Source organism: Micromonospora sp. NPDC051543 (assembly GCF_044454415.1).
Classification (GTDB): domain Bacteria; phylum Actinomycetota; class Actinomycetes; order Mycobacteriales; family Micromonosporaceae; genus Micromonospora.
Window position 1 is genome coordinate 366,986 of record NZ_JBITDT010000005.1, and the last position, 56,269, is coordinate 423,254.

Genomic DNA, 56,269 nt, shown 5'->3' on the forward strand with positions numbered 1-56,269 from the left:
AACTGGCGTACCAGCGGGTCAAGGCGCGGGAGGTGGCCGGGCTGATCGGCGACGACCTGGGCGAGGACGTGGCGCTGCGCCAGATCGTCGACGAGGTGACCCGGCGGTGGGACACCTACTATCTGCTCCCCGCCGGCAGCAGCTACGCCGGCAACACGAAGGTGCTCGACTTCTGGCGGGACCTGCTCGGACAGAACGCCGTCGTGCTCGACGACCTGGACGCGGTCTGCGAGACCATCGCGGTCACCATCGGTCTCGGCGAGCAGGCCATCGACCTCGACGAAGGCCTGCGCCACCTGGACCGCGCCGGCTCCGGTGCCACCGGGACGGTCTCCAAGGCGCTGGCCCGCCTCGGCCGGGGTCGGCGGGCCGAGGTGTCGACGCTGCCGGCGTTCCGCGACACCACCGCCGGGGTGAGGAGGCTGTGAGACACGTGGCGGTGGTCGACCTCGGGTACGGCGACGCGGGCAAGGGCACCGTCGTGGACTGGCTCTGCGCCACCCGCCCGGTGCACACGGTGGTCCGCTTCAACGGGGGCGCGCAGGCGGCACACAACGTCGTCCTGCGCGATGGTCGGCACCACACGTTCGCCCAGTTCGGGGCCGGCACGTTCCACCCCGGCGTCGGGACGCACCTCTCCCGGCACGTGGTGGTGGACCCGCTGGCCCTGGCCGCCGAGGCCGACCATCTCGCCACGGTCGGGGTGCCCGACGCGCTGGACCGGCTGACCGTCGACTCCGAGGCGCTGCTCGCCACCCCGTACCACCGGGCCGCCAACCGGGCCCGCGAGATCGCCCGGGGCGCCGACCGGCACGGCTCCTGCGGGCTGGGGGTGGGCGAGGCCGTCGCGTACGGCCTCGCCCACCCGAACGACGCGCCCCGGGTCGCCGACTGCCGGCATCCCGCCGTGTTGCGCAGGCGGTTGACGGTTCTGCGGGACCGGCTGACCGCCGAACTCGGCCCGCTGGACGCGCCGCCGGTCGACGACTGCCTGCCCGCGTACACCGGGTTCGCCGGGGGCGTCGCCATCGTCGACCGGACCTGGCTCGCCGGAGCGCTGCGCTCGGGGACCTGCGTCTTCGAGGGCGCACAGGGGGTGCTGCTCGACGAGTGGCACGGCTTCCACCCGTACACGACGTGGAGCACCACCACCTTCACCAACGCCGACCGTCTGCTCGCCGAGGCGGGACAGGCCGGCGAGCTGACCCGGATCGGCGTGTTGCGGACCGTCACCACCCGGCACGGTCCCGGCCCGCTGGTGACCGAGGACCCGACGCTGCCCTTCGTCGACCGGAACAACCCGACGAACCCGTGGCAGGGTCGGTTCCGGTTCGGCCACTTCGACGCCGTCGCCCACCGGTACGCCCTCGCGGCGGCCGGCGGGGTCGACGGCCTGGCGCTGACCCACCTCGACCTCGCCGGCCCCGACCTGCGGATCTGCCGTCGTTACGACACCGGCGACCGGCTCACCCCCGGCCCGCCCGGCGACCTGGACCGGCAGGCCGCGCTCACCGACCGCCTGCTACGGTCCCGCCCGGTGTACGACGAGGCTCCGGCCGACTGGGCCGAGGCGGTGGGCGCGGAGTTGGCCACGCCGGTGGTGCTGACCTCGCGCGGCCCCACCGCCGACGACAAGAGCGCGCACGGGCCGCTGCTCAACCGCCCAGCACTGATCAGCACGCGCTGAGGGCGTCTTCCGGCGACTCGGCCACCGGGCCGGCCGTACCCGGCGAGCATGGGGGGATGGACACCCTGCTCGACCTCCTCCGTGGGACGGTCACCTCGCCATGGGTGTACCTGGTGATCTTCGGGCTGACCGCTGTCGACGCGTTCTTCCCTGCGGTGCCGGGCGAGGCGGCGGTGATCACCGCTGGGGTGCTCTCGGCGAGCGGAGGGCACCCCAGCCTGACACTGGTGATCGTCAGCGCCGCCGTCGGCGCGCTGGTCGGCGACCACGTCTCGTACGCCATCGGGCGTGGGGGCGGCGCGAGCCGGCTGGCCCGGCTGCCCGACGGCAGCCGGCGGCGGGCCAGCTCCGAGTGGGCCCGACGGGCGGTGGACCGCCGGGGCGGAATGATCCTGACCACCAGCCGGTACGTCCCGGGTGGCCGCACCGCCGTCACCCTCACCATGGGCGCGGTGCGCTATCCCCGTCGGGCGTTCCTGCTGTACGACAGCATCGGCGCGACCACCTGGGCGCTGTACTGCGGCCTGCTCGGGTACTTCGGTGGGCTGGCCTTCGAACGGGACCCGGTGAAGGGCCTGCTGGTGGGCGTGGGGCTTTCGGTGGTCGTCACGTTCGGCCTGGAGGGGATCCGGTGGCTACGCCGCCAGGCGCACCGTCGCGCCGCCCGACGCTGATCGTCAGTCGACCGGCGGACGCCAGGTGACGCCGTGCAGAAGCTGGGCGGCGCCGAGCCAGGCCACGTTCATCATCCGGGTGGCCGTCTTCTCCGGGTCGGCTTCCGGGTGGTCGGCGAGCCAGTCGGCCAGCGACTCGGTCGCACCGACCAGGGCGTACGCGACGACCTCCAGGTCGGTGGGCGCGATCTCGCGGCCCTCCTCGCGCAGCGCGTGGTCGAGCATCCCGGCGACCACCTCGACCAGCCGGGCGCGCATGGCGGCCAGTTCACCGGCGAACGGCTGCTCGCCGCGGGCCTGCCGGTAGAGCACCGCCCAGCCGTCGCGGTGTGCACCCACGAAGCCGAAGAACGCCTTCAGCCCACGCCACAGCCGCTCGTCGGCCGGCAGGTCGGGGGCGGCGGCGCCGGCGATGGCCTGCATCATCCGGGTCCCCTCCCGGTGCAGGCAGGCGACGAAGAGCTCCTCCTTGGTGCCGAGGTACGCGTACACCATGGGTTTGGAGATGCCGGCGTCCTCCGCGATCTCGTCCATGCTGGCGGCGTGGAAGCCGCGCCGGGAGAAGACCTTCACGGCCGCGTCGAGCATCTGTTGCTCGCGTACGGCGCGCGGCAGGCGCTTGAACGCGGGGGGCGTGGACACCTTGCGAGCATACCTACTCGTGCGTAGGGTTACGCACGAGTAGCCAAATCTTCCGGAAGGCGCGTCTCATGACTGACTTCGACCCGGCCAACTTCGCCAACGTCGGGCCCAAGGAGTTCGCCCAGCTGGTCAAGTCCACCCCGGACGACAAGATCGCCCAGGTGATGGCCGGCGAGCTGCGCGGCAAGGTCCTCGGTGAGGTGTTCGGCCGGATGCCGTCGCTGTTCCGCGCGGACCGGGCCGGCTCCACCAACGCGGTCATCCACTGGATCATCACCGGTCGCCCGGACGGCGGCAGCGACACCTACGAGGTGGCCATCGCCGACGGCAAGTGCGAGGTGAACGAGACCCCGCAGCACGACCCGAAGCTCAGCCTCACCATGGGCCCGGTCGAGTTCCTGAAGATCGTCTCCGGCGGCGCCAACCCGGTCATGATGTTCATGACCGGCAAGCTGAAGGCCAAGGGCGACCTGGGCCTCGCTGCCAACATCGCCAACCTGTTCGACATCCCCAAGGCCTGACATGGCCGAGTTCTCGCTCGACCTGAACGAGGAACAGCGGGATCTACGCGACTGGGTGCACGGCTTCGCCGCCGAGGTCGTGCGCCCGGCCGCCGCCGAGTGGGACGAACGCGAGGACACCCCGTGGCCGGTGATCCAGGAGGCCGCGAAGGTCGGCCTCTACGGCTTCGAGTTCCTCGCCACCTGCTGGGCCGACCCGACCGGGCTGTCCCTGCCGATCGCCAGCGAGGAACTCTTCTGGGGTGACGCCGGCATCGGCCTGAGCATCTTCGGCACCTCGCTCGCCGTCGCCGCCATCTACGGCACCGGCACGCCGGACCAGATGGTCGAGTGGGTGCCGCAGTGCTTCGGCGACGTCGACTCGCCCGCCGTCGCCGCGTTCTGCAGCAGCGAACCCGAGGCCGGTTCCGACGTCAGCGCGATGCGCACCCGCGCCGTCTACGACGAGGCCAGCGACGAGTGGGTGCTCACCGGCCAGAAGGCGTACGCCACCAACGGCGGCATCGCCGGAGTGCACGTGGTCACCGCCTCCGTGGATCCCACGCTCGGCTCGCGCGGTCAGGCGGCGTTCGTCGTACCTCCGGGCACCCCCGGCCTGGCCGCGACCCGCAAGCTGCGCAAGCTCGGCCTGCGCGCGTCACACACCGCCGACGTCTTCCTCGACGAGGTACGCGTGCCCGGCCGCTGTCTGCTCGGCGGCAAGGACGCCCTGGACGAACGCCTGGCACGGGCCCGGTCCGGGCAACGCGCCAGCGGGCAGGCCGCGATGCGTACCTTCGAGCTGTCCCGACCCACCGTGGGCGCGCAGGCACTCGGCGTGGCACGCGCCGCCTACGAGTACGCCCTGGACTACGCCAAGGAGCGGGTCCAGTTCGGACGGCCGATCATCGAGAACCAGGCCGTCGCGTTCACGCTGGCCGACATGCGGATGGAGATCGACGCCGCGCGACTGCTGGTCTGGCGGGCCTCCTGGATGGGCCGCAACAACCGCCCGTTCACGGCGGGCGAGGGCTCGATGTCCAAGCTCAAGGCCGGCGAGGTCGCGGTGTCCGTCACCGAGAAGGCCGTACAACTGCTCGGCGGTGCCGGGTTCCTGCGCGACCACCCGGTCGAGCGCTGGTACCGCGACGCCAAGATCTACACCATTTTCGAGGGTACGTCCGAGATCCAGCGCTTGGTCATCTCCCGAGCGATCTCCGGCATGCAGATCCGCTGACCGGCCCCTCCCCTGGTCCGACTGTCAGAGCGAGGGCCGCGTATTCCGGCCCTCGCTCTGACGTTGGGCACGCCGACAAGACCTAAGCCAGGCCCGACGCCATCGGCCTAAACGCACCACTCCGGCGGCGTGCACCCCGCGTCGACGAACCGGGCGGACGAGGCAGTGTCATTCTTGACGTCACCGCCGAAATTGGCCCAACCGTACGGCTTGACCCGCTGCCAGCGCCCACCGTAAGTGGTGTGTTCGTAGACTCCCAGGTACTGATTGGTGTTGTTGAACACAGAGGACGCCTGGTCATTCAGGTTCACGCCGTTGTGGAACTTGTGATCGGAGAAGTTGGCGACTCCCCCACCGCCCTGGACCAGACCGGCCAGCGTGGCCGGGCTTCCATGGCCATCCTTGTCCTGGAAGAAGCACACCTGCTTCGCCGGGCACGAATAGTCCGCCGAGGCAGGCGAAGAAAATGCGAAGAGAGAGCCGGTCATGGCTACGACGATTCCCGCCCCTGCGGCAAGGGTACGCTTTCTCAACAGGCTCACTTGATCTCCAAATTTCGGAACTGCCACCTGGCGATGGAAGCGAACACGACGGCGCTCGACGTCGAACGATTCGCCCTTCCATCGCACGTTTTCGTTCATGAACGTACGAGGCGAGTCTGTAAGGGCTGTTTATTTCCACTGAACGCCTCCGGCCCGGCGCGATCGAGGCGATCAGTCCGCCCTTGGCATTGTTCGGCCACAGTGCAGCGGATCCCACGATCCGTGCCGTCTTCGTCACCTCACGCCGACGCCGACTGGGCCTCCAGCCGCGCCCAGTGCATGATCAAAGGACGCCACCCTGACGGGCGGGGAGATCGACTGCCCGTCCGCGTACCGCCCCGAGGAGGTCTGCGGCATGGACCTGCCGTTCGTCGTCACCACGCTGACCCGTCGCGGTCTACTCACCCCGGGCCGCCCGGTCCGGATCGCCTCGCAGCTCAACGCGCTGCGTACCTGGGGATGGAGCCTCGCCGGCGAACTACGCCAGGCGGCCGCCCGCGATCCCGGGCGACCGGCGATCATCGACGAGGACGGCGTCGAGTTGACCTACCAGGCGCTCCTCGACCGGGCTGAGCGGATGGCCCGGTCGATGCGGGCCGGGCTCGGCGTACAACCCGGCGACCGGATCGGCGTCCTCTGCCGCAACCACCACGGACTCATCGAGACGATCGTCGCGGCGACCCTGCTCGGCGTCGACGCGGTGCTCGTCAACACCGGCCTCTCCGCCGCCCAACTGGCGACCGTCGCCGAGGAACAACGGCTGCGGCTGCTGGTGCACGACGACGAGTTCGCCGAACGGGTCCTCGGCCTCCCCGCCGAGCTGCCCCGCCTCGACGAGCGCGCCCGCGAGGAACTGGTGGCCGGGGCGCTACCAGGCGAGCTGCACCCGCCGGAACGCGACGGCCGGATCATCGTCCTGACCTCCGGCACCACCGGCGCTCCCAAGGGCGCCCGCCGTCCCACACCCAGCGGCTTCGGGCCGCTCGTGTCCATCATCGACCGCATACCCCTGCACACGAAGGACCGGGTGCTGATCGCCGCCCCGATCTTCCACACCTGGGGATTCGCCGCGCTCCAGGTGTGCTTCGCGCTGCGGGCCACCATCGTGCTGCACCGCCGCTTCGACCCGGCCGCCACGCTCGCCGCCCTGGTCACCCACCGCTGCGACGCCCTCTTCGCCGTACCCGTGATGCTCCAGCGGCTGCTGGAGGTGCCCCCGCCGGACCCGCGCCCCACGCTCAAGGTCGTCGCGGTCAGCGGATCGGCCCTGCCCGGCGGGCTCGCACCGAAGTTCATGGACGCGTACGGGGACGTCCTCTACAACATGTACGGATCCACCGAGGTCTCCTGGGCGTCCATCGCCAACCCGGCGGACCTGCGCCAGGCCCCCACCACGGCCGGCCGGCCACCGCACGGCACCCGACTGGAACTGCTCGACAACGCCGGCCAACCGGTGCCGCAGGGGCAGGTCGGGCGCATCTTCGTCGGCAACGAGATGCTGTTCGAGGGTTACACCTCGGGTGCCAGCCGGGAGACCCGCGACGGGTTGCTCGACACCGGTGACCTCGGCCGGCTCAACCCCGACGGGCTGCTCTTCGTGGACGGCCGGGCCGACGACATGATCGTCTCCGGGGGCGAGAACGTGTTCCCGTCCGAGGTGGAGGACCTGCTCGCCCAGCTACCGCAGGTACGCGAGGCTGCCGTGATCGGCGTACCCGACCCCGACTACGGCCAGCGACTTGCCGCGTTCCTCGCCCTGCACCCCGGCGAGACGCTCGACCCCGAGGCGGTCCGCGAGTACGTCCGGCACTACCTGGCCCGCTTCTCCGTACCCCGGGACGTGGTCTACGTGAAGTACCTGCCCCGCAACGCCACCGGCAAGGTCCTCGCGCGCGAGCTGCGCCGCTACTACGGCTGAGGCGCTGACCGACCCGCGCTCAGGCCCGCCTCCTGCGCCAGCAGCGCCGCCTGGGTCCGGTTGGCGCAACCGAGCTTGACCAGGAGCCGGGAGACATAGCCCTTGACGGTGGCCTCGGACAGGTGCAGGCGGCGGGCGATCTGCTGGTTCGATCGGCCGGCCCCGAGGCTTTCCAGCACCTCCACCTCGCGCTCGGTGAGCGACAGAAGCAGGTCACGGGCACGCTGGCTCCCCGCCGTCTGCGCGACGAGGCGGTCAGCCGCCACCGCGGAGAGCACCGTGTGCCCTGCCGCCGCCACCCGTACCAGGGCGAGCAGATCGTCAGGCGACGTCGACTTGAGCAGGAAACCGGCCGCGCCGGCCCGGAGCGCGCCGGTCACGTAGTCGTCCAGGTCGAACGTGGTGAGGGCCAGGACCCGTGGCGGCGACGGCAGCGTCATGATCCGCTCGGTGGCCCTGATCCCGTCGACGCCCGGCATCCGCAGGTCCATCAGCACCACGTCGGGGCGTAGTCGCACCGCGGCCTCCACCGCGTCCGCCCCGTCGTACGCTTCGCCGACGATCGTCAGGTCCGACGCGGACCCGAGGATCGTGCGCAGGTGGGCGCAGACCATCCGCTCGTCGTCGACGACGAGAACCCGGATCACGACCGCACCGCCGTCGACACCCGCACCGGCAGCGTCGCGTGAACGGCGAAGCCACCCGACCCCGTCGGTCCGGCCGCGAACGTCCCGCCGAGCACCTCGACGCGGTGCCGCAACCCGGCCAGGCCGGTGCCACCACCGGCGGCGGCCAGGGCACCGTCGGGTGACCGACCCGCCGGGGTGTTCGACACCGTGACGAGCACCGTACGCCCGCCGTACTCGATCGACACGGTGGCGGTGGCGCCCGGCGCGTGCTTGTGCACGTTCGTCAGCGACTCCTGGACCAGCCGGAACAGCGTCCTGCGCACCGTCGCCGAGAGCCCCTCCGGGTCGCCGGCTTCGGCGAGCCGCACCGGTAGACCGACCGCACGGGAATCATCGACCAACCGGACCAGCTCGGGAGTGTCGTCCGGGACCGGATCAACCCGTGGGTGTCCGTCCTCGCCCCGCAGCACCCCAACCAGGTCGCGCAGCTCGGTCAAGGCCTGGCAGCCGGTCGCCCGCAGTTCCTCGGCCGCCGCCCGGGCCGTCGGATCGGTGGTGGTGACCCGAAGCGCGCCCGCCTGCAACACCATGAGGTTGATCCGGTGGGTGACCACATCGTGCATCTCGGCGGCGAGCCGCACCCGTTCCTCGGCGCGCGCCTGATCGGCCAGGAGCAGACGTTCCCGCTCGGCCCGCTCCGCCCGGTCGGTCAACTCCGCCAGCAGGCTCCGCCGGGCCCGGACGTACATGCCCAGGACCGCTGCGGCGAGGATGACGGTCGGCGCGGTGAACGGGTCGTCGATCGACCAGGCGCTCGCTCCCGCCAGGAACGCCACCGTCAGCAGGCCAATCACCGTCCACTGTCGCCACCGTCGACCCCGGCCGTACGCCGTGACGGCATACGGAACGAGGACGGCGGCCCAGGCCGGCGCGAAGAGGCTGATCCCGGCGATGGTCAGCGCGGCGGTGTACGGACGTCGCCGACGCACCAGCAGCATGAGCGCGGCGGCCACCTGCGCGGCGACGTAGGCCCACGTAGGCGCGGGGATGAGCTTGGTCTCGACGTCCCGATCCGCCAGTTCCAGCCCACCGCCGGCCGCTGTCGCCACGAGCGCCAACAGCACGTCCACGGCGACCCGGAACACCCGGCCTCGGCCCATGGCAGCAGGGTAACCGGGCGCCCGGAAAACGGCCCGCCGCGCGTGCGGGGACCCGACGAACCCACGACCGGCATACGACGAAAGGAGGTAGCGGTCACGACTTTCTCCGCTGACGACGCTCGGCGACCCCACGGTGGGATCGACCCATGACCGAATCGGTACGGACGACTGACCGGCCACCGGAATCGACCGACGTCTCCACCGTCGGGCCACGGATCGGCGAGCTGGACGCGCTGCGCGGCTTCGCGCTCTGCGGCATCCTGATCATCAACATCTACCAGCAGGTCGTCTTCCGCGGCGAGGCGGCCGGCACCTCGCCGCAGCTACCGGAGGCGGTGCAACTGCTCTTCTACGAGCGGTTCTATCCGATCTTCTCGATCCTGTTCGGTGTCGGCTTCGGCATCTTCCTCCGACGCGCCGCGACCCGGACCACCCGGCCCCGCGTGGTGCTGGCCCGCCGACTGGTCGTCCTCCTGCTGATCGGTCTCGCGCACTTCGTCGTCCACCCCGGCGAGGCGCTGACCGCGTACGCGTTGGCCGGTCTTCTCGTACTCCTGCCGCTGAGTTACCTCGGCGGGCGCGTGGCCCTCGTCGTCGCGATACTGCTGCTGCTCGCCGGCGCGCAACTCGTCGTCGGTTACGGGCCCATCCCGGGCCTGCTCGCCCTCGGCTACGCGCTGGCAGAGCTGGGCGTGCCGGCCGCGCTCGAGCGTCGCGTCGCTCGGGTGGCGACCGCGTTCGTCGTCTTCGCCGCGCTCGCGGTGACCTGGATCGTGCTGACCATCCGCGAGGTGGACCTGCCGTTCGTCAACGTCCTCGGCGGGCCAGGCGGCGGCGTGAGCCTGCTACCCCCGCTCGCCGGCATCGCCACCGGCCTCGCGTACTGCTGCGGCCTGGTGCTGCTGCTCCACACGCCGGTCGGGCCGGCGCTGTCCGCGGTGTTGTCGCCAATGGGCCGGATGGCACTGACGAACTATCTGAGCGCCACCGTGTTGTTCCTGCTCGCCGGTCCACCGCTGGGCATCGACAGCACCCGCGACCTGCCCCGCATCGTGGGACTGACCGTCGCCATCATCATCGTCCAGGCGGTGTGGAGCGTGCTGTGGCTGCGGACGTTCCGGTACGGCCCAGTCGAGTGGGCGTGGCGGTGCCTGACGTGGTGGCGACGCGCGCCGATCCGGCGTCGGGGCACGGACTCGCCCAGCCCGGCCTGACCCGCATGGCGAAGCGCGCCGATCCGGCGTCAGGGCACGGCGACGGCGACCCGGCCCTGACCCACGCCGACAAGCGGCTTCAGCTCGTCGACCTCGCGCCGACGGCGCTGGGCCGGCCGATGCCGGAGCGCTGGCGGCTTCAGCCGGGGATCGTGATCCGGCCGGCGATCGCGGCGGCGGCGATGTCGGTACGGTGCTGCGAGCCCGCCAGCTCCACCCCGTCCAGCAGCGCGTACGCCGCGTCCCGGGCCGCCGTCAGGTCGGGGCCGGTGGCCGTACCGCAGAGAACCCGGCCGCCGGCGGACAGCAACGCGCCGTCGCCGGCCCGGCGGACGGTGCCCGCGTGGATGATGCCCGGCCGGTCCGCGCCGGTGATCACATCGCCGGTGCGCGGCGCGGCCGGGTAGCCCTGCGCGGCGAGCACCACGGTGACGGCGGCGCCGTCCCGCCAGCGCAGCGGCGGGTGCTCGGCCAGCGTGCCGGTGGCCGCCGCGTGCAACAACCCACCCAGGGGAGTCTCCAGCAGCGCGAGCACCACCTGGGTCTCCGGGTCACCGAAGCGCGCGTTGAACTCGATCACCCGGGGGCCGGCGGCGGTCATCGCCAGGCCGACGTAGAGCAGGCCCGCGAACGGCGTGCCCCGGCGGCGCAACTCGGCCAGCGTCGGGTGGACCACGTCGCGCATGACGTCGTCGACCAGGCCCGGCGGTGCCCACGGCAGCGGCGCGTACGCTCCCATGCCACCCGTGTTCGGGCCGATGTCGCCGTCGCCGATCCGCTTGAAGTCCTGCGCGGGCAGCAGCGGCAGAGCCGCCTCCCCGTCGGTGACCACGAACAGGCTGACCTCCGGACCGTCGAGGAACTCCTCGACCACGACCCGGCCACACTCGGCGGCGTGCGCCAACGCGGCGGACCGGTCGTCGGTCACCACCACGCCCTTGCCGGCGGCGAGACCGTCGTCCTTCACCACGTACGGCGCGCCGAACTCGTCGAGCGCACGCGCGGTGCTCTCCTCGTCGGTGCAGACGTACGCCCGGGCGGTCGGCACACCGGCGGCGGTCATCACGTCCTTGGCGAACGCCTTCGAACCCTCCAACTGGGCGGCCTCGGCCGACGGGCCGAAAACGGCGATGCCCTTGGCGCGTACGGCATCGGCGACACCGGCGACCAGCGGCGCCTCCGGCCCGATCACCACCAGGTCGGCCGCGGTCTCCACCGCCAGCGCCGCCACGGCGGCCGGATCGGTCGCGGTGACGGCCTTCACCTCGGCGACCTCGGCGATCCCCGGATTACCCGGAGCGGCGATCAGCGCGTCGACAGCCGAATCGCGAACCAACCCGAGGGCAAGCGCATGCTCACGCCCTCCACCACCCACCAAGAGAACCCGCACAACGGGCCATCCTACCGCCCACCCTCCCCGCCCCCCGGTCCCCGCCGCCCCACCCCCACCCCACCGACTCGCGGTGATCATGAAGTTATTGCCAGCCGCCTCGGCGTGTCGGAGCAATAACTTCATGATCAACGATGTCGTGCCGCCGTCATCGCCTGCCGGACGGTCCACGGGATGTAGTCGGGACGGAGGGTGTCCTGCCAGGTGAATCGGAGCACTGTCCAACCTGCGTTCACCAGGCGGTTCTGGCGGCGCCGGTCGGCGAACACGGCATCTGGCAAGCCGTGCGGGGCACGACCGTCGGCCTCGGCGATGATTCGGTAACCACGCCACCCGAGGTCGCCGATACCCAGCAGATAGCCGTCAGGGTCGCGCACCTCGAGTTGCAGCGCATCCGGCGGCACTCTGCCGTCGACGCATCGGAGCCGGGCGCGGGTCTCAAGCGGTGACTGAGCCCGCCCGTCCACCTCGGCGAGGAAACCACGTGCCGCGACCGCACCTCGCCGCCCTCGGATCAGGTGCGGCAGCGAGAGCAGATCTTCGGCAGCCACCAGCCGCCGGTTCAGTGCCGAATCCAGCACACTCACCGCCGAGAAGCGATCGACCTGCAGACTCACATCGGCGAGGGTCCTGAGAGGTCCGGTCGCGGCCAGTCCGCACACCCGCACAGAGTGCTCGGGCGGAATCACCAGTTGATGGACCACCACCGCCGGATGGGCAACCCGCGCCGGCCTGGCGACCGGTCCAGGAACCGACAGATGGACCAACTCGGTGGCCGGTAGACCAGCCATCCCATGCAGCTCGGCCGCCGTTCCGAGCACCGCAGCGGCCGACGGACCAAAGGATTCCAGCGCCGCCCTGATCTGCGCCCGACGGGGCACCCCGTCATACAGATCGGCGTCCACCAGGTAGCTGCCACGCGCGACGGCCTGCCATCGACCGGCGCGGCAGAGCCGCTGCACCTCATGGGTGGTGAAGCCGGCAGCGCGCGCCTGCTGGAGCGTCACGATCCCGTCCCGCGCGCAAGCGACGCGCCGCACCGCAGCCAAGGCATCCACCCGCCTACCCTGGCCGACGAGAAAACCGCCCGGAACCCCCTGTGGACAACCACCCCGGCCCTGTGGATAACCCGACCCGCCCGTGCGCGTTGATCATGAAGTTATTGCCACGACACGCCGACGCGACGGGCAATAACTTCATGATCAACGGGGCGTAGGTGGGCTGGGGGCCCGGAGGGAGCGGGGTGGGGGGTGGGGTTAGGGGAGGAGGGGGTGTTGGACTACGTTTTCGTCTCGGCCTGGGCCTACGCCTATGACGCTCACCCTGGTGTTGCAGAGTTCCTCTACGCGGGCGATGTAGCGGCGGGCGTTCTCCGGCAGGTCTTCGGGGGTGCGGGCCTTGGTGATGTCCTCCCACCACCCGTCCATCTCCTCGTACACCGGCGTGGCGTGGTGGAAGTCCGTCTGGCTCATCGGCATGTCGTCGACCCGCTTGCCGTTGATCTCGTAGCCGACGCAGATCGGCACCTTCGGCAGCCCGGTGAGCACGTCCAGCTTGGTGATGACCAGGTCGGTGACACCGTTGAGGCGGCAGGCGTACCGGGCCACGACCGCGTCGAACCACCCGCACCGGCGTTCCCGGCCGGTGGTGGTGCCGTACTCCGCGCCGACCTTGCGCAGGTGTGCGCCGTTGGCGTCGAACAGCTCGGTCGGGAACGGCCCGGCACCGACGCGAGTGGTGTACGCCTTGCTCACCGCGATCACCTGGTTGATCGCGGTGGGCGGGATGCCGGCGCCCACGCAGGCGCCGCCGGCGGTCGGGTTGGACGAGGTCACGAAGGGGTACGTGCCGTGGTCCATGTCGAGCATGGTGGCCTGGGCACCCTCCAGCAGCACCGTCTCGCCCCGGTCCAGGGCGTCCCAGAGCATCGCCCGGGTCTCCGCGATGTACGGCTTGAGCCGCTCCGCGTACTCCAGGTACTCCTCGACGGTGGCGTCGACGTCGATCGCCTTGCGGTTGTAGACCTTGAACAGGATCTGGTTCTTCTCGCGCAGTGCGAGTTCCAGCTTCTTGCGCAGGATGCCCGGGTCGAGCAGGTCCTGGAGGCGGATGCCGATCCGAGCGACCTTGTCCCCGTACGCCGGGCCGATGCCCCGGCCGGTGGTGCCGATCCGGGACGAGCCGAGGTAGCGCTCGATGACCCGGTCCAGCGCCCGGTGGTGCGGCATGATCAAGTGCGCGTCGCCGGAGATCCGCAGCCGGGACACGTCGACGCCACGCTCGGCCAGGCCGTCGATCTCGGCGAGCAGCACCTTCGGGTCGACCACGACACCGTTGCCGATGATGATCATTGCGCTGGGTGAGAGTGCCCCGGAGGGCATCAGGTGCAGCGCGTACTTCTGGCCATCCGGGGTGATCACCGTGTGTCCGGCGTTGTTGCCGCCGGAGTAGCGCACGACGTAGTCGACCCGCTCACCCAGCAGGTCGGTAACCTTGCCCTTGCCCTCGTCGCCCCACTGAGCGCCGATGAGCACGATCGCTGGCATCTCTTCCGCCTCCAGAAGGCTCGGGTGCCAGATGGCGACCGGTTGGCGAGCCCGGGGTGTCAGGTTAACAAGTAGTGACGGCGCGACCGGCAGGGGTCGCGTCGAGAGGCGGGAGGCTCCTTCGGTGTACGACGTGGTGCTGCTCACCCTTTCGTCGGAGCGGGACGCTTCCGGCGGGTGCGGCAGCGGCGAGGCCTGCTGCGGCGGCGCGGACGCGACCGGCGCGGGCGTCGACGGAACCGGACCGACTCCGGGTGACGCCGACAGCTGCGCCACCGATCGGCCCCGGGTGCCGGTGCTGGCCTGCGCCGACGCGCTGACCGCCCGGGGTGCCCGGGTGCAGATGGTCACCGCCCGCTCGGACGCGGAGATCGACGCCGTACTCGCGCAGCTCGACGGCCCGGCCCGTCCGGACGGCCTCACCTGGCCGGACGCGGACGGCAAGACCCGGCTGGTCGTCGCCACGGCCAGTGACGGTCAGTTGCGCGCCGTGCTGCGCCGGCTCGTTCGGCGGTACGCGCCAGCGCCGAGCCGTCGTCCGGCGGATCTGCGCGGCGACCGGACCCTGCCCGACCTGCCGCCGGTCGCCGTACTCCCGCTCGACCCGGCGCGCGGCGGCGCCCAGCGGGACCTGGCCGCGCAGCTCGGGTTGCCCCGCGACCCGGCGGCTGTGGCGGCCGCGGTGCTCGACGGCACGCTGCGTCGGCTGGATCTGCTGCGCAACGACGGCGGCTCGGTGACCCTGGACGGCGCCCTGTTCGGGGCCGCCGACGACGCGGGTCGGCCGCTGCACTGGCGGGCCCGGGTGGAGGTCGACGACACCGTCCTCACGAACGGTGACGAACCGTTGCTGGCCTGCGCGGTCGGCAACGCCGGCGGGTACGCGTCGCTCGACGACGTGACGTTGCTGGCCTCGCCGGACCCGGCGGACGGCCAGGTCGAGGTCGCGGTGGCCGTTCCGGTGGTCGTCAGGTCGGCGTGGGGTCGCAAGCGGGTACGCCTCGAAGTGCGGCGGGCTCGCGGACGGGCGGTGTCGGTACTGCCCCGCGAGGGAAAGGTGCCCTACCTCGACGACGGCGTCGAGGGTGAGCTGACCCGCAAGCGTTCGTGGTGGGTCGAACCGGGTGCGTGGGCGGTCTGGGTGGTCTGAACCCCGTTTCGCCGACCGGCCCCGGTCGGCCGGTGGGCCTATCCTCGCAGGAGGACTGGGGAGGAACCGTAATGGACAAGAACGCCGACCGGGCGCAGGTGCCCGGCCAGCAGCCGGTGCCGGAGCGGGACATCGAACCACTGTGGCCGCCGGATCCGGCCGAGCAGGGCGCAGAGGTGGTACCGCCGTGGGCGGCGGTCGCCGAGCAGCGGGTCGCCCCGTCGCAGTCCGCGCCCAGGGCCGTGTCGCCGCCGGTCGCCGCACCGCCGATCACGGCGCCGTCGGTCGGCCGTCCTGGCGTCCCCGGGCAGCCGGGCGCGGCGGCCCTGCCGCCGCCGTCTCCGTCGGACTATCCGTCGCTGACCGGGGCGGTGCCACCACCGACCGGCTGGGGCGCGAACGGGCCGGGCGGGCCGGGCACGGGCTGGGCGCCGGCGCAACCGAGCTGGCCTCCGGCCGACCCGCCGGCCGCCTCACCCGCGTCGACGACGTCGCCCGCTCCCTCGGCGCCGCCCGTACCGCCGACGCCACCGCTGCCGCCTGCGGTGGGCGGGCTCATCGGGCCCGGCAACGACTCGTCGCCGTCATCCACCGGCACTCCGAACGCCGAAGCCGCCACGCCGAACCCGGCGGCCACCGCCGCCGCCCCGATCCCCGGCCAATCGGGCGGGTCGGGTGGCGTCGACCTGGATCTTCCGTTCTCCCTGGATCGCCCGCCGGTCGTGGCCGCGCCCGCCGACGGCGCGGCCACCGCAAGCCCCGGAGCAACTACGCCGGCCCCACCAGGGCAGCCCGCAGCAGGCGCGGCGGCGGCGGGCTCCGGCACCGCAGGCCAGACCGCAGGGCCGGCCGCGGAACCCAGGTCGCAGGATGGCGGGGAGACCGCGCCTGCCGTCGGGGCGGCTCGACCCGCGGCCGAGTCACCCTGGGCGTATCCACCGCAGCGACCGGCCAGCCCGACCCCGTCGGCACCGGAGCAGGTCGACATCCCGCCGCCACCGATCCCCACCCCGCCGGTTCCGCCACCGCCGACACCCGCCGTCGACAGCGGCGGCCCGGCGGGGCAGACGTACGCGGGGCAGGTCTACGGCGGCCAGGCGGCGATCCCCGGTCAGGCCGGCCCGGCACCCGTGGAACCGCCGCAGCAGGACGCCGTGCCGACCCCGCCGCCGGGGCCGTTCCCCCCGTCGCCGGGCTGGTATCCGCCGCCCTGGCAGCAGGGCGCGGCGGGGGCTCCACCGGGGCCGCCGCAGCAGTACCAGGAGACCGACCCGGTGGCGCGGGTGCCGGCCACGGGTTACCCGGACGCCACGTGGACGCCGGAGACCACGGCCGCGCCGACGGCGGAGGACTTCGCCCGCCGTCGGCAGGTCCGGCCCGCCGACCCGGTGGCCACCATGGGCGTACGGGCGGTGGTCAACAAGATGGGCCTGCTCCGGCTCTCTCCGGGGCGGCACGAGCAGGAGCTCAAGCGGGACATCGAGATGGTGCGCCGCAACTTCGGCGGGCTGCGGCAGGTGACCGTGGTCAACCCGAAGGGCGGCGCCGGTAAGACGGTGGCCATCCTGCTGCTCGCCATGACGTTCGGTCAGAAGCGCGGCGGCTACGTGCTGGCCTGGGACAACAACGAGACCCAGGGCACCCTCGGGATGCGCGCCCAGCAGGACTTCCACGCCCGCACGGTGCGCGACATGTTGCGTGACCTCGGGCAGTTCCAGGGCGCGCACGGGCGGGTCGGCGACCTGTCGCAGTACGTGCGGTCGCAGGGCGAGGGCATGTTCGACGTGCTCGCCTCGGACGAGTCGGCCACCGGCGGCGAGATGTTGACCGCTGCCGCGTTCGCCGAGATCCGCGAGGTGGTCAGCCGGTTCTACAAGCTGATCTTCGTGGACACGGGGAACAACGTACGGGCGCAGAACTGGCAGGCGTCGATGGACGCCACCGACCAGCTCGTGGTCACCATGTCCGCCCGTAACGACTCGGCGGAGACCGCCGCCCGGATGCTCGACCACCTGGAGCAGAGCGGCCGGCAGCGGCTGGTCCGGCAGGCGGTGACGGTGGTGTCGATGCCGCCGTCCCGCAAGGAGATCGACCTGCCGGCCATCCAGGAGCACTTCGCGGCCCGCACCCGGGCGGTGTTGCTGGCGCCGTACGAGCGGCTCATCGACAGCGGCGAGCCGATCCGGTACGGCGGTCTCTCTGCGGCCACCCGGGACGCCTGGCTGAAGATCGCCGCAGCGGTCGCCGAGGGGCTCTGAGCAGCCGACGGCCGGCCCGGTGCCGGGCCGGCCGTCGGAACGGGGTCAGTTGCTGGCGAGCGCGTCCGCCGCTGCCGGGTCGCAGTCGCGCAGGAACTGGGCGCAGCGGGCCGCCTCGTCGGCCTCGCCGATCTCGTCGGCGGCCCGGGAGAGCACGTACAGGCAGCGCAGGAAGCCCCGGTTGGGCTCGTGGGACCACGGCACGGGTCCGTGGCCCTTCCAGCCGTTTCGGCGGAGCTGGTCCAGGCCACGGTGGTAGCCGGTGCGCGCGTACGCGTAGCCCGTCACCACCGCGCCGGCCGCGAACGCCCAGGCCGCGAGCGCGCCCCACGCCGCGCTGTAGGTCGGGAAGCGGGCCGCGACCTCGGCGTACGCCTCGTCGGTGCCGGCCTCCTGGGCAGCGGCCAGGGCGGCGTCGGCCTCGTCGTTCGCGGGCAGGAGGGTGGCCGGTGGCTCCGGCAAAAGGTTCTGCATCGCCCCATTCAACCCGCTGGACAGGGCGACATGCGAGCGGGTCGGCGGACGCGTCCCGCTGAACGGCTGAGGAGTTCATCACGCCTGCGGCCTATGCCGCCGCCAGGTGTTTTCCACTACAACTAATGGTCCGGAGCCTCCCCAGGACCCGGTTACGCAGGAGCCCGGTGGCCACGACCGCCGGGCTCCTGTCGCGTCCCGGGCCGTCCGGGGTTTGGCCGACCCCGGTCGAAGGGGCAGGATGGCCCGGTGCCGACCCCACCACCCACCGACGTCATCGAACCGCACCTGCACGCCGACGAGATCCAGACCCGGGACGAATTCGACCGGCAACTGGTCACCGGCCGGCTGACCGGGCTGACCGTGCAGGGGCTACGCCTCGACCTCGCCCCGGTGCCCGACCTGACCGGGGTCGAGGTCACCGGCACTCTCTTCGTGGGCTGCCGGTTCGCCTCCCGGGAGGTCGGCGCCGACCTGGTCCGGCGCGGCGCGAACGTGGTGCCGCCGTTCTCCGGACTGCCGTACCCGACCCAGCCGGCGCACCTCTACACGCCGGACGACCTCGCCGCCGGGTTCGTCGAGGGCGGGTTCGCCGGGATGTACGACACCCGGGTGTACGAGCACTACCGGGCGCACGGCGGCGCGCTGCCGGACGTGAAGGAGGCGCTCGGCCAGCGGCTGCACGACCACGGCGTGGACAACGCGCTGGGTGACGCCACCCGGGCCTGGTTGGCCGCGCACGGGTCGCAGTCGGTGGTGGGCATCATGGGCGGGCACGCGGTGCGGCGCGGCAGTCCCGCGTACCGGATGGCGGCAGTGCTCGGGTGGGAGCTGGCGCGGGCCGACCGGCTGGTGGTGACCGGCGGCGGCCCCGGGGTGATGGAGGCCGCGAACCTCGGCGCCTACCTTGCGGACCGACCGGCGGCGGACCTGACCTCGGCGATCGACCTGCTGGCCACCGCCCCCGACTTCACCGACCACCACCGGTACACGGCGGTGGCGTTGACGGTCCGGCAGCGCTACGGGGGCGTACCCCGCCAGCGGGGCGACGACCCCAGTTGGGCGCGGGCCGGTGGGCTGTCCATCCCGACCTGGCTGTACGGGCACGAGCCGGCGAACCTGTTCGCGGGACGGATCGCAAAGTACTTCTCGAACGCGATCCGGGAGGACACGATCCTGCGCCTCGCCCGGGGTGGAATCGTGTTCGCGCCGGGGCGGGCGGGCACGGTGCAGGAGGTGTTCCAGGCGGCCACCAAGACCTACTACGGCACCGACGGGGCCAGCGGCGCGTACATCTTCCTGGACCGTGACTACTGGACGCGGGAGCTGCCGGTGGAGGCGCTGCTGCGTCCGCTGCTGGCCGCCTCGCCATTCGGTGACCTGTCGTCGACGATCCACCTCACCGACGACGTCCGCGAGGCCGTCCGCCTGTTGACGGCGTGAACGCCGACGGCCGGCCCCCGGGTGGGAGCCGGCCGTCGATCGGGCGTTCGTTACTTGGTCATCATGGTGCCGGTGGAGCGCAGGTGCTCGCACGCCTCGACGACGCGGGCGGCCAGGCCGGCCTCAGCGGCCTTGCCCCAGGCGCGCGGGTCGTACTGCTTCTTGTTGCCGACCTCGCCGTCGATCTTCAGCACGCCGTCGTAGTTGCGCAGCATGTGGTCGGCGACGGGCCGGGTGAAGGCGTACTGGGTGTCGGTGTCGATGTTCATCTTCACCACGCCGTAGTCGAGCGCCTCACGGATCTCGCTGAGCAGGGAGCCCGAGCCGCCGTGGAACACCAGGCTCAGCGGCTTGTCCTTGCCGTACTTGGCACCGACCGCCTCCTGGATCTGGTTGAGGATCTCGGGGCGGAGCTTGACGTTGCCCGGCTTGTAGACACCGTGCACGTTGCCGAAGGTCAGCGCCGCCATGTAGCGGCCCTTCTCGCCGAGGCCGAGCGCCTCGACCATGGCCAGGCCGTCCTCGGTGGTGGTGTAGAGCTTGTCGTTGATGGCGTTCTCGACGCCGTCCTCCTCGCCACCCACGACGCCGACCTCGATCTCCAGGACGATCTTGGCCTTGGCGGCCTCGTCGAGGAGCTGCGAGGCGATCTGCAGGTTCTCGGCGACCGGCACGGCCGAGCCGTCCCACATGTGCGACTGGTACAGCGGCTCCTCGCCGCGCTTGACCCGCTCCTGCGAGATGCCCATCAGCGGACGCACGAACTTGTCCAGCTTGTCCTTCGGGCAGTGGTCGGTGTGCAGGGCGATGTTCACCGAGTACTTCTTGGCCACCTCGTGCGCGTACGCGGCGAACGCCACCGCGCCGGTGACCATGTCCTTGATCGAGGGACCGGAGAGGTACTCCGCGCCACCGGTGGAGACCTGGATGATGCCGTCGCTCTCCGCGTCGGCGAAGCCCTTGAGCGCCGCGTTCAGCGTCTGGGAGGAGGTCACGTTGATCGCGGGGTACGCGTACCGGCCAGCCTTGGCGCGGTCCAGCATCTCCGCGTAGGCCTCGGGGGAAGCGATGGGCATGTGATGTGCTCCTTACTTACCACTCTCGGCCGTGCTGGCCGCTGTTGTTCGTCTGTGCGCCGGACCGCGCTGTCCTCCGCCCGGCAGTATCCCGCAGGTGAGGTGCGCAGGACCAACCGAGGGGGTGTCAGCCCCTCACCGGGTGTCCAGCCGGTCCGGCACGATGACGCTGATCAGCCAGGTGACCACAGTCATCACGATCGCTCCCCAGAACGCCGCCCAGAAACCGTCCACCTGGAACGGCAGGTCGAGCCCGCGCGCGATCCGGTCGGTGAGCAGGAACAGCAGCGCGTTCACCACCAGGGCGAACAGGCCGAGGGTGAGCAGGTAGAACACGCAGCCGACCACCCTGATCACCGGCTTGAGCACGGCGTTGATCACACCGAAGATGAGCGCCACCACGATCAGCGTGAGCACGGTGTTGCCACCCGAGCGGCCGTGCACGTCCACCCCGGGCACGATCAGCGTGGTCACCCACAACGCGACCGCGGTGATCGCCAGTCGGATGAGGAAGCCCACGGCACCATCCTGGCACCGGCTCCCGCCGTCCCGGGGTGATTCGGCCGACTCGGCTTGCCGGCGCGGAGCGGACTCAGCCCGTACGGTGGTGGGAGCCGTGCCCCGAGACCCCGGGAGGGACGATGGGTCAGCCCGACGAGGACTTCACCCCCGGCGACCACCTCGCCGTGGACGAACGCGATCCGGAGGCGGAGCCGGCCGACGCGGTCGAACAGGCCACCTCGGTCGACCCCGCCGACGTCGACGGCGAGCCGCACCGCGGCATGGAGGTCGACGACTGGGACGCCATGGAGCAGGCCCGGGTGGTCACCGGGGACGAGGACGACTACCGCTGACCTGCGCCGCGACCGTTGTCCGTTGGGGCAGAGGTGCCCAGCCGTTCGGGTCGTTCGACAAATATCGATAGCACCGGGTCACCGAAAGTGTCGGGGTCTCCCTAGGTTGGACGAGCGCCACCGCTGTCTCATCGGGAGGACCCCCATGCTCAAGCATTCGATCCGCTGGCTGGCGGGGCTGGGTGCCGCAGGCGCGTTGATCGCCGCCTCGGCAACCCCCGCCGTCGCTGCGGCAACGATCGAGCCGTACTTCCAGGACTCCACCCTGGCCGTCGGCTCGGAGAAGGTCAGAAGCCTGTTTCTGTACGCCGACGAGGCGACGAGCCTCAGCGACGTCTCCGTGCGGTACGACTACCGCTCACTGGCCAACAAGATCACCATTGCCCCCTTTGACCAGCAGGAGTGCACCACACCGGAGCCGGGCGTTCTCGTCTGCCCGGAGTCCTTCGGCGTCACCCTGAACGAGTTGCCGCCGCTCGGCAGCGGGATCTACCGAGGCGTTACCAAACGGGTGGCCCTGACCGCCACCCAGAACGCGCAGGTCGGCGACTCCGGCGACGTCGTGGTCAGCTTCGCGGCGGCGGGCGGGCGGCAGGGCAGCTACACCTCACGGGTCCGCATCGGCGAGGGCGTCGACCTGGCCGGCGGGCCGTTCACCTACCACTCCTCGAAGCCGGGCGGGAAGGTTTCGGTGCCGCTGGCCGTGTCCAACGTCGGCGACAAGACCATCACCGGATTCGTCGCGGTCTTCGACCTTGCGTACGCGATCCGGACCAAGGATCGGTTCAGCAACTGCCTCTACTCCGACGACCACCTGATCTCCTGCCAGTTCGACGAGGAGATCCCGGTGGGCGGAGGGCTCACCGGCACGCTGAACCTCGAACTCGCCAGGGACACCTACGCCCCGAGCAACCTGTCCGGCTATGCCCAGTTCATGACCGTTGCCGACTTCGAGGACCTGACCCGGGTTCGCGAAGCCGTTGGCGCCCGAGAGGGCGCGCGTGGCAGCGGCCCGAAGCTGACCCTGACCACGGCACCCAGCGGGATGCGGCAGGCCGACCAGACCGACGTCGGCCCGGGATACGACTACACCGGCTGGATCATCAAGGTCACCGGCAAGAACGGCACCGACCTCGCGGCGATCGGCGCCACGCTCAAGGGCGGGGCCGGCACCGTCGTCACGGCGACCGTCGGTTTCCGGAACAACGGCCCGGCGACGCTCGACAACGTGAGCGAGGAATGGGAGGCCGCCACCCACACGCTCGTCGAGCTGCCACCCGGCACCACGGCCGTCGAGGTTCCCGTCGGCTGTCAACTGCGACCGGGCACCCGGACGTACCAGTGCGCCTCGGAGATGCTGCTGGTGGCCGGCAAAACCTACACCGTGAACTTCCGGCTGCGTATCGACAAGGTCGTCCCCAACGCCAAGGGCACGGTGTGGGTCAACGCGCCGTGTGAGTGTCCCGCCGGCGGGGGCTTCAGGGGCGACATCAAGCCGGCCAACGACCGGGCCACGATCCTGGTCAACCCGGGCCAGGGCGGCGGCAGCGGTGACGGTGACGGAGGCAGCGGTGGTGGTGGTTCGCTGCCCATCACCGGCACCCCCACGAGCCTGCTCGCCGGCATCGGCGGCCTGCTGCTCGCCGCCGGCCTCGGCGCGTACCTGCTCGCCCGACGTCGCAGCAGCCACTTCGTCGCCTGACCTGCCCCGCCTGACCGGCACCCCGCCGTCCTCTCCCTGGGCGGCGGGGTGCCGTCGCTCTTCACTCAGTCACCGGGTGCGGTCGACCAGCTTTGGATGGCGGGCCGCCCAGTCGCCGAGCCGGTCCTCCCGCAGCGCCTTCAGGAGATCCGGCACGAACGTCGGGTCGGCACGCATGGAGTTGCCCCTCGCGCTCGGCCCGACGATCGGCAGGCCGATCCCGACCGGCTCGACCGATCGCAGCGTGGCGGCTAGCCGCAGCAGGTCCAGCACGGCCGCCCGGTCGGGTGACACGACGAGGTCCGGGCCGACAGTGGTCAGCAGTCTGGCGAGGCGTACCGGATCGGTGAGTACGCCCTGGTCGGTGGCCTGGCGGACGAGACCGGCGGCGAAGAGACGGGCGTTGCGGTCCCGATCCTGGCTGCCCCAGGGCAGACCGTAGCGCTGGCGGAGCAGGTCGACCGACGCGGCGCCGTCGAGGCGTTGGCACCCGGCCGGGAACACCCGCCGGGTGTGAACGGAACGCACCCGGTCGCTCAGGCAGACCGGCACACCGCCCACGGCGTCGGTCAGCGCGCTCACAGCGCGGTACGTCAGCACCAGACCGGCATCCACTCGTACCCCGGTCAGCTCGGTCACCGTGCGCCGGGTCAACTCGTACCCTTTGGTCATCTCCGGCCGGGTCGACCCGACGCCGGCCGGGAAGGCGGCGCTCAGCTTGTCGGTGCCGTGGCCCGGGATCGACACCCCCAGGTCACGTGGCAGTGACACCAGGTAGGGGCGACTACGGTCGGCCGGGATGTGCACCAACAGCACCGCGTCGGCCCGCGTCGCCGCCGGCCCGTCACCGTCGAGGCCGAGCAGCAGGATGTTCAGAGCGCCGGTTGGCACCGGCCGAGCAGATTCACCGAGCAGCTCGGCGGCCGGCGGCGGCCCCGCGCGCTCGGGAGTCAGCAGCGGGACCCCGAGCCCCAGCACCCCGAGCAGGGCCAACGCGACACCACCGGCCTGCCAGCGGCGACGCCGACGGCGACGGCGGATGGTCAGGCGGTCGATCGCCGCGCGCAGCGGGCCGGTCGGCGGGGTCAGCGGCTCGTGCCGGGCGAAGGCGGCACGCAGGTCATCCTCGATCATGAGTGAACCTCCACGTACTCGGCCCGGAGCGTCGCGAGGGCCCGGGAGATGGACGAACGGACGGTCCCGACGGCACAGCCGAGGATGTCGGCGATCTCGGCGTCGGGCAGATCCTCGTAGTAGCGCAGCACCAGGGTGGCGCGCTGCCGGCGCGGTAGCCGGGACAGCCAGGTCCAGATCTGGTCCCGGTCCACGGCGGACTGGGCGTGGTCCGCGGCCGCCGGCAGGGACTCGTCGGGCTCCCCGCGCAGCAGCACCCGACGCATCCACGAGCCGCGCTTCCAGTCGACGTACTGGTTGGTGAGCATGCGGCGCACGTACCGCTCGGGCGAGTCCGCGCGGGCGACCCGCCGCCAGTTCAGCTGGACCCGGACCATCGTCTCCTGCACCAGATCCTGCGCCTGGTGCGGATCACCGGTGAGCATCACCGCGTACCGCAGCAGCGGGGCAAGTCGCGTGTCCGCGAACTCCTCGTACGTCACTGCACCTCCCGGGGTCCTGCCTCAGATGACGGGAGCGGACGTGCGGAACATTGCGGTGGCGGTGGTCAACCTTTCGGTTCGTCCTGCTCGCCGGGCGGTGATCAGGGGCGACGCGGAACCTTAGCGGTTCCTTAAGATCCACGGGCTGCACCTGAATCCCCCTACTGGAGGAATCCCCCTCATGCTCACGCACTCCACCCGGCGTTGGCTCGCCGGGCTGGGCGTCGCAGGCGCGTTCGTCGCCGCCTCCGCCAGCCCGGCCCTCGCCGACGAGGCCCGTTTCGATATCGCCACGCATGACGTGCTCGTGGCACCGGGTCATTCCACGTCCGGCTACCTCTACGCCCGGCCGACCGATGACGAGTCCGAGCCGACGTTCGGGCAGACCTCGGTGGACGTCGACCTCTCCGCAGTCGCGGACTTCGCCATCGTGGAGCCGATGTGGGGCTGGACCTGCGACGTATCGCCGATGAAGCTGCACTGCGAGAGCGAAACCGAGGACGGCCTGCCGCCGTGGTTCGACTACATGGTCACGGCTAAGGAGGACGCGAAGCCGGGGCAGCAGGGCTCCCTGGCCGTCAGCATCACCTCCGGCGGCAAGACCGCCAAGGCGACGGCAGGCGTCACCATCGCCGAGGGCGTCGACCTGGCGGGCGATCCGACCGTCGGGGCCAGCGGCGCCCCGGGCACCACGGCGGAACTGCCGGGTGTCGTTCGTAACAACGGCGAGACCGCCATCGACGGCGCTGTTCTCGTGGTGCAGGCCCAGGAACTCGCCGCCTACGGTGGCGACCACTCGAACTGCAGGTCGGACGAGTGGGGCATGATCGCCTTCTGCGCGTTCGACACGAAGATCGAGCCGGGCAAGTCGTACAAGCTCTCGAACGGCATGCCGATCAAGGTGAGCGCGAAGGCACGCACCCGTGCCACCTTCTCATTGGCGCTGGTTTGGTGGACCCCGGACGACTGGGACCTGGCGTTCAAGGACACGCCCATGGAGGACTTCAAGCCCGGCAAGGGCGACAAGCTCCGCCTGGTCGAGCAGTCGATGCAGGCAGCACGGGTGCCGCAGACCGACGTCGACGTGTCGAACGACGTCACCATCGGGAGCGTTCGGGTAACCGGCAACACTTCGGCTGACCTCGCGGCCAAGGGCGCGACCGCAAGTGGCAAGAAGGGCGACGTGGTCACCGTCACGCCGAGCTTCACCAACCTGGGGCCGGCGGTGCTGGAGTACATCGGCCAGGGCACGCCGGACCTCGGGATGGAGGACCTGCCGGTTCGCGTGACCATCCCGGCCGGCACCACGGCGGTAGAGGTTGACCCCAACTGCGTGCCGTTCAAGCCCGGCACCGCGTGGGACCCGTGGGACGCGGCCTGGGGTGAGCCGGGCGCGAAGGAGTACGCGTGCCTGAGCCTCGAGACCTGGCCGGACGACGTGACCGCGTACGAGTTCCGACTTCGGATCGACAAGGTCACCGCGAACGCTTCGGGTGCTATCACCACCGTGCTCGCCGGTGACCCGAACAAGGGAAACAACACCGCGACGATCGTGATCAACCCCGCCTCGGGCGGTGGCGACAATGGTGGTGGCGAAGGTGGCGGTGACGGTGGCTCGCTGCCGATCACCGGTCAGTCGACCGGCCTGCTCGCCGGCCTGGGCGCGCTGCTGCTCGCCGCGGGCGTCGGCGGCTACCTGGTGGCCAAGCGCCGCCGGACCCGCTTCGTCGCCTGATCCACCCCGGCAGTACCGGTGCCCCGTCGACCACGCTGGTCGGCGGGGCACCGTCGTATCCGGCAACCGGGTGGTGAGCACCGGTCCGGCGCGGCCCGGACTGCGGGCTTCGGTACCCTTTGTGGCCGTGGACACAGCTGAGAAGACCCGCGCTCTCACGGAGAGCGTCGCCCTGAACCCGCTCGATCCCAAGGACCTCTTGCAGACCTTCGGGCTGGTCGGCGTCTGGGTGATCCTCTTCGCCGAGACCGGCCTGCTGGTGGGCTTCTTCTTCCCCGGCGACTCGCTGCTGTTTCTCGCCGGCGTGGCCGCCTCGCCGGTGGCGGACGCCATCTTCGGCGACGGCACCCGGCTCTCGCTGGTCGGTCTGCTGATCGGGGGACCGATCTGCGCGATCATCGGCGCGCAGTTGGGGCACTGGCTCGGTGCGCGGTACGGCCGACGGATGTTCGAGCGGCCCAACTCGCGGCTCTTCAAGAAGGAGTACGTGGAGAAGGCCGAGTACTACTTCCAGAAGTTCGGCCCGGCCAAGGCCGTGGTGCTGGCGCGCTTCATTCCGATCGTGCGGACGTTCCTCAACCCGGTCGCCGGGGCGCTGGGCATGCCGGCTCGGCAGTTCCTGCTGTGGAACATCGTCGGCGGGGTGCTCTGGGTGGACGGCATCCTGCTGATCGGCTACCTGCTGGCCGACCGGATCTACAAGGCGATCGGCGACAAGATCGACCACTACATCCTGCCGGTGGTCGCACTGATCGTCCTGATCTCGGTGCTGCCGATCTTCTTCGAGTTCCTTCGCGACCGGCGGGCGCGCAAGCGTGGCGAGGCGGTCGCGGTCGTCGCGGCGGCGAGCGCCGCGGGCGCCGTCGACGCGGTGCGCGAGAAGTTCGACCACGACGAGAACCCGCACGACCGTCGCGGGTACGGGCACGGTCAAGAGCGCTGACCTGAGATACGACGACGGCCGGCCCCCTGGTGCGGGGGTCGGCCGTCGGCATGTCGGACCCGGCCTCCGGCGGTGCGGCCGGGGACGAGCAGGTATCAGCTACCGGTGGCGCCACCCCTGGTTCGCCACCGGACACCGCCCCGGGTACGAGACGGTGCGCAGCGCCTTACGTCAGCGGGCCTTCTTGGTGGCCCGCTTACGCGGCGGGGTCAGCAGGTCGGCGATCGTCGCGATCGCGCTCGGGACCAGCCGGTAGTACGCCCAGACACCGCGCTTCTCCCGCTCCAGCAAGCCGGCCTCGGTGAGGATACGCAGGTGGTGACTGACCGTCGGCTGAGAGAGGCCGAGCGGCGCGGTCAGGTCACAGACGCACGCCTCGCCCTCGGGGGCCGACTGGATCAGGCTGAGCAGCCGCAACCGGGCGGGATCCGCAAGGGCCTTGAGGACCCCCGCGAGACGCTCGGCATCGGCACGTTCGATCGGCTCACCGGCAAGCGGCGAGATCTGAGGCATAGTCATTTCGGCCAACGCAGTTCCCACGTATTCCATCCTTCCACCAGCAGCATCGATCCGCCTGCATATCAGCAGATACGAATCGGCAGACTTTTACGCCACAAGGCCGAGGTCAGCCAACGTATAGGCCGCCCGGTACGGCAATCCGGCGGCTCGCACCGCGTCGCCGGCGCCTCGATCAACAATAACCGCCACGCCCACGACTTCGGCTCCGGCCTCGCGAAGAGCCTCGACGGCGGTCAACACACTTCCGCCCGTTGTGGACGTGTCCTCCACCGCCAACACCCGGCGGCCGGCCACCTCCGGTCCCTCGATCCGTCGCTGCAGACCGTGGGCCTTGCCCGCCTTTCGCACCACAAAGGCGTCCAGGGCGCGGCCGGTTCCAGCGGCGGCGTGCAGCATCGAGAGCGCGACAGGGTCCGCGCCCAGGGTGAGGCCACCGACCGCGTCGTACTCCCAGTCGGCGGTGAGGTCGAGCAGCGCCTTACCGACCAACGGAGCGGCCTGGTGATGGAGCGTGACGCGTCGCAGATCGACGTACCAGTCGGCCTCACGCCCCGATGACAACGTGACCCGTCCGTGGACCACAGCCAGGTCGGTAATGAATTTGCGCAGGTCGTCGTGGTCCCCCATGGCGATAGAGGTTACTGCGCAACTCTGAACGCCGTGTGGACGGGCCTGGCGAATCAGGGCGGTGAGACACCGATGACTGGCGATGTACGACTACGCTCAGCAACCGGCTCGGTCGCGGTGCGCCAACGACCGACGGCGGCGTCTCCGGCGCGACGACGCGCCGGGGGGTCAGCGTTCCTCGCGACCGATCCGACCGCGGGTGTCGCGGGAGACCACCTCCAGCAGCCGGCGCGGCGCGTGCCGCAGACCGGCGACGGCCACCTTGTACTTCCACGCCGGAACACTCACCAACTTGCCTTTGCGCAGGTCACGCAGGGCCTCTTCGACGACGTCCTCGGCTCGCAGCCACATCCAGTTCGGCGTCTTGGACATGTTGATGCCGGCCCGCTGGTGGAATTCGGTACGGGTGTAGCCGGGGCACAGAGCCATCACCCGGACGCCGAAAGGGCGTGCCGACTGGCCCACGGACTCACTGAAATTGGTGACCCATGCCTTGCTGGCCGAGTAGGTCGATCCGGGCATCACCGCGCCGAACCCAGCGACCGAAGAGACATTTATCACTGCCCCGTCGCGCCGTTCGGTCATCGGACGTAGCGCCGCCAGTGTCAATCGCATGACGGCGTGCACATTGAGGCGGAGCAGCCGCGCCTCGTCCTCCGCTGTGGAGCGCAGGAACGGCTTGTTCAGGCTGATGCCGGCGTTGTTGACCAGGAGGTGAACGGGGCTGTCGGACGCCAGCCGCTGTTCGACGGTGGCGCAGCCGTCATCGGTGGACAGGTCCGCCGGCAGCGTCTGGACGTCGTGACCGTGTCGGCCGCCCAGCTCCGTGGCCATCGCCGCCAGTCGATCCGCGTCCCGGGCGACCAGCACCAGGTGCCAGCCGTCGGCCGCCAGGCGCCGGGCGAACGCCGCGCCGATGCCGGCGGTGGCACCGGTGATCAGGGCCCGTCGCTCGGCGGTCGTGGATTCGAGCGTCACGGGCGGTCCTCACCTGGGCGGGTACGGGGGCGTGGCCGGCGCCTGCGGGGGTTGGTGCGACGCGGGCGGGAACGCGGACGGCGCGGTCGGTGCCGTGCGGCGGTGTCGACCGAACCAGGCGTTCGCCGCCGGCAGGGCCAGCAGCGCGGCTACCACAAGGTAACCGAGGGCCTGCCCGACGGAAAGCCCGGCATTGAGCGGAATCCACCAGGACGGGTACGCGTCCGCAATCAGGCCCAACAGCTCGGCGGTGGCCCGCTCGTCCGCCCCCAGCCGTAGCGGCGCGGCGCGTTCGCCGACGAGCACCGCCACGCTGCAACAGGCCGAGAGCAGGCCGAGCCCGCAGACCACCCAGGTGGCCACGCGTACGCCCCGTCGACCCGTCAACAGTCCGAGGGCCAGTCCGGCGAGCACGAGCGCGGCCAGCGCGGCCACCACCGCGGTCAGCGCCGCCGACGCGCGCAGCAGGGCAACCAGGCCGTCGATCTGCTGCGGGCTGGCCGAGGTGTCCCGCGCCGCGGCGCGGAACGCGTCCACCGTCCGTCCCAGCACCGCCAGGTCGACGGCGGCGTACGCGAGCGCGCCGACCGTCATCAGCAACAGCACGGCCGTGGCCACCGGGACCACGGCGGGCCGGCGGGGCGGTGCCGGTTCGGGGTACGACACGACGGATCCCTCCGGTAGGCGTCGGGTTGCAACCTACTCGGAGGGATCGTCGGCGTCGTGCCTATCCGTGGATCAACTCGTCGACGGCGGGGTCGTGCCGGGTCGGTCCGTCGGCGGCGTGTCGTCCGGGCGGTCCGAGCTGGACGGGTCGGCCGGTGGAACGGTCGGCTGCTCCGGGGCGGACGCCGGGCCGGGCGTCGACGGGTAGGCCGGCTCCCCGCTGGACGGCTGACCGGGAGTCGACGGGTAGCCGGGCTGACCGGACGCCTGCGGGTAGCCGGGCTGACCGGACGCCTGCGGGTAGGCCGGGTAGCTGGCGCCCGGGGTCGGCGGCTCCCATGCGGCGGCGGGCTTGCGGAAGAACTCGTTCGACTTCGGCAGGGCCAGCAGGATCAGTGCCGCCAGCAGCGCGAGCAGGCTGATCACGCCGAGCAGCAGGCTGACCGGGGTGACCCAGCCGGGCAGCGCCTCGTCGAGACGACGCCGGATCTCCTCGGCGCTCGGCATGTCACCGCCGGTGTTCCCACCGGTGTTGAAGCCGCCGGCCGCGCCGCTCAGCAGGCTGCCACCCGTGCAGCAGACCATGATGCCGCCGACGATCCAGGTGGTGATCCGGGCGCCGTTCTTGCCCTGGTTGTTGAACATCGCCAGCACGCCCAGCACGACCGCCAGCAGGAGCACGATGAGGGCGCTGCCCAGGCCGAACGCGTAGAAGAAGTTCGCCACCTGGTCGGCACCGTCGGCGGTGCTGCCCGCGTACGCGTCGCGGAGCACGTCCCGGGTCTTACCGATGGTGGAGAGGGTGATGATGAGACTGATCACCTGGCACGCCAGGAACAGGTAGAGCAGGTAGCTGGAAATCGTCACGGTGGAGGGCCGTTGACGGGCCGGCGTGCTCGGGGAGTCGACCACGATTCTCCTTTCCTAGAGCGGGTCCACACCGTATCGGCAACCGGCCACTGCGGCATGCCGTGACGAGAGCGGCGCGCCCGGCGAGGTCGCTCAGCGCGCGTCGTCGACGGGTCGGATCGCCAGGTCGGCCGGATCGAGCAGGTCACCGCGCGCGACCCGCCAGCCCTCTTCGCCGTACGCCTCGAAGGAGAGCCGGGCACGCCCGCCCGACTCGTAGTCGTGGTAGCGCATCGTCCCCGCCGCCGGCAGGCCGGTCTCCCCGGTGGAGGTGTAGCGCGCCTGCCCGCTCTCGGTCCAGGTGTACCGCCGCCCGCCGAGGTCGATCTGAGGAGCGCCGGGGGTGACGGTCGCGCCGGGCTCGGCGGTCCAGAGCACGAGCTCCAACTCGGGACCACCGTCACCCTCGACGGAGAGCCGGTGCGGTGTGCCGGAGGCGTCGTCGAGGAGGTGCTGCACCCACGTCCAGCCCCCCTCGACCAGTCGGATGGTGCCGCTCACGACGTACTCCCTCTGGCGGATCCGCACGCGATCACCCGGAGCCAGCCGGCGGGTCGGCGGGAGGCCGGTGGGCCGGGCCGCGGCCCGGCGCCGGGCGCGCACGACGGCCACGAGCACGACCGTCATGAGTACGACAACGGCCCCCACCAGGGACGCCAGCGACCCGTCCACCCGACCACCTCCCCAGGTACGTCGGCGCAGACGGTAACAACCTGGCGCACCGAAATGAGTCGCGTCGTGACCGAAAGCTCAGCCACCCACGACGCACCGCCGAACGCGTGGGGGTGGGCGGCGATCGTCAGGCCGCCGCGAGTCGCTGCGTGGCGTAGTCGCCGAGAGTGGAGCGACCCATGACGCAGCCGACGAAGGTGGTGAACTCGGTGGAGTCGTCGCGCAGCGACGTCCAGGTCGCCTGGGCGGCCGCCGGATCGGCTCGTTCCAGCAGCGTCGCCGCGTACGCGCGGCCGGCGGGCGAGCCCTCGGCCAGGAGGTGGTCGAGTTGCCGTCGTACCTCCTCGGGGTGCTCGTCGAGTGCCGCCTCGACACGGTGGTACGCCTCGGTCACCGGCAGCACCTCACCGGCGAACCCGACACCGCCGAAGGCCAGCGTGTCGGCGGTCATCAACTCGTCGACCGCCGACCGAAGGTCCCGCTCCCACCTACTCATCCCGAACATGCACCACTCCTTTCCCCGCCGGCCCGCCTCTCACCCTGTTGATCAAGAGGTTTGCGTCATGGGAAGACGTCCCGATGACGCAAACCTCTTGATCACGGGGCTCAGGCGGGGGTGACCGTCAGGGCGTTTCCGGCCGGGTTCAGGTCGACCTTGACCGTGTTGCCGTCCCTGATCGTTCCGCTCAGCAGGGCCTTCGCCAACTGGTCGCCGATGGCGGTCTGCACCAGGCGGCGCAGCGGTCGGGCGCCGTAGATCGGGTCGTACCCGTGCTCGGCCAGCCAGCCCCGCGCCGCCTCGGTGATCTCCAGGCCGAGTCGCCGGTCGGCCAGACGGCGTCGCATCCGGTCGAGCTGGATGTCCACGATGGAGCGCAGATCGTCCCCGCGCAACGCCGCGAACACCACGATGTCGTCGAGCCGGTTGAGGAACTCGGGCTTGAAGTGCGACCGGACCACGGCGAGGACGCCCTCGCGGCGCTGCTCCTCGGCCAGCGTCAGGTCGCTGATCACCGACGACCCGAGGTTGGAGGTGAGGATCAGGATGGCGTTGCGGAAGTCGACCGTCCGGCCCTGGCCATCGGTGAGCCGACCGTCGTCCAGCACCTGGAGCAGCACGTCGAAGACGTCCGGGTGCGCCTTCTCCACCTCGTCCAGCAGGATCACCGAGTACGGCCGGCGGCGGACGGCCTCGGTGAGCTGGCCGCCCTCCTCGTAGCCGACGTAGCCGGGTGGGGCGCCGACGAGGCGGGCGACGGTGTGCTTCTCGCCGTACTCGCTCATGTCGATGCGGACCATCGCCCGCTCGTCGTCGAAGAGGAACTCGGCGAGCGCCTTGGCCAGCTCGGTCTTGCCGACACCGGTCGGGCCGAGGAAGAGGAAGCTACCCGTCGGGCGGTCCGGGTCGGCGACACCGGCCCGGGCCCGGCGTACGGCGTCGGAGACCGCGCCGACGGCCTCGGCCTGGCCGACCACCCGGCTTCCGAGCGACTCCTCCATCCGCAGCAACTTCGCCGTCTCGCCCTCCAGCAGCCGGCCCGCCGGGATGCCCGTCCAGGAGGCGACGACCGCGGCGATGTCGTCCGAGCCGACCTCCTCCTTGAGCATCGCGCCGTCGGCCTGGAGACGGGCCAGCTCCTCCTCGGCCTGCGTCAGCTCGACCTTCAGGGCCGGGATCCGCCCGTAGCGCAGCTCGGCGGCGCGCTCCAACTCGCCGTCGCGCTCGGCCCGCTCGGCCTCGCCGCCCAGGCGCTCCAACTCCTCCTTGGCGGTGGAGAGCTTGGTGATGTGGCTCTTCTCGGTCTGCCAGCGCTCGGAGAGCACGGTGAGCTGCTCGCGCTTGTCGGCCAGTTCCTGGCGCAACCGGGCCAACCGCTCGGCGGAGGCGGCGTCGGGCTCCTTGGCCAGCGCCATTTCCTCGATCTCCAGCCGGCGCACGGCCCGCTCGATCTCGTCCACCTCGACCGGCCGGGAGTCGATCTCCATCCGGAGCCGGGACGCGGACTCGTCGACCAGGTCGATCGCCTTGTCCGGCAGGAACCGGTCGGTGATGTACCGGTCGGAGAGCGTGGCGGCGGCGACCAGCGCGGCGTCGGTGATCCGTACGCCGTGGTGCACCTCGTAGCGCTCCTTGAGCCCGCGCAGGATGCCGATCGTGTCCTCGATCGTCGGCTCGCCGACCAGCACCGGCTGGAAGCGGCGCTCCAACGCCGGGTCCTTCTCGATGTGCTCGCGGTACTCGTCAAGCGTGGTGGCGCCGACCATCCGCAGCTCACCACGGGCCAGCATCGGCTTGAGCATGTTGCCGGCGTCCATCGAGCCCTCGCCCTTGCCGGCGCCGACGACGGTGTGCAACTCGTCGAGGAACGTGATGACCTGCCCGTTGGAGTTCTTGATCTCCTCCAGGACGGACTTCAGCCGCTCCTCGAACTGGCCCCGGTACTGCGCCCCGGCGACCATCGCGCCGAGATCCAGCGAGACCAGCTTCTTGTCGCGCAGCGACTCGGGCACGTCACCGGCCACGATCCGCTGGGCGAGACCCTCGACGATGGCCGTCTTGCCGACGCCGGGCTCGCCGATCAGCACGGGGTTGTTCTTCGTACGCCGGGAGAGCACCTGGATGACCCGGCGGATCTCGGAATCCCGGCCGATGACCGGGTCGATCTTGCCATCACGGGCGCTGGCGGTGAGGTCGACGCCGTACTTGCTGAGCGCCTGGTAGGTCTGCTCGGGATCGGCTGTGGTGACCCGCCGGTCCCCGCCCCGGACGGTCGGGAAGGCCGCGATCAGCGCCTCCTCGGTGGCGCCGGCCGACTTGAGCGCCGCCGACACCGCGCCGCCCACGCGGGCCAGGCCGGCGAGCAGGTGCTCGGTGGAGGTGTACTCGTCACCCAGCGGACGGGCGATCTGCTCGGCGGCCCCGATGGCGTTGACGAACTCGCGGGCGAGGGTGGGCTCGGCGATGCTGGAGCCCCGCGCGGCCGGCAGGGCGTCGACCGCGCGCTCGGTGGCCCGGCGCAGCTCGGCGGGGTCGGCCCCGACGGCGCGCAGCAGACCGGCGGCGGTCGAGCCTTCGGTGTCGAGCAGGGACAGCAGCAGGTGCCAGGGCTCCACGGTCGCGTGGCCACGCTGGTTGGCCAGGGAGACGGCACCGGTGATGGTCTCGCGGCTCTTGGTGGTGAGTTTTTCGGTGTTCATGGGCTCCCCCGGATCGGCGTTGTCCACTGTCTTGGACGCAACCAGAGTTGAGCGTATTCCACTCAACCTTACCGTGTGACGCCCGTCACTCGCGGCGTCGCCACCGCCAGTCGAACTCCCCGGCGGCCGGCGCCGGACCGGGCAGCTCACCCGCCTCCGACACCGTCGACAGGCCACCCAGCAGCACCGCGAGCTGCCGCCGGCGCAGCTCACGGGTGCGCTCCGCGTCGGGTACGCGCACGGCCGCACACCCCTCCAACACCAGACCCAGATCCTGTACGACCACGTCGGCGCGCAGCCGCCCACTGGCGTGCGCCCGATCAACGAGCGCCGAGGCCAGCTCGCCCGCGCGCACCGCATCCCGACCCATCTCCTCGGTCGGTGTGAAGGTGCCGGCCAGGTGGACGGTGAGCGAGTGCACGTCGGCGTCGACGACCCGGGCCAGGAACCCGGCGAACGCGGCCCAGTCGTCCGGCTCGGCGAGCGCCTCCTCGGCCACCGCGATGTAGCGGCGCAGCCCGTCGTGGCAGAGCTGGCGCAGCAGGGCCTCCTTGCCCGCGTACCGCCGGTAGAGCGCGCTGATCCCGACGCCGGCGCGGTCCGCGACGGCGGCGATCGGAGCCTTCGGGTCGTCGAGGAAGACGGCGCGGGCGGCTTCGAGGATCACCTCGTCGTTGCGGGCGGCCTGGGCGCGGCGTCCCGCCAGGGGCTTCGGGGAGGTCGTCGGCATGACCTGAGACTAACACTGGAACGGATCGTTCCGGTCTGTTATCGTAATTTCAGAACGAAACATTCCGTTCCGAAGGAGCCCGAGATGACCGGCACCGCGATCCGCCCGTTCCGCGCCGAGATCCCGCATACCGCCCTCGACGATCTGGCCGCCCGCCTGGGCCGCACGATCTGGCCCGCCGAGCTGCCCGGCGTCGGCGACGGGTACGGGATGAGCGGCGACCGGGTCCGCGCGCTCGCCGACCGCTGGCGCGACGGATTCGACTGGCGAACGGTCGAGGCTCAGCTCAACGCCCACCCGCAGTTCGTGACCGAGATCGACGGCGAGCAGATCCACTTCCTGCACGTCCGGTCGTCCCGGCCGGACGCCACCGCCCTGGTGCTCACCCACGGCTGGCCGGGCTCGGTGCTCGAATACCTGGACGTCATCGGCCCGCTCACCGAGCCGAGCGACCCGACCGCGCCGGCCTTCCACGTGGTCATCCCGGCACTGCCGGGCTTCGGGTTCTCCGGCCCCACCCGCAGCGCCGGCTGGAACCGGCACCGCACGGCCCGCGCCTGGGCCGAGCTGATGAACCGCCTGGGGTACGACAGCTACGGCGCGGTCGGCAACGACGCCGGCTCGATGATCTCGCCCGAGCTGGGCCGGATCGACCGCAAGCACGTGCTCGGCGTGCACGTCACCCAGCTCTTCTCGTTCCCTTCCGGCGACCCGGCCGAGTTCGCCGACCTCTCCGAGGCGGACCAGGCTGCGCTGGGGCACCTCCAGTGGTTCTACGAGAACAAGTTCTCCTTCAACCAGGTGCACAGCCAGCAGCCGCAGACCCTGGCGTACGCGCTGGCCGACTCGCCCATCGGGCTGCTGGCCTGGAACGCGCAACTCTTCGACGAGAGCCTGGACGCCGACTTCGTCCTGGCCAACGTGGCCCTCTACTGGTTCACCGGCACGGCCGCCTCGGCGATCCGTCTCTACTGGGAGGACGCGCACACCGACGAGCAGCCGGCCGAGCCGACCACGGCGCCCACCGCGGTGGCCATGTTCCCCGGTGACTTCCAGTCCATCCGCCGCTTCGCCGATCGGGACCACGCGAACATCGTCCGTTGGACGGCCTACGGGACGGATGTCGAGGGACGTGGTGACGTCGGCGGCCACTACGCCGCCCACCAGGCGACCGACGTCCTGGTCGACGACATCCGCGACTTCTTCGCCAGCCTCCGCTGACCTCGCCCGGCCTTGATCGACTCGGCTTTCAGGAAGTCGGGCTGTCCGGACCGTCGGGACGCCGCGACTTCATGGAAGCCGAGTCGATCAAGGCTCGGCGGGGCAGGTGGGCGGTGCAGGGCGTCTCGTGGTCGGCGCGGAGCACACAGCGGCGGCCCCCGTCCAACCGCCGGTCGCAGAAGACCCAGTGCCGTACGCCCTGGTCGTCCTCCGTCGAGACGGTGATCCCGCCGAGGTCGATCCGGGCCAGGAACGCCAACGACCGACCAGCGGTCCGGCCCAGCATCTTGGCGCGGGCCAGGTCCGGTGCGGAGATCGGCAGGTGGATGACGAAGCGCCCGGTCATCGCCACCGCAATCGATGAGGCATGGCTGATGGTCCTCTCTCGCCGTGGAGCGCTGGCACGGCCGTTCGCCCGAGGGGAGCGCACGACCGTGCCAGCAACAGCGCGGACGACCCGGCCGAGGAAGCCGGTTGCCTACCAGGCGTTCCGCTCCGAGTTGCCCGCCTCGACGGCTTACAATGCTAAGCATTGCAAGGAAATCACCCAGCATGCTTAGCACGCGAAGTGTTGGCCCACCGGCCGGCGGCATGGGAGGATCTTGGGGCCTACCAGGAGTTGCCCCATGCCCCGAGTTTCGGACCGCCAACGCATCGCGCAGGACATCCGCGACAAGATCAGCTCAGGCGAATACGCGCCTGGCGACAAGTTGCCCTCGTTGCGCGAGATGACCGAGCACTACGGCGTGTCCGCCGAGCCGGTCCGCTCGGCCCTGCTGATCCTGCAGGCGGAGGGCCTGATCGAGGGACACCAGGGCAAGGGCACCTACGTCACCGCCTCGAAGTAGATCGACACGAGTTCGCTGATGTCGGGGTATCCCACTGGCCTGGATACCCCTATATCGGCGATGTCGAGTCGATCAAGGCCGCAGCCTGTCGCTCCGTCCAAGATCTGCGTTCTGTTCACTTGGCGGTAGCCTTGGCGGGTGCGAGTACGTGTCGAGCAGACCGCCTTACCCGGGATCGGGGTACGCCACGATCTGGTGACGGAGTCCGGACGCCGCCTGGGCGTCGTCTCCCACCGCAATGGCCGCCGTGATCTTGTCCTCTACGATCCCGACGATCCCGACGCCTGCCAGGCGGACATCCCGCTGACCGACGACGAGGCGGAGGCGCTGGCCGACATCCTCGGCGCGTCGCTCATGCTCGGTCAGCTCTCCGGGCTGCGCGAGCAGGCCGCCGGGCTGCTCACCGAGCAGATCGCCATCCCGGCAGGGTCGCGGTACGTCAACCGTCCGCTCGCGGACACCAAGGCGCGTACCCGCACCAGCGCCTCCATCGTGGCGGTGCTGCGCGACGGCGAGGTCATCGTCTCGCCGCTCCCCTCGTTCCGCTTCGCCGCCGGTGACGTGGTGGTCGTCGTGGGGACCCGCAGAGGTCTCGACGGTGTGTCCGCCATCCTCGCCGACAGTGACCCGGACGGCTGAGGCGGATGCACGATTTCACCACGCTGCTCATCGAAGTCGGTGCGCTCCTGCTGCTGCTCGGGCTCCTGAGCCGGCTCAGTCGTCGCTTCGGCCTCTCTCCCATCCCCCTCTACCTGCTCGCCGGGCTCGCGTTCGGGCACGGCGGGCTGCTGCCGCTGGACGCCAGCGAGGAGTTCTTCGCGGTCGGCGCCGAGATCGGCGTGATCCTCCTGCTGGTGATGCTCGGCCTGGAGTACTCGGCCAACGAGCTCGTCGGCAACCTGCGCTCGGCGGCACCCGCCGGTCTGATCGACGGGGTGCTCAACGCGCTGCCCGGCGCGGGGTTCGCCCTGCTGCTCGGCTGGGACTGGGTGGCCGCCCTCGTACTCGGCGGCATCACCTGGGTCTCCTCGTCCGGCGTGATCGCCAAGGTCCTCGCCGACCTGGGTCGGCTCGGTAACCGCGAGACTCCCGTGATCCTCTCGGTCCTCGTCATCGAGGACCTGGCGATGGCGCTCTACCTGCCGCTGGTCACCGCCGTACTGGCCGGCACCGGCCTGCTCGGCGGCGGGATCGCACTCACCGTCGCGGTGGGCACGGTGCTGATCGTGCTGGTGGTCGCCATCCGGTACGGCCATCTGATCTCGTCCGCCCTGTCGGCGAAGGACCCGGAGGCGCTGCTGCTCGGCGTACTCGGCCTGACGTTGCTGATCGCGGGCATCGCGGCGTCGCTCCAGGTGTCGGCGGCCGTCGGCGCGTTCCTGGTCGGCATCGCCCTCTCCGGCCCGGTGGCCCACCACGCCACCGAGTTGCTCTCGCCACTGCGGGACCTGTTCGCGGCCGTGTTCTTCGTTTTCTTCGGCCTGACCACCAGCCCGCAGGACATCCCGCCGGTGCTGCTGCCGGCGCTCGCGCTGGCCGTGGTCACCATGGGCACGAAGACGCTCACCGGCTACCTGGCGGCCCGTCGGGTCGGCATCGCCGAACCCGGTCGCTGGCGGGCCGGTCTGGCGCTCGTACCCCGGGGTGAGTTCTCCATCGTCATCGCCGGCCTCGCGGTCGCGGCCGGCAGCGTCGAGCCGCGGTTGGCCGCGCTCGCCGCGACGTACGTCCTCATCACCGTGGTGACCGGACCGATCCTGGCCCGGCTGCCGGACTTCCCGTGGTTCAAGCGGTGGTTGCGCAACCGGGCCCTGGCCCAGCGGCGCCAACCGGTTCCCGTCCACGACTGACGTCGACCGCCGCTGTCGTACCTCACGAGGTACGACAGCGGCGCTGGCCAGGGCACCCGAACGGCCGTTCGGGCCGGGCCGGCCAACGGTTGCCGAATTGCGCCTTACGGGTACTACCGCAGTAACCGACGGCGGGTTACCGTTTCGCCCCAGCAGCCAGGTTCCGCAGGCAGCGTTGCCACCCGCGGGCGAGAGCGGAAGGTTGGCCGGTGAGCGTGCAGGAGTCGACGTTCCACGGCTTCGCGAACCCCGTCGATCCGAGCCCGGCGGAGTTGCGAGCTTGGGCGTACCAGCCGGATTCGGTGCCGTTGGCGTCCATGCCACCCGACTGGGACCTCCTGGTCTCGGGTGACCGGCTGGTGTTGACGCTCTTCGAGCTGGCCATGGATCCGACGTGCCCGGCCCGGCGCTTCGCGCTGCACTGCCTCTACATCTACGCCGCCGACGGCATCCGGACGAACTTCCGGGCCCATCCCAAGCGCCGTTTCCGCAAACTCGTGGAGCAGGCCGAGCGCGACGGCGACGAGCTGATGAGGATCTGGGCGCACAACGGCCGCGTACTGCTGGCGAGGCCGGACCTCTTCGTCTACCGCGACTGGTGCGAGGGCGGCCTGGTCCGCGAAAACCGCCGCCTCGGCTGAGCCCTCGCCCCTGTTTGCGCCGATCTTGCACTTTCTGCGCCGACTTACTGCGCGAACCGGGAAATTTCACCATGCGAAAGTGCAAGATCGACGCGGGATAAGGACGCTCCAGCACGACGAACGGGCCGGGACCCCCCGTGGGTCCCGGCCCGTACGTTGGTCGCCGGTCAGTCGCGCTTGCGGTCTGTTTCTGGTCGGGTCGGCTCGCCCTGCTCGGCGAACCGTCCCTCCTTGATCCGGTCGCGGAACGTTCCCTCGGTGACCTTGTCGAACTTCTCGCGGACGGTGTCGGCCAGGCCCTCCAACCGCTCCTCCGTCTGCTGAGCGACTTTCTTCGCGGGCTCCGCCATCGCTCCCCCTCGCCATGCCGGTAGGCCCGAATTGAGCCGTTTGGACCCCGTATCGACAGGTTAACGGAAGCGGCCCGGTCCGCGCCGGGAAATCGGAGTGCGGGCCGGGCCGAGGAAGCGGTACGTGGGTCAGCGGTCGGTATTGCGGCGGGGACGCCAGACCACCAACGCGGTGGACGTGCGGTTGGTCGGCACCAGATCCCGACCCGGGAAACGCGCCAGCGACTCCAGCTCGGCCACCCGGCGGTAGGCGGCGTCCAACTCCGCCTCCAACCGCGCGACCCGCTGCTGCGCCTGCTCCAGCAGCCGCTCCAAGCCGATGATCCGCTTGACGCCGGCGAGGTTGATCCCGTCGTCCTGACTGAGCCGCTGCACCTCGCGCAGCAGCACCACGTCCCGGACGCTGTAGCGACGACCACCGCCAGCCGCCCGGCCAGGCTGCACCAGCCCCAGCCGGTCGTACTGGCGCAGAGTCTGCGGGTGCATCCCCGCCATCCGCGCCGCCACCGAGATCATGAGCACCTTGGCCTCGTAGGCAGGGTCACCCGAACCGAGGAACTCGCCCGACATCCCGCTCACCTCCGCGTCCATCCCACCGGACTATCCGACCCGACGCACTCGCGCGTCGAGATGTTCCCGCGCCGCCGGAGGACTCTGCTCGGCGAACGCCTCCAGCGCGGCCCGCGCCTCGTCCGTCAGCCGGGCGGGCACGACCACGTCCAGGGTGACCAGCAGATCGCCGGCCTGCCCGTCGCGGCGGACCACGCCCTTGCCCCGGGCCCGCAGCACACGCCCGCTGGGCGTGCCCGGCGGCACCCGCAGCGTCACCGCGCCGTCGAGCGTGGGCACCCGCAGGTCCGTGCCGAGCACGGCCTCCGGGAAGGTCACCGGCACCGTCAACGTCAGGTCGTCTCCGGTACGCCCGAACAGCTCGTCCGGTCGAACCTTGACGTGCACGAACAGGTCGCCGGCCGGGCCACCACGCTCACCCGGCTCACCGCGCCCGGCCAGCCGGATGCGCTGGCCGTCGGAAACCCCGGCCGGGAAGCGCACGTTCATCGTGCGGGTCTTGGTGACCCCGCCGCTGCCGTGGCACTCCGGGCACTTCTCCTCCACCACGGTCCCGACGCCCTGGCAGTTGCCGCACGGCTCGGAGAAGCTGAACGACCCCTGGTTGCGGGTCGTCACCCCGGCCCCGTGGCAGACCGGGCAGGTACGCGGTTGGGTGCCGGGCTTGGCGCCATTGCCGTGGCAGGTGTCGCAGACACCGGGGGCGCGCAACGTCAGCGGCAGGGTCACCCCGCGCACCGCGTCGCCGAAGTCGAGCGCCACCTCGGTCTCGACGTCCCGGCCACGGGCCGGACCACGCGCCGCGGCCTGTCCACCGGCCTGCCCGCCCGAGAAGATCGAGCTGAACAGGTCCTGGAAACCGGCGCCACCACCGAAACGGCGATCGCCGCCGCCCGCTCCGCCGCCGAACAGGTCGGAAACGTCGAACGGCATCCCGCCCGGCTGGCCGCCGGCGCGGGCGTTGCGCCGGAACGCGCCCGAACCGAACAGCGACCGCATCTCGTCGTACTCCCGGCGACGGCCGGTGTCCGACAGCACGTTGTACGCCTCGGAGACGGCCTTGAACCGCTCCTCGGCCTTCGGGTCGCCCGGATTGTGATCCGGGTGCGATTCCCGGGCCAGCTTGCGATACGTCTTCTTGATGTCATCCGCGGAGGCGGCCTTGTCCACGCCGAGCACGGCGTAGAAGTCCTTCTCGAGCCAGTCCTTCGAACTCACCGGTCCACCCCCTTCCGACCGTCGTGGCCCGGCCGTCCCGCCCACCGCAGCGCGGGGGACGGGACGGCCCGGTCACCGTCTCGCACTATTCCGGATCCGCGACCGCGACCAGCGCGGGGCGCAGCAGCCGCTCACCGAGCTGGTAGCCGCGCCGCATGACCTGCACGCAGGTCGGCTCGCCGACCTCGGCCGAGGTCTGGTGCGCGACGGCCTCGTGCCGGGTCGGGTCGAACGGGTCGCCCTGCTCGCCGAAGGCGGTCAGGCCGAACTTGCCCAGCGCGGCGGTGAGCTGATCCGCCACCGTTCCGAACGGTCCGACCAGGTCGCCGTGTTCCCGTGCCCGGTCCAGGTCGTCGAGGATCGGCAGCAGCGCGGCCAGCACCGAGCCGGTCGCCTGCTCCTGCACCAGGGCACGGTCGCGGTCGACCCGCTTGCGGTAGTTGGCGTACTCCGCCGACACCCGCTGCAGGTCCCTGGTCCGCTCGTCGAGGTCGGCGCGGAGCGCCTCCAGCTCGGCGCCGAGCGTGGTCCCCGTGCCGCCGCCGTCCACCGGCTGTGCCGGGGCGTCCACCACCGGCGGACCGGAGGGTTCCGGCCCGTCGGTGGCATTGACCTCGACCTCGATCTCGTCGACCACGACCTCGGCGTCCTCGACCAGACCCTCGGCCGGCACCCCGGTCTCCGCGTCGGCGGCGGTGCCCTCCGGCTCCGTCGCGTCACTGAGCTTGCGGTTGTTGCGGATGACGACCCGCTCCTCGGCGCCGGTGGTCGACTCCGTGGGCGCGGAGCCACCCGGCGTCGACCCGGTGTCGTCCGAGTCGGCGGCTCGTGGCTTCTGCGTCATGGGGCTACCTCATCCCTTCGCCGTGGATACGTGTCGGAGGTGGGCAGTCACTTCTTGCCGTCCTCGTCCACGATCTCCGCGTCGACCACGTCGTCCGCACCGCCGGTCTGGGCGCCACCCGTGGCACCGGTCGCGCCGGTCGCACCCGGGCCGGCCTCGCCACCGGGCTGGCCCTGCTCGGCCTGCTGGGCGTAGAGCAGCGAACCCGCCTGCTGGGAGACCTGCGCCAGCTTCTCGTGCGCCGACTTGATCTTCTCGATGTCCTGGCCGCCCAGGGCGCCCCGCAGCTCGCCGAGCGCCTCGTTGAGCTGCTCCCGGTTCTCACCGGGCAGCTTGTCGCCGCTCTCCGCGAGGAACTTCTCGGTCTGCCACTGCAGCGCCTCGGCCACGTTGCGGGTCTCGGCGTCGTCGCGGCGACGCTTGTCCTCCTCCGCGTGCTCCTCGGCGTCCCGGCGCATGCGCTCGATGTCGTCCTTCGGCAGCGAGGAGCCGCCGGTGATCGTCATCTTCTGTTCCTTGCCGGTGCCCAGGTCCTTGGCGTGCACGTTGACGATGCCGTTGGCGTCGATGTCGAAGGCGACCTCGATCTGCGGCACGCCGCGCGGCGCCGGCGGGAGGCCGGTCAGCTCGAAGGTGCCGAGCTTCTTGTTGTACGCCGCGATCTCCCGCTCGCCCTGGAACACCTGGATCAGCACCGACGGCTGGTTGTCGTCGGCGGTGGTGAACACCTCGGAGCGCTTGGTCGGGATGGTGGTGTTGCGCTCGATGAGCTTGGTGAAGATGCCGCCCTTGGTCTCGATGCCCAGGCTCAGCGGGGTCACGTCGAGCAGCAGGACGTCCTTGACCTCGCCCTTGAGCACACCGGCCTGCAGGGCGGCGCCGACGGCGACGACCTCGTCCGGGTTGACGCCCTTGTTGGGGTCGCGGCCGGTGAGCTGCTTGACCAGGTCGGTCACGGCGGGCATCCGGGTCGAACCACCGACGAGGATGACGTGCTCGACGTCCGAGATCTTGATCCCGGCGTCCTTCACGGCCTGCTCGAACGGGCCCTTGCAGCGGTCCAGCAGATCCTGCGTCATCCGCTGGAACTCGGCGCGGCTGAGCGTCACGTCGAGGTGCAGCGGGCCGGCGGACCCGGCGGTGATGTACGGCAGGTTGATGTTGGTGGTGGTGGCGGCGGACAGCTCGATCTTGGCCTTCTCGGCGGCCTCACGGAGGCGCTGGAGGGCCATCTTGTCCTGACCGAGGTCGATGCCGTGCTCACCGCGGAACGTCTTGACCAGGTGGTCGATGATCCGCTGGTCCCAGTCGTCGCCACCGAGGTGGTTGTCACCGCTGGTCGACTTGACCTCGATGACGCCCTCGGCCAGCTCCAGCAGCGACACGTCGAAGGTGCCGCCACCGAGGTCGAAGACCAGGACGGTCTGCTCCTTGGAGCCCTTGTCCAGCCCGTACGCCAGGGCGGCCGCGGTCGGCTCGTTGACGATCCGCAGCACGTTGAAGCCGGCGATCTCACCGGCCTCCTTGGTGGCCTGCCGCTGGCTGTCGTTGAAGTAGGCCGGGACGGTGATCACCGCGTCGGTGATCTGCTCGCCCAGGTACGCCTCGGCGTCCCGCTTGAGCTTCATCAGGGTCCGGGCCGAGATCTCCTGCGGGGTGTACTTCTTGCCGTCGATGTCGACGGACCAGTTCGTGCCGACCTCACGCTTGACCGAACGGATCGTCCGGTCCGGGTTGGTCACCGCCTGGCGCTTCGCGACCTCGCCGACGAGCACCTCGCCGTTGCGGGCGAACGCGACGATCGACGGGGTCGTCCGCGAGCCCTCAGCGTTGGCGATGACGGTGGGCTCACCGCCCTCGAGAACGCTGACGCAGGAGTTCGTCGTGCCGAGGTCGATACCGACCGCACGTGCCATCTTCGCTTCCTCGCTTCGTAAGGTTGTGCAGGTGACGGGCACCGCCCGCGACTGCTCGGCGGGCGCCGCCCGCAGCGGGCCCCACCACAAGTTGAGTGAACTTGACTCAATAGTGCCACGCGCCCGCGAATCGTCAAGTCGAGTTGAGCCGACCCGACGCAACCCAGACGTTATTACCGTCCGGTTGTCTTCCCTTGCATCGGTCGGGCACGCTTTAGCGGTGACGACGCCCGGCGATTCCGCCACCCGTTCCGGCGCGCCCGCCGTCGCCGCCCGCACCGGCCCGCCGGACGCCGCGGAGGAGCCGTCCGTCACCCCCGGGGACGACAGCCTCCCCGGCGCGCTGTCGGGCCTGAGGGCCGCGATCGGCGCGACCCGCTATCCGCTCGCCCTGCCCTCGGCCAACTCCGCCCGGCAGGCCGCCAACGCCCTCACCGACCAACTCGACGACTACCTGCTGCCCCGACTCGCCCGGCTGGACGCCCCCCTGCTCGTGGTCGTCGGCGGCTCCACCGGCGCGGGCAAGTCGACCCTGGTCAACAGCCTGGTCAAGGCCCGCATCAGCGCCGCGGGGGTGCTGCGACCCACCACCCGCTCCCCGGTGCTGGTGTGCAACCCGGCCGACGCGACCTGGTTCCGGCAGGGCGACCTGCTGCCCGGGTTGACGCGTACGACCGAGCCGAGCGACGACCCGCGTTCCCTGCACCTGGTGACCGCGCCGGCCCTCCCCCCGGGTCTCGCGTTCCTCGACGCGCCGGACATCGACTCGGTGGTCGACGCCAACCGCGCGCTCGCGAGCCAACTGCTCGCCGCCGCCGACCTCTGGCTCTTCGTCACCACCGCCGCCCGGTACGCCGACGCGGTGCCGTGGGAGCTGCTCCGCAGCGCACGCGCCCGGGGGGCCGTGATCGCCATGGTGCTCGACCGCGTACCCGCCGAGGCCAGCGACGAGATCGCCGCGCACCTCACCGAGATGCTCGCCGCCCAGGACCTCGACCGCGCCCCCCTGTTCGTGCTGCCGGAGACCTGGGTCGACGGTCAGGGGCTGCTGCCCGAGGGGGTCACCGCGCCGCTGGCCGAGTGGTTCGCCCGACTGGCCGCCGACGCCGACGCCCGCGCCGCGGTGGTCCGGCAGACGCTGGACGGCGCGCTGGCCGCCCTGCACCCCGCCGTCGAGGAGCTGGCCGACGCCGCCGACGAGCAGGTCACCGCCGCCGACGCGCTCGACGAGCGGGTACGGGCGGCGTATCGCGCATCCGAGCGAACCGTCGAGCAGGGCCTGCGGGACGGTCGGCTGCTCCGCGGCGAGGTGCTGGCCCGCTGGCAGGAGTTCGTCGGCACGGGCGAGTTCTTCCGCACGCTGGAGGCCCGCATCGGGCGTCTCCGGGACCGGCTGGTGGCCGCCGTCACCGGCCGCCCCGCGCCCGCCGCCGAGCTGCGCAACGCCATCGAGTCGCAGCTCGTCACCCTGCTGCGCGGGGTGGCGTCCGAGGCCGCCGAATCCGCGTACACCGGGTGGAAGGCGCACCCGGCCGGCGCGGATCTGCTCGATCCGGCGCTCGCCCACCCCAGCGGCGACCTGCCCGAACGCGCCGAGCGGATGGTCCGGGACTGGCAGCGCGCGGTGCTGGACCTGGTCCGCGTCGAGGGCGCCGACAAGCGCTTCGTGGCCCGGACGGCCGCGTACGCGGTGAACGCCACCGGGCTGGCCGTGATGATCGCCGTGTTCGCCTCGACCGCGTTCATCCCCACCGGGTTGGAGGTGGCGACGGGGGCCGGCACGACGGTCGCCGCGCAGGCCGTACTCCAGGCGATCTTCGGCGACCAGGCGGTGCGTACCCTCGCCGCCAAGGCCCGGGTCGACCTCCTCGCGCGGGTGCGGACGCTGCTGGACGCGGAGGCCGACCGCTTCCTCACCCGCACCGCCGACGCCCGGCCCGCCGAGGCGGCCGGCGAGACACTGCGCCAGGCTGCCAGGCGGGTCGAGCTGGCCCGGCACCGCAGCGGCATCGCCGACCACGACGGCACCGTGCCGGCCGGCGACGAGAAGGGTTCGCGATGAGCAACCTCGCCGGCCGGGTACGCGAAGCCTTCCGTGGCGACCAGCGGATCGACCCGGACGACCTGATCGCCCGCCTGGACGCCGTACGCCGCCTCCTGACCGCCGTCGACGGTCTGCTGCCCGACGCCGAACTGGTGCCCGCGCACACCCTGGTCGAACGGGCCGGCACCCGACTCGCGCTGTCCCGCGACCACACCGTCGTCGCCCTCGCCGGCGCGACCGGGAGCGGCAAGTCCAGCCTGTTCAACGCGCTGGCCCAGCTCGAACTCTCACCGGTCGGCGTCCGCCGACCCACCACCGGCGTGACGCACGCGTGCGTGTGGGGGCCACTGGAGGACGCCAACCGGCTGCTCGACTGGATCGGGGTGCTGCCCCGGCACCGCTTCGTCCGCGAGAGCGCGCTCGACGGCGACGACGAGACGCCCCTGCACGGCCTGATCCTGCTCGACCTGCCCGACTTCGACTCGGTCCAGCGCTCCCACCGCCTCGAGGTGGACCGGTTGCTCGGCCTCGTCGACCAGGTGGTCTGGGTGGTCGACCCGCAGAAGTACGCCGACCGGGTCATCCACGACAGCTACCTGCGCGAGTTCCACCGGCACCGGGACGTCACCCTGGTCGTGCTCAACCAGGCCGACCGGCTGCCGGCGGCCGAGCTGCCCCGCGTCCTGGACGACCTGCGCCGGCTGCTCGACTCCGACGGGCTGACCGGCGTACCCCTGCTCGCCACCACCGCCATCGACCCGGCCGGGATGGTCGGGCTGCGCACCGCGCTGGAGCGTACGGTCGCCGAACGGCAGGCCGCCCTGCGACGACTGGCCGGCGACGTCGACACCGTGGTCGCCGGGTTGGACGAGATGATCGGCTCGGCCCGGCCGAGGGGCGGTCCGGACGACGCGACCGTCGCCGGATTGAACCGGGCACTGGCCGGCGCCGCCGGAGTACCGGCGGTGAGCGAGGCGGTGGAGCGGGCGTACCGACATCGGGCCGGCGCGGCCACCGGCTGGCCGGTGGTCCGGGGCTGGCGACGGTTGCGGCCCGACCCGCTGCGCCGGCTGCACCTGCCCGGCCCGGCCGGCGCGGACGCCGACCCCGCCGAGAGCCTGGTGGCGGCCACTTCGGTGCCCGATCCGACGGCCGCCCAACGGTCGGCGCTCGGTCTGGCGATCCGTGCGGTGGCCGACCGGGCCGGCGGCGACCTGCCCGCCGCCTGGCCGACGGCGGTCACCTCCGCGGCCCGGTCCCGCCTCGACGACCTGCCGGACGCGATGGACCGCGCGATCGCCGGCACGGACCTCGGCCTCGACCATCAGCCGGTGTGGTGGCGGGTCGTCGGTGGCGTGCAATGGCTGGTCACCCTGGCCGCCGTGGTCGGTCTGGGCTGGCTGGCGCTCGGCTACGCGCTGCGGGCGCTCGGCCTTCCCGCGCTGGACAACCCCATGGTCGGGCAGGTGCCGATGCCGACCGTACTGCTGCTCGGTGGCCTGCTGGCCGGGCTACTGACGGCGGCGCTCACCCGACCGGTCGTGCGCTGGGCGGCCCGACGTGCGCGGGCCCGCGCCCGGCAGCGGCTGACGGTCCGGGTCGCCGAGGTCGGCGAGGAGTACGTGCTCGCCCCGGTACGGATCGTGCTCACCTCGTACGCGCAGGCGCGCGACGCGCTCGGCGAGGCTGCCCGCCGCTGACGCCTCTGCGTACGCCCCGAGCGGCGTAGGGTCGAAGCATGGCCACGCCTCAGACCCCTTACGACGCGGTGCTGCACGCCGCACGCGACGTGACCAAGCTGGAGTCCGCCCTCGACGCCGAGATGCTCGGCAGCGCGCTGCTGGGCAGTGTCTACGCAATCGCCGAGACCGACCGCGACACCGCCGTGCGGGAGTTCGTCACCGGTTTCCTCGCCGCCACCGCCCGCCGCCGGATCGCGGCGGCGACCACCATCCGCCAGGTCTTCGCCGCGCTCGTCCCGACCGCCGAAGGCGTCGAGCGGGTACGCCCCGGCAGCCAGGCCCCCGCCTGGTCCGGCCAGCTCGCCCGGGTGCACCTCACCGGCAGTTGGGCGTACGGCGACGTCTACGGCGACCAGACCTCCTACCTCGCCACCTTCGCGTACGACGACGCGGCCGGAGGCCCGGAGCACGCGCTGGTGGCCCTCGTCGACCACAACATCGGGATCACCAAGGACATCTTCGTCGGCGGGCCCGCCGAACGGATCCTGGACCAGGTCCGGCAGATGTGCGCGGACGACGAGCTGACCTGGTTCCGCACCGAGGACCCGTCCCGGCTGCGGGGCGAGGTGGCCCGTCACCTCTCGGTCACCGACGACCTGGGTGAGCTGCCCGGTGAGGGCTCGCTCGCCACCGACCGCGCGCTCGTGGGCGCCCGGCTCGCGGTGCTGCCCATGGCCGCCGTGCCGACCGGTCCGGCCGAGGTCGAACCGCTCTCCGCCGCCGAGCGCACCGACCTCGTCCGACGGTTCCTGGCGTCGCCGGAGGCCGCCCGGTTCGGGCTCGACAGCGTCGACGGTCCCGAGCTCGCGTCGCTGCACTTCTGCCTGAGCCTGCTGCTGGACCACTCGGCGTCCTTCCCCGACTCCGACCCGACGCGGTGGAGTCCGGCGGTGTCCGGGCTCTTCCTGCTCGACTGGGTGCACCGCCGTGCCGTGCTCGACATGGACGACGCGGCGATGCTGCCCCGGGTGCTGCGCGCCTGGGCCCGGTACGCGTCACAGCAGCGCGGGCTGCCCGAGGCCGCCGCCGAACGGACCGACGAGGCGATCGAGGAGATGGTGCCAGAGTTCGCCCGGCTCTACTCGACCGGCGAGCGGCGTAGCGCCGCCACGGCGGCCGTCGCGCAACTCATGGCCGACGGCGTGGACCCGGACGACCCGGCTGCGCTGGACGCCTGGATCGAGGCCAACCGGCACCGACTCGCCGACGACGGCGCCTGACGGCATCCGGGCGGGTGGCAGCACCAGGCCGCCCGCCCGGTGGGTTCCGGCCGGCCGCTGTGCGTCGCCCGCTCGACTGGGGGGTGCGCTCAGCGCAGGGCACCGAAGACGACCGCGGCGATCAGCGCGCCGAGCGCCCCGCCGGCGAGCACCTGCGCGACGGTGTGGTCCCGCAGCCGTACCCGGGCCCAGCCGACCACGCCCAACAGCGGCACGGCGACCAGGAGCCCGCGTCCGAAGGTCAGCGCCAGGATGACCAGGGTGCCGGCGGAGACCGCCGAGTGGATCGACATCTTCCACCAGTGGCTCACCGACACGGCGACCACCAGTCCGACCAGCCCCGCCACCGCCAGCGCCAGCAGGGGCCGTGGTGCGCCGAGGACGACGAGCAGGGCGAGCCCGGCGGTGACCGAGCCGAGTCCGACCAGTAGGGGCACCCGGCGCTGCTCCCGACGGCCGATGTGGTGGTCGGTGAGTCGCCCGCGGCGGACCCCACCGACGATGTAGGCGAACGGGATGCCGGTGACGAAGACCGTCGCGAGCAGGCCCCACACCAGCCCTCGAACGCTGTCCTGACTGCTGTGCCAGCTCACCGTGATGATCAGCAGCGACACCAGCACTGCCGGCGCGGTCAGCTCGGTGACGAGTCGGGCGACCCGCAGCCCCGGACCGGGACGAGTGGCTACCGGGCGGGGTTCCGCACCGCCGCCCACGCCACCCCCCTGATACGCGCCACCGTTGACCAGCGCCGTCTCGGCGACACCTGCCCGTCACCGTACCGCCGAGAAGCCCTCCGAATGCACGGGTCCCGCCGCCGACCGGACGAACCCGCCCCTGCCCAGCCCGACCCACCCCCACCCACCCCTGCGGTCGCTCGCCGGTGATCAAGAAGTTTGCGTCAAGGATCGTGCTTGCGGTGACGCAAACGTCTTGATCACCGCGAGCGACGGCAGGCGATGGGCCGCGCGGGGGTCGCTCCTGCCCGGAGCGCTTGACGGCGTCGGGTCCGGGCGAGGGCCTCCACGATCGCGCCGATCTTGCGGTTTGCGCTGTCGTTATGGGGCGTATCGAGTCTTATGTCGCGACAGGAAGTGCAAGATCGCGGGGGTCGCCGGGTGTGGCGGTGGGGCTGGGCGTGAGCGTCGGTGACGGCGCGGTGGTGGGGGACGGGCGTGGGGTGGGTGGCGGGCGTGGGGTGGGTGACGGGCGTGGGGTCGGGGACGGCGGGGCGGAGAGGGTGCTGGTGGGGACGGCGGTGGGGGTCGCCGGATCGGTCGTGGCGGGCGTCCCCGGGTCGGTGGCGGTGGGTGTCGTCGGATCGGTCGGCGACGGGCTCGGGTCGGACGTCTCGGTCGGGTCCGGATCCGGCGGCGCGGTCGGCGACGGCACCGGCGACGGGCTGGCCGGTGGCCCGGCCGGTGGGGCGCTGCGGGTGGGCCGGGGCGCTGGCGGCGCGGACACCACCCGGCGTGTGGGCACCCGATCGTCGACGTGCGGGCCGCACCACGAGTCGTCCGGGACACGTCGGGGCGCGCCCGGCAGCCAGCCGGTGGTCGCGGTCGGGCCGGCGCTGGGCGTGCCGGGCGACGGGAGCACGGGCGGCGGCTGGCTGGTCACCGGCATCGGGATGACCACCGGTCCGACCGACGGGGTCGGGATGAACGGCGTACCGGCGTCCGGCAGTGCGGAGGTGCCGGGAGTGGCCGAGCCCGCGCTGATCGCCGCGAGCACGGGCATCGACGCGGTGCCGGCCAGAAGTGCGACGGTGAGCAGGTATCCCCGGGAGGGACCACCCGCGCCGGGTGCCCGGTGCGCTCCGATCACCCGGCGGTAGCCGCCCGGCGAACGGTGGCGGCCGAGCACGGGTGTGCCGGGCCCGTCACCTGACTCGTCCACCGCACACCCCTCGTCGTCGGACCCCGTGGGTCGCTGTCGGCACCACGCGAGGGTGTTAATCCGGCTAATCACCCGATCGGCGCGATCCTGCGGAATCAGCCTCGCCCAGTTACGGTCCGTCAGCCAACACCCACCGCGTGTCGACACGCGGCACTGACCGAACGGTGACGAATCAGCACCGGATCACCCGGTGGACGCGCAGCGACATGATGACGACAAAGGCGGCAAACCGTAGGCGGTCGGAATGCGACCCGGGCGTACTGTGGGCACGCTCACCTGCTCTGCGAATATGGAACACGACGGCAACGCAGCCGCGACCTCCGCGCACCCCCGCGGCAGACGCGGCCCGGCGCCGGCGCTCCCGATCCGGGTTCGGCCAGAACCCGGCTCACGCCGCGCGGCAACCCCCACCCGGGCTAGGCGCGGCCGCCAGGAACCGGTCCGGCAGCAGCCGGACAGGCGCACGAGTTGCGTGGCCGGGTGACCCCCCGGTGCCGACGCAGACACGACAGGGAGAGACCGATGGCAAAGGGCGACCCCGGGGGCACCACCCGCAGCAGGCGGGCAGCTCCCCGCTCCAGAAAGGGCGCGGCCGGCAACCCCGAGCTGGTGCAGCTGCTCACCCCCGAAGGCGAGCGGATCGACAGCGCCACCGGACCGGACGGCACCGAGTACCGCGTCGACTTCACCGACGAGGAGTACCGCGGGCTCTACCGCGACCTGGTGCTGGTCCGCAAGCTGGACGCCGAGGCGACCGCGTTGCAGCGGCAGGGCGAGCTGGGCCTCTGGGCCAGCCTGCTCGGCCAGGAGGCGGCGCAGGTCGGCTCGGGGCGCGCCCTGCGTGCGCAGGACATGGCCTTCCCGACCTACCGGGAGCACGGCGTCCTCTACTGCCGGGGCATCGACCCGATCATGCCGCTCGGCCTGTTCCGCGGCGTCGACCAGGGCGGCTGGGACCCGAACGAGTTCAAGTTCAACATGTACACGATCGTCATCGGGGCGCAGACCCTGCACGCGACCGGGTACGCCATGGGCATCACCATGGACGGCAAGGTCGGCACCGACGACGGCGAGGCCGCGATCGCCTACTTCGGTGACGGGGCCACCAGCCAGGGCGACGTCAACGAGGCATTCGTCTGGGCCAGCGTGTTCAACGCGCCGCTGGTCTTCTTCTGCCAGAACAACCAGTACGCGATCTCCGAGCCGCTCGAGCGGCAGACCCGTGTCCCGCTCTACCAGCGGGCCGCCGGCTTCGGTTTCCCCGGCGTACGGGTGGACGGCAACGACGTGCTGGCGTCGTACGCGGTGACCCGCACGGCGCTGGACAACGCGCGGCACGGGCAGGGCCCGAGCCTGATCGAGGCGTACACCTACCGGATGGGCGCGCACACCACCTCCGACGATCCGACCCGCTACCGGATCGCCAGCGAGGTGGAGTCGTGGCAGGCGAAGGACCCGATCCTGCGGGTCAAGACCTTCCTGGAGAAGCAGCAGATCGCCGACGCGGCCTTCTTCGCCGAGGTCGACGAGCAGGCCCGCCGCGAGTCGGTGCACCTGCGCGAGCGGGTGCTCAGCATGCCCAACCCGGAGCCGGTGACGATGTTCGACCACGTCTACCCCAACGGCTCCCCGCTGCTCGACGAGCAGCGTGCGCAGTTCAACCGCTACATGGAGTCGTTCGAGGGGAGCGCCCACTGATGGCCACGGAGACGCTCACCCTCGGCAAGGCCCTCAACACCGGTCTGCGCCGCGCCCTGGAGAACGACAACAAGGTCGTCATCATGGGCGAGGACGTCGGCAAGCTCGGCGGTGTCTTCCGGATCACCGACGGGCTCCAGAAGGACTTCGGCGACCAACGGGTGATCGACACCCCGCTCGCCGAGTCCGGCATCATCGGCACCGCCGTCGGCCTGGCCATCCGTGGCTACCGGCCGGTCTGCGAGATCCAGTTCGATGGCTTCGTCTACCCGGCGTACGACCAGATCGTGTCGCAGGTGGCGAAGATGCACTACCGCTCGGGCGGCAAGCTCAGCATCCCCATGGTGATCCGGATTCCGTTCGGCGGCGGCATCGGCGCGGTCGAGCACCACTCCGAGTCGCCGGAGGCGTACTTCGCGCACACCGCCGGCCTGAAGGTGGTGACCTGCTCCAACCCGCAGGACGCGTACGTGATGATCCAGCAGGCCATCGCCTCGGACGACCCGATCGTCTTCCTGGAGCCCAAGCGGCGCTACTGGGAGAAGGGCCAGGTGGACCTGGACGCGCCGCTGTCCGACGCGTACCCGTTGCACTCGGCCCGCGTGGTGCGGCCCGGCACGGACGCGACCGTGCTGGCGTACGGCCCGATGGTGCGCACGTGCCTGGAGGCCGCGACGGCCGCCGCCGAGGACGGCCGGGAGCTGGAGGTCATCGACCTCCGCACGCTGTCCCCGCTGGACCTGGGCGCGGTCTACGAGTCGGTGAAGCGCACCGGCCGCGCGGTCGTGGTGCACGAGGCGCCGTCCAACATCGGGCTGGGCGCCGAACTGGCCGCCCGCATCACCGAGGAGTGCTTCTACTCCCTGGAGTCGCCCGTGCTGCGGGTCACCGGCTTCGACACCCCCTACCCGGCGGCCCGGGTGGAGGAGGAGTACCTGCCCGACCTCGACCGGGTGCTCGACGCCGTCGACCGCACCTTCGGCTGGTGAGCGACATGTCCCGGATCAAGACGTTCAACCTGCCCGACCTGGGCGAAGGGCTGACCGAGGGCGAGATCCTGGCCTGGCTGGTCAAGGTCGGCGACACCATCGAGCTGAACCAGCCGATCGTCGAGGTCGAGACGGCCAAGGCGGCGGTGGAGATCCCGGCGAAGTGGGCCGGGCAGGTGCAGGCGATCCACCACCCGGAGGGCACCACGGTCGAGGTCGGTACGCCGATCATCGCGATCGACACCGACCCGGGCGCCGGCCCGCTGGACGTCCCGTCCACCACGGCCACGCCCGCCGGTGACCTGCCCACTCCGTCGGCGGCGTCGCTGGCTGCGGTGGAGGTGGCTCCGGCCGAGGGCATGGTCGAGCCCGGTCTCATCGGCGGTCCCGCCCCGGGCGGCCGCACGGCGGTCCTGGTCGGCTACGGCCCCCGTACGACAACGGCGAAGCGCCGCCCCCGCAAGAGCGGCGTCCCGGCGCAGGCCGCGACCACCGCGGCCCCCGCCGGGGTCGATCATGGAGTTGTGGTGGGTGACAACATCACCCCAACCTCCGTAAGTCCGGCACCACAAATCCATGATCGACGCGGTGGGGCGGTCGGGGCAGGCGCGGCGGGCGTTCTGGCCAAGCCGCCGGTTCGGAAGCTTGCCAAGGATCTTGGGGTTGATCTGCGGGCGTTGACCGGGTCGGGGCCGCTGGGCTCGATCACGCGGGAGGACGTACAGCAGGCGTCTCGTGGGGCCGTGGCGGCCGAGCCGGTCGCGGCCACCTCGACCGCGACGAGCGCCGCGAGCTTCGGCGCGGACCGTGAGCAGCGCATCCCGGTCAAGGGGGTCCGCAAGCTCACCGCCGAGAACATGTCCCGCTCGGCGTTCACCGCCCCGCACGTGACGGAGTTCCTGACCGTCGACGTGACGCGGGCCATGAGGGCGTTGGAGCGCCTGCGGGGCCGGCGCGAGTGGCGCGACGTACGGGTCTCGCCCCTGCTGCTGGTGGCGAAGGCCGTGCTGCTGGCCGTCAAGCGTCACCCCATGGTCAACTCGACCTGGGCGGGTGACGAGATCGTGGTCAAGGAGTACGTCAACCTCGGTATCGCGGCGGCGACCGAACGCGGCCTGATCGTGCCCAACGTCAAGGACGCCGGTCGGCTCTCGCTGCGCGAGTTGGCGGACGCGCTGAACGGCCTGGTGCAGACGGCGAAGTCCGGCCGCACCTCGCCCGCCGACATGTCCGGCGGCACCCTGACCATCACCAACGTCGGGGTGTTCGGCGTGGACACCGGAACACCGATCCTGCCGCCGGGTGAGTCGGCGATCCTCGCCTTCGGCGCCGTGCGGGAGATGCCCTGGGTGCACAAGGGCAAGGTCAAGGTTCGCCAGGTGACCACCCTGGGGTTGAGCTTCGACCACCGGATCATCGATGGCGAGCTGGGCTCGAAGTTCCTGCGCGACATCGGTGACTTCCTCGCCGACCCCGAGGCGGCGCTGCTCGCCTGGACCTGACGGTTCGAGACGCCAGCCACGGCCGGTGTGC

The 56,269-nt window shown here is 71.5% G+C and carries 54 protein-coding genes (1 of these 54 only partly in view); 26 read left to right on the forward strand and 28 right to left on the reverse strand.

Translation table 11 applies throughout. The features are described 5' to 3' along the window. The 3 genes in view from ACIA3K_RS11850 to ACIA3K_RS11860 are tightly spaced (at most 56 nt apart) and all read left to right on the forward strand, a layout consistent with a single transcriptional unit that may run on beyond the window. A protein-coding gene (locus ACIA3K_RS11850; protein WP_396800721.1) for a hypothetical protein crosses the window boundary here: on the forward strand, window positions 1-428 show its 3' portion. 532 nt of this gene lie to the left of the window's left edge; only the last 428 of its 960 coding nucleotides appear in the window; its start codon lies beyond the left edge, outside the window; its stop codon occupies window positions 426-428. Further along, entirely contained in the window at window positions 425-1,687 is a 1,263-nt protein-coding gene (locus tag ACIA3K_RS11855; RefSeq protein ID WP_396800722.1) for an adenylosuccinate synthetase, read from the forward strand. Before ACIA3K_RS11850 ends, ACIA3K_RS11855 begins: the two co-directional genes overlap by 4 nt. A 56-nt stretch (window positions 1,688-1,743) precedes the next feature. Beyond that, complete coding sequence (locus ACIA3K_RS11860; RefSeq protein WP_396800723.1) at window positions 1,744-2,361, forward strand: DedA family protein; 618 nt, start codon at window positions 1,744-1,746, stop codon at window positions 2,359-2,361. Window positions 2,362-2,364: 3 nt separating this feature from the next. Here the strand turns inward: ACIA3K_RS11860 and ACIA3K_RS11865 are convergent, their stop codons facing one another. Then, a complete protein-coding gene (locus ACIA3K_RS11865; protein ID WP_396800724.1) occupies window positions 2,365-3,003 on the reverse strand; it encodes a TetR/AcrR family transcriptional regulator in 639 nt (212 codons plus the stop codon). Window positions 3,004-3,071: 68 nt separating this feature from the next. Between ACIA3K_RS11865 and ACIA3K_RS11870 the strand changes: the two genes are divergently transcribed. Together ACIA3K_RS11870 and ACIA3K_RS11875 are read left to right on the forward strand one after the other, a co-directional pair. After that, entirely contained in the window at window positions 3,072-3,524 is a 453-nt protein-coding gene (locus ACIA3K_RS11870) for an SCP2 sterol-binding domain-containing protein (protein ID WP_355048433.1), read from the forward strand. A gap of 1 nt (window position 3,525) precedes the next feature. Further along, complete coding sequence (locus ACIA3K_RS11875; RefSeq protein WP_396800726.1) at window positions 3,526-4,740, forward strand: acyl-CoA dehydrogenase family protein; 1,215 nt, start codon at window positions 3,526-3,528, stop codon at window positions 4,738-4,740. A 107-nt stretch (window positions 4,741-4,847) separates the two neighbouring features. Here the strand turns inward: ACIA3K_RS11875 and ACIA3K_RS11880 are convergent, their stop codons facing one another. Continuing rightward, window positions 4,848-5,381: a peptidase inhibitor family I36 protein gene (locus ACIA3K_RS11880; protein ID WP_396800727.1), complete on the reverse strand. Its 534-nt coding sequence runs from the start codon at window positions 5,379-5,381 to the stop codon at window positions 4,848-4,850. 256 nt (window positions 5,382-5,637) lie between these two features. Here ACIA3K_RS11880 and ACIA3K_RS11885 point away from each other — a divergent pair, with 256 nt between their 5' ends. Next, window positions 5,638-7,200, forward strand: a complete 1,563-nt coding sequence (locus ACIA3K_RS11885; protein ID WP_396800729.1) for an AMP-binding protein — start codon at window positions 5,638-5,640, stop codon at window positions 7,198-7,200. On the opposite strand, the gene ACIA3K_RS11890 is transcribed toward ACIA3K_RS11885, so the two are convergent. Together ACIA3K_RS11890 and ACIA3K_RS11895 are read right to left on the reverse strand one after the other, a co-directional pair. Further along, the gene (locus ACIA3K_RS11890) at window positions 7,191-7,847 is read right to left on the reverse strand and encodes a response regulator (RefSeq protein ID WP_396800731.1); all 657 of its coding nucleotides are present in this window, start codon (window positions 7,845-7,847) and stop codon (window positions 7,191-7,193) included. The two genes, ACIA3K_RS11885 and ACIA3K_RS11890, sit on opposite strands and share 10 nt — an antisense overlap. Beyond that, complete coding sequence (locus ACIA3K_RS11895; RefSeq protein WP_396800733.1) at window positions 7,844-8,989, reverse strand: sensor histidine kinase; 1,146 nt, start codon at window positions 8,987-8,989, stop codon at window positions 7,844-7,846. Before ACIA3K_RS11895 ends, ACIA3K_RS11890 begins: the two co-directional genes overlap by 4 nt. Before the next feature lie 146 nt (window positions 8,990-9,135). Here ACIA3K_RS11895 and ACIA3K_RS11900 point away from each other — a divergent pair, with 146 nt between their 5' ends. Then, window positions 9,136-10,203, forward strand: a complete 1,068-nt coding sequence (locus tag ACIA3K_RS11900; RefSeq protein ID WP_396800734.1) for a DUF418 domain-containing protein — start codon at window positions 9,136-9,138, stop codon at window positions 10,201-10,203. Between the two features lie 139 nt (window positions 10,204-10,342). Here ACIA3K_RS11900 and purD read toward each other — a convergent pair whose 3' ends face one another. The 3 genes from purD to ACIA3K_RS11915 all read right to left on the reverse strand — a co-directional run bounded on the left by purD (window position 10,343) and on the right by ACIA3K_RS11915 (window position 14,139). Further along, window positions 10,343-11,593, reverse strand: coding sequence for a phosphoribosylamine--glycine ligase (gene purD, locus ACIA3K_RS11905; RefSeq protein ID WP_396800735.1), 1,251 nt, complete (start codon window positions 11,591-11,593; stop codon window positions 10,343-10,345). 128 nt (window positions 11,594-11,721) lie between these two features. Then, on the reverse strand, window positions 11,722-12,651 hold the full coding sequence (locus ACIA3K_RS11910) for a hypothetical protein (protein ID WP_396800737.1): 930 nt from the start codon (window positions 12,649-12,651) through the stop codon (window positions 11,722-11,724). Between the two features lie 198 nt (window positions 12,652-12,849). Further along, window positions 12,850-14,139 carry an adenylosuccinate synthase gene (locus ACIA3K_RS11915; protein ID WP_396800738.1) on the reverse strand — a complete coding sequence of 430 codons (1,290 nt, stop codon included), beginning with the start codon at window positions 14,137-14,139 and terminating at the stop codon, window positions 12,850-12,852. Window positions 14,140-14,263: 124 nt separating this feature from the next. Here ACIA3K_RS11915 and ACIA3K_RS11920 point away from each other — a divergent pair, with 124 nt between their 5' ends. After that, complete coding sequence (locus ACIA3K_RS11920; protein ID WP_396800739.1) at window positions 14,264-15,289, forward strand: hypothetical protein; 1,026 nt, start codon at window positions 14,264-14,266, stop codon at window positions 15,287-15,289. Between the two features lie 71 nt (window positions 15,290-15,360). After that, window positions 15,361-17,547: a chromosome partitioning protein gene (locus tag ACIA3K_RS11925; protein WP_396800741.1), complete on the forward strand. Its 2,187-nt coding sequence runs from the start codon at window positions 15,361-15,363 to the stop codon at window positions 17,545-17,547. Between the two features lie 45 nt (window positions 17,548-17,592). Here ACIA3K_RS11925 and ACIA3K_RS11930 read toward each other — a convergent pair whose 3' ends face one another. Next, entirely contained in the window at window positions 17,593-18,021 is a 429-nt protein-coding gene (locus ACIA3K_RS11930) for a DUF3151 domain-containing protein (protein WP_396800743.1), read from the reverse strand. Window positions 18,022-18,270: 249 nt separating this feature from the next. Between ACIA3K_RS11930 and ACIA3K_RS11935 the strand changes: the two genes are divergently transcribed. Next, window positions 18,271-19,464, forward strand: a complete 1,194-nt coding sequence (locus ACIA3K_RS11935; protein ID WP_396800745.1) for an LOG family protein — start codon at window positions 18,271-18,273, stop codon at window positions 19,462-19,464. 50 nt (window positions 19,465-19,514) lie between these two features. Here ACIA3K_RS11935 and fbaA read toward each other — a convergent pair whose 3' ends face one another. Next, complete coding sequence (fbaA, locus tag ACIA3K_RS11940; protein ID WP_396800746.1) at window positions 19,515-20,540, reverse strand: class II fructose-bisphosphate aldolase; 1,026 nt, start codon at window positions 20,538-20,540, stop codon at window positions 19,515-19,517. A 135-nt stretch (window positions 20,541-20,675) separates the two neighbouring features. After that, on the reverse strand, window positions 20,676-21,059 hold the full coding sequence (locus tag ACIA3K_RS11945; protein ID WP_355048446.1) for a phage holin family protein: 384 nt from the start codon (window positions 21,057-21,059) through the stop codon (window positions 20,676-20,678). Between the two features lie 122 nt (window positions 21,060-21,181). Here ACIA3K_RS11945 and ACIA3K_RS11950 point away from each other — a divergent pair, with 122 nt between their 5' ends. Both ACIA3K_RS11950 and ACIA3K_RS11955 read left to right on the forward strand, forming a co-directional pair. Continuing rightward, window positions 21,182-21,394 (forward strand): hypothetical protein, encoded by a 213-nt coding sequence (locus tag ACIA3K_RS11950; RefSeq protein WP_396800747.1) that lies wholly within the window; start codon window positions 21,182-21,184, stop codon window positions 21,392-21,394. Between the two features lie 145 nt (window positions 21,395-21,539). After that, window positions 21,540-23,096 (forward strand): LPXTG cell wall anchor domain-containing protein, encoded by a 1,557-nt coding sequence (locus tag ACIA3K_RS11955; protein WP_396800749.1) that lies wholly within the window; start codon window positions 21,540-21,542, stop codon window positions 23,094-23,096. Between the two features lie 69 nt (window positions 23,097-23,165). Here the strand turns inward: ACIA3K_RS11955 and ACIA3K_RS11960 are convergent, their stop codons facing one another. Next, on the reverse strand, window positions 23,166-24,230 hold the full coding sequence (locus ACIA3K_RS11960) for an LCP family protein (protein ID WP_396800750.1): 1,065 nt from the start codon (window positions 24,228-24,230) through the stop codon (window positions 23,166-23,168). Further along, the gene (locus ACIA3K_RS11965; RefSeq protein ID WP_396800751.1) at window positions 24,227-24,712 is read right to left on the reverse strand and encodes a SigE family RNA polymerase sigma factor; all 486 of its coding nucleotides are present in this window, start codon (window positions 24,710-24,712) and stop codon (window positions 24,227-24,229) included. The genes ACIA3K_RS11960 and ACIA3K_RS11965 overlap by 4 nt, the downstream gene beginning before the upstream one ends. A gap of 181 nt (window positions 24,713-24,893) precedes the next feature. Here ACIA3K_RS11965 and ACIA3K_RS11970 point away from each other — a divergent pair, with 181 nt between their 5' ends. After that, a complete protein-coding gene (locus tag ACIA3K_RS11970) occupies window positions 24,894-26,447 on the forward strand; it encodes an LPXTG cell wall anchor domain-containing protein (RefSeq protein ID WP_396800752.1) in 1,554 nt (517 codons plus the stop codon). A 121-nt stretch (window positions 26,448-26,568) separates the two neighbouring features. Further along, window positions 26,569-27,390 carry a DedA family protein gene (locus ACIA3K_RS11975; protein WP_396800754.1) on the forward strand — a complete coding sequence of 274 codons (822 nt, stop codon included), beginning with the start codon at window positions 26,569-26,571 and terminating at the stop codon, window positions 27,388-27,390. A gap of 171 nt (window positions 27,391-27,561) precedes the next feature. Here ACIA3K_RS11975 and ACIA3K_RS11980 read toward each other — a convergent pair whose 3' ends face one another. The 9 genes from ACIA3K_RS11980 to ACIA3K_RS12020 form a co-directional block, all read right to left on the reverse strand. Then, entirely contained in the window at window positions 27,562-27,939 is a 378-nt protein-coding gene (locus ACIA3K_RS11980; RefSeq protein ID WP_007454255.1) for a helix-turn-helix transcriptional regulator, read from the reverse strand. A 57-nt stretch (window positions 27,940-27,996) separates the two neighbouring features. Further along, complete coding sequence (gene pyrE, locus ACIA3K_RS11985; protein WP_355048453.1) at window positions 27,997-28,536, reverse strand: orotate phosphoribosyltransferase; 540 nt, start codon at window positions 28,534-28,536, stop codon at window positions 27,997-27,999. A 168-nt stretch (window positions 28,537-28,704) separates the two neighbouring features. Next, window positions 28,705-29,514 (reverse strand): SDR family NAD(P)-dependent oxidoreductase, encoded by an 810-nt coding sequence (locus tag ACIA3K_RS11990; protein ID WP_396800755.1) that lies wholly within the window; start codon window positions 29,512-29,514, stop codon window positions 28,705-28,707. A 9-nt stretch (window positions 29,515-29,523) separates the two neighbouring features. Then, window positions 29,524-30,180, reverse strand: coding sequence for a hypothetical protein (locus ACIA3K_RS11995; RefSeq protein ID WP_396800757.1), 657 nt, complete (start codon window positions 30,178-30,180; stop codon window positions 29,524-29,526). 72 nt (window positions 30,181-30,252) lie between these two features. Beyond that, a complete protein-coding gene (locus ACIA3K_RS12000) occupies window positions 30,253-31,092 on the reverse strand; it encodes a hypothetical protein (protein ID WP_396800759.1) in 840 nt (279 codons plus the stop codon). 90 nt (window positions 31,093-31,182) lie between these two features. Continuing rightward, window positions 31,183-31,761 carry a DUF4178 domain-containing protein gene (locus ACIA3K_RS12005; RefSeq protein WP_396800761.1) on the reverse strand — a complete coding sequence of 193 codons (579 nt, stop codon included), beginning with the start codon at window positions 31,759-31,761 and terminating at the stop codon, window positions 31,183-31,185. A 127-nt stretch (window positions 31,762-31,888) separates the two neighbouring features. Beyond that, the gene (locus ACIA3K_RS12010) at window positions 31,889-32,266 is read right to left on the reverse strand and encodes a hypothetical protein (protein WP_396800762.1); all 378 of its coding nucleotides are present in this window, start codon (window positions 32,264-32,266) and stop codon (window positions 31,889-31,891) included. Between the two features lie 101 nt (window positions 32,267-32,367). Next, complete coding sequence (gene clpB / locus ACIA3K_RS12015; RefSeq protein ID WP_396800764.1) at window positions 32,368-34,959, reverse strand: ATP-dependent chaperone ClpB; 2,592 nt, start codon at window positions 34,957-34,959, stop codon at window positions 32,368-32,370. 85 nt (window positions 34,960-35,044) lie between these two features. Further along, a complete protein-coding gene (locus tag ACIA3K_RS12020; protein ID WP_396800766.1) occupies window positions 35,045-35,689 on the reverse strand; it encodes a TetR/AcrR family transcriptional regulator in 645 nt (214 codons plus the stop codon). 84 nt (window positions 35,690-35,773) lie between these two features. Here ACIA3K_RS12020 and ACIA3K_RS12025 point away from each other — a divergent pair, with 84 nt between their 5' ends. Beyond that, window positions 35,774-36,910 (forward strand): epoxide hydrolase family protein, encoded by a 1,137-nt coding sequence (locus ACIA3K_RS12025; RefSeq protein ID WP_396800768.1) that lies wholly within the window; start codon window positions 35,774-35,776, stop codon window positions 36,908-36,910. A gap of 28 nt (window positions 36,911-36,938) precedes the next feature. Here ACIA3K_RS12025 and ACIA3K_RS12030 read toward each other — a convergent pair whose 3' ends face one another. After that, window positions 36,939-37,256: a hypothetical protein gene (locus ACIA3K_RS12030; RefSeq protein ID WP_396800770.1), complete on the reverse strand. Its 318-nt coding sequence runs from the start codon at window positions 37,254-37,256 to the stop codon at window positions 36,939-36,941. Between the two features lie 280 nt (window positions 37,257-37,536). Between ACIA3K_RS12030 and ACIA3K_RS12035 the strand changes: the two genes are divergently transcribed. The 4 genes from ACIA3K_RS12035 to ACIA3K_RS12050 all read left to right on the forward strand — a co-directional run bounded on the left by ACIA3K_RS12035 (window position 37,537) and on the right by ACIA3K_RS12050 (window position 40,249). Next, the gene (locus ACIA3K_RS12035) at window positions 37,537-37,758 is read left to right on the forward strand and encodes a winged helix-turn-helix domain-containing protein (RefSeq protein ID WP_396800771.1); all 222 of its coding nucleotides are present in this window, start codon (window positions 37,537-37,539) and stop codon (window positions 37,756-37,758) included. A 138-nt stretch (window positions 37,759-37,896) separates the two neighbouring features. Next, on the forward strand, window positions 37,897-38,397 hold the full coding sequence (locus ACIA3K_RS12040) for a TrkA C-terminal domain-containing protein (RefSeq protein ID WP_355048462.1): 501 nt from the start codon (window positions 37,897-37,899) through the stop codon (window positions 38,395-38,397). Between the two features lie 5 nt (window positions 38,398-38,402). Then, complete coding sequence (locus ACIA3K_RS12045) at window positions 38,403-39,608, forward strand: cation:proton antiporter (RefSeq protein WP_396800773.1); 1,206 nt, start codon at window positions 38,403-38,405, stop codon at window positions 39,606-39,608. A 209-nt stretch (window positions 39,609-39,817) separates the two neighbouring features. Beyond that, window positions 39,818-40,249 carry a hypothetical protein gene (locus ACIA3K_RS12050; protein ID WP_355048464.1) on the forward strand — a complete coding sequence of 144 codons (432 nt, stop codon included), beginning with the start codon at window positions 39,818-39,820 and terminating at the stop codon, window positions 40,247-40,249. Between the two features lie 167 nt (window positions 40,250-40,416). Here the strand turns inward: ACIA3K_RS12050 and ACIA3K_RS12055 are convergent, their stop codons facing one another. The 5 genes from ACIA3K_RS12055 to dnaK form a co-directional block, all read right to left on the reverse strand. After that, complete coding sequence (locus tag ACIA3K_RS12055; RefSeq protein ID WP_396800774.1) at window positions 40,417-40,599, reverse strand: hypothetical protein; 183 nt, start codon at window positions 40,597-40,599, stop codon at window positions 40,417-40,419. Between the two features lie 129 nt (window positions 40,600-40,728). Beyond that, window positions 40,729-41,169 carry a heat shock protein transcriptional repressor HspR gene (locus ACIA3K_RS12060; RefSeq protein WP_355048782.1) on the reverse strand — a complete coding sequence of 147 codons (441 nt, stop codon included), beginning with the start codon at window positions 41,167-41,169 and terminating at the stop codon, window positions 40,729-40,731. Window positions 41,170-41,199: 30 nt separating this feature from the next. Then, entirely contained in the window at window positions 41,200-42,387 is a 1,188-nt protein-coding gene (gene dnaJ / locus ACIA3K_RS12065; protein WP_396800776.1) for a molecular chaperone DnaJ, read from the reverse strand. An 85-nt stretch (window positions 42,388-42,472) separates the two neighbouring features. After that, entirely contained in the window at window positions 42,473-43,231 is a 759-nt protein-coding gene (gene grpE, locus ACIA3K_RS12070; protein ID WP_396800778.1) for a nucleotide exchange factor GrpE, read from the reverse strand. A 47-nt stretch (window positions 43,232-43,278) separates the two neighbouring features. Then, window positions 43,279-45,147, reverse strand: a complete 1,869-nt coding sequence (gene dnaK / locus ACIA3K_RS12075) for a molecular chaperone DnaK (RefSeq protein ID WP_396800780.1) — start codon at window positions 45,145-45,147, stop codon at window positions 43,279-43,281. Between the two features lie 220 nt (window positions 45,148-45,367). Here dnaK and ACIA3K_RS12080 point away from each other — a divergent pair, with 220 nt between their 5' ends. From ACIA3K_RS12080 to ACIA3K_RS12090, 3 genes are read left to right on the forward strand one after another with little or no spacing between them, the layout of a single operon-like run. Continuing rightward, complete coding sequence (locus ACIA3K_RS12080) at window positions 45,368-47,209, forward strand: ABC transporter (protein ID WP_396800781.1); 1,842 nt, start codon at window positions 45,368-45,370, stop codon at window positions 47,207-47,209. Next, window positions 47,206-48,891, forward strand: a complete 1,686-nt coding sequence (locus ACIA3K_RS12085) for a GTPase (RefSeq protein WP_396800782.1) — start codon at window positions 47,206-47,208, stop codon at window positions 48,889-48,891. The genes ACIA3K_RS12080 and ACIA3K_RS12085 overlap by 4 nt, the downstream gene beginning before the upstream one ends. Window positions 48,892-48,929: 38 nt before the next feature. Continuing rightward, window positions 48,930-50,153, forward strand: coding sequence for a hypothetical protein (locus ACIA3K_RS12090; RefSeq protein WP_396800783.1), 1,224 nt, complete (start codon window positions 48,930-48,932; stop codon window positions 50,151-50,153). Window positions 50,154-50,242: 89 nt separating this feature from the next. Here the strand turns inward: ACIA3K_RS12090 and ACIA3K_RS12095 are convergent, their stop codons facing one another. Then, window positions 50,243-50,866 carry a phosphoesterase PA-phosphatase gene (locus ACIA3K_RS12095; RefSeq protein WP_396800784.1) on the reverse strand — a complete coding sequence of 208 codons (624 nt, stop codon included), beginning with the start codon at window positions 50,864-50,866 and terminating at the stop codon, window positions 50,243-50,245. Window positions 50,867-51,288: 422 nt separating this feature from the next. Between ACIA3K_RS12095 and ACIA3K_RS12100 the strand changes: the two genes are divergently transcribed. From ACIA3K_RS12100 to ACIA3K_RS12115, 4 genes are all read left to right on the forward strand, one after another. Beyond that, entirely contained in the window at window positions 51,289-51,987 is a 699-nt protein-coding gene (locus ACIA3K_RS12100; protein ID WP_396800785.1) for a hypothetical protein, read from the forward strand. 584 nt (window positions 51,988-52,571) lie between these two features. Further along, window positions 52,572-53,747 carry a pyruvate dehydrogenase (acetyl-transferring) E1 component subunit alpha gene (gene pdhA / locus ACIA3K_RS12105; protein ID WP_396800786.1) on the forward strand — a complete coding sequence of 392 codons (1,176 nt, stop codon included), beginning with the start codon at window positions 52,572-52,574 and terminating at the stop codon, window positions 53,745-53,747. Next, window positions 53,747-54,736 (forward strand): alpha-ketoacid dehydrogenase subunit beta, encoded by a 990-nt coding sequence (locus tag ACIA3K_RS12110; RefSeq protein WP_396800787.1) that lies wholly within the window; start codon window positions 53,747-53,749, stop codon window positions 54,734-54,736. The genes pdhA and ACIA3K_RS12110 overlap by 1 nt, the downstream gene beginning before the upstream one ends. 5 nt (window positions 54,737-54,741) lie before the next feature. Beyond that, entirely contained in the window at window positions 54,742-56,238 is a 1,497-nt protein-coding gene (locus ACIA3K_RS12115) for a dihydrolipoamide acetyltransferase family protein (RefSeq protein ID WP_396800835.1), read from the forward strand. Window positions 56,239-56,269: the final 31 nt, after the last annotated feature.

Excerpts from the sequence above, each read along its gene's own strand:
- ACIA3K_RS11860 (WP_396800723.1), top strand. The coding sequence starts at position 1,744 with ATGGACACCCTGCTCGACCTCCTCCGTGGGACGGTCACCTCGCCATGG.
- ACIA3K_RS11870 (WP_355048433.1), top strand. The coding sequence starts at position 3,072 with ATGACTGACTTCGACCCGGCCAACTTCGCCAACGTCGGGCCCAAGGAG.
- ACIA3K_RS11875 (WP_396800726.1), top strand. The coding sequence starts at position 3,526 with ATGGCCGAGTTCTCGCTCGACCTGAACGAGGAACAGCGGGATCTACGC.
- ACIA3K_RS11880 (WP_396800727.1), bottom strand. The coding sequence starts at position 5,381 with ATGAACGAAAACGTGCGATGGAAGGGCGAATCGTTCGACGTCGAGCGC.
- ACIA3K_RS11885 (WP_396800729.1), top strand. The coding sequence starts at position 5,638 with ATGGACCTGCCGTTCGTCGTCACCACGCTGACCCGTCGCGGTCTACTC.
- ACIA3K_RS11895 (WP_396800733.1), bottom strand. The coding sequence starts at position 8,989 with ATGGGCCGAGGCCGGGTGTTCCGGGTCGCCGTGGACGTGCTGTTGGCG.
- ACIA3K_RS11900 (WP_396800734.1), top strand. The coding sequence starts at position 9,136 with ATGACCGAATCGGTACGGACGACTGACCGGCCACCGGAATCGACCGAC.
- ACIA3K_RS11915 (WP_396800738.1), bottom strand. The coding sequence starts at position 14,139 with ATGCCAGCGATCGTGCTCATCGGCGCTCAGTGGGGCGACGAGGGCAAG.
- ACIA3K_RS11925 (WP_396800741.1), top strand. The coding sequence starts at position 15,361 with ATGGACAAGAACGCCGACCGGGCGCAGGTGCCCGGCCAGCAGCCGGTG.
- ACIA3K_RS11930 (WP_396800743.1), bottom strand. The coding sequence starts at position 18,021 with ATGCAGAACCTTTTGCCGGAGCCACCGGCCACCCTCCTGCCCGCGAAC.
- fbaA (WP_396800746.1), bottom strand. The coding sequence starts at position 20,540 with ATGCCCATCGCTTCCCCCGAGGCCTACGCGGAGATGCTGGACCGCGCC.
- ACIA3K_RS11950 (WP_396800747.1), top strand. The coding sequence starts at position 21,182 with ATGGGTCAGCCCGACGAGGACTTCACCCCCGGCGACCACCTCGCCGTG.
- ACIA3K_RS11955 (WP_396800749.1), top strand. The coding sequence starts at position 21,540 with ATGCTCAAGCATTCGATCCGCTGGCTGGCGGGGCTGGGTGCCGCAGGC.
- ACIA3K_RS11960 (WP_396800750.1), bottom strand. The coding sequence starts at position 24,230 with ATGATCGAGGATGACCTGCGTGCCGCCTTCGCCCGGCACGAGCCGCTG.
- ACIA3K_RS11970 (WP_396800752.1), top strand. The coding sequence starts at position 24,894 with ATGCTCACGCACTCCACCCGGCGTTGGCTCGCCGGGCTGGGCGTCGCA.
- ACIA3K_RS11980 (WP_007454255.1), bottom strand. The coding sequence starts at position 27,939 with ATGGAATACGTGGGAACTGCGTTGGCCGAAATGACTATGCCTCAGATC.
- pyrE (WP_355048453.1), bottom strand. The coding sequence starts at position 28,536 with ATGGGGGACCACGACGACCTGCGCAAATTCATTACCGACCTGGCTGTG.
- ACIA3K_RS12010 (WP_396800762.1), bottom strand. The coding sequence starts at position 32,266 with ATGTTCGGGATGAGTAGGTGGGAGCGGGACCTTCGGTCGGCGGTCGAC.
- clpB (WP_396800764.1), bottom strand. The coding sequence starts at position 34,959 with ATGAACACCGAAAAACTCACCACCAAGAGCCGCGAGACCATCACCGGT.
- ACIA3K_RS12020 (WP_396800766.1), bottom strand. The coding sequence starts at position 35,689 with ATGCCGACGACCTCCCCGAAGCCCCTGGCGGGACGCCGCGCCCAGGCC.
- ACIA3K_RS12025 (WP_396800768.1), top strand. The coding sequence starts at position 35,774 with ATGACCGGCACCGCGATCCGCCCGTTCCGCGCCGAGATCCCGCATACC.
- ACIA3K_RS12030 (WP_396800770.1), bottom strand. The coding sequence starts at position 37,256 with ATGACCGGGCGCTTCGTCATCCACCTGCCGATCTCCGCACCGGACCTG.
- ACIA3K_RS12035 (WP_396800771.1), top strand. The coding sequence starts at position 37,537 with ATGCCCCGAGTTTCGGACCGCCAACGCATCGCGCAGGACATCCGCGAC.
- ACIA3K_RS12045 (WP_396800773.1), top strand. The coding sequence starts at position 38,403 with ATGCACGATTTCACCACGCTGCTCATCGAAGTCGGTGCGCTCCTGCTG.
- ACIA3K_RS12055 (WP_396800774.1), bottom strand. The coding sequence starts at position 40,599 with ATGGCGGAGCCCGCGAAGAAAGTCGCTCAGCAGACGGAGGAGCGGTTG.
- ACIA3K_RS12060 (WP_355048782.1), bottom strand. The coding sequence starts at position 41,169 with ATGTCGGGCGAGTTCCTCGGTTCGGGTGACCCTGCCTACGAGGCCAAG.
- grpE (WP_396800778.1), bottom strand. The coding sequence starts at position 43,231 with ATGACGCAGAAGCCACGAGCCGCCGACTCGGACGACACCGGGTCGACG.
- dnaK (WP_396800780.1), bottom strand. The coding sequence starts at position 45,147 with ATGGCACGTGCGGTCGGTATCGACCTCGGCACGACGAACTCCTGCGTC.
- ACIA3K_RS12085 (WP_396800782.1), top strand. The coding sequence starts at position 47,206 with ATGAGCAACCTCGCCGGCCGGGTACGCGAAGCCTTCCGTGGCGACCAG.
- ACIA3K_RS12090 (WP_396800783.1), top strand. The coding sequence starts at position 48,930 with ATGGCCACGCCTCAGACCCCTTACGACGCGGTGCTGCACGCCGCACGC.
- pdhA (WP_396800786.1), top strand. The coding sequence starts at position 52,572 with ATGGCAAAGGGCGACCCCGGGGGCACCACCCGCAGCAGGCGGGCAGCT.
- ACIA3K_RS12110 (WP_396800787.1), top strand. The coding sequence starts at position 53,747 with ATGGCCACGGAGACGCTCACCCTCGGCAAGGCCCTCAACACCGGTCTG.
- ACIA3K_RS12115 (WP_396800835.1), top strand. The coding sequence starts at position 54,742 with ATGTCCCGGATCAAGACGTTCAACCTGCCCGACCTGGGCGAAGGGCTG.